This window comes from Aquimarina gracilis, from assembly GCF_035285365.1.
GTDB classification, from domain to species: Bacteria; Bacteroidota; Bacteroidia; order Flavobacteriales; family Flavobacteriaceae; genus Aquimarina; species Aquimarina gracilis.
On the sequence record NZ_JAYKLX010000012.1, the window covers coordinates 53,946 to 111,616 of the forward strand.

The 57,671-nt window shown below is 35.1% G+C and carries 44 protein-coding genes (1 of these 44 only partly in view); 22 read left to right on the forward strand and 22 right to left on the reverse strand.

Features of this window, described 5'->3' with window-relative positions:
• Positions 1-101: 101 nt before the first annotated feature.
• Genes U6A24_RS22170 through U6A24_RS22185 form a run of 4 tightly spaced genes read left to right on the forward strand, consistent with a single transcriptional unit; the run spans position 102 to position 4,975 of the window.
• Positions 102-1,241, forward strand: coding sequence for a glycosyltransferase family 1 protein (locus tag U6A24_RS22170; RefSeq protein WP_324182219.1), 1,140 nt, complete (start codon positions 102-104; stop codon positions 1,239-1,241).
• A 1-nt stretch (position 1,242) separates the two neighbouring features.
• Positions 1,243-2,625, forward strand: a complete 1,383-nt coding sequence (locus U6A24_RS22175) for a phenylacetate--CoA ligase family protein (RefSeq protein ID WP_324182220.1) — start codon at positions 1,243-1,245, stop codon at positions 2,623-2,625.
• A gap of 11 nt (positions 2,626-2,636) precedes the next feature.
• Positions 2,637-4,049 (forward strand): MBOAT family O-acyltransferase, encoded by a 1,413-nt coding sequence (locus U6A24_RS22180; RefSeq protein WP_324182221.1) that lies wholly within the window; start codon positions 2,637-2,639, stop codon positions 4,047-4,049.
• A gap of 2 nt (positions 4,050-4,051) precedes the next feature.
• A complete protein-coding gene (locus U6A24_RS22185; RefSeq protein ID WP_324182222.1) occupies positions 4,052-4,975 on the forward strand; it encodes a hypothetical protein in 924 nt (307 codons plus the stop codon).
• 52 nt (positions 4,976-5,027) lie between these two features.
• Here the strand turns inward: U6A24_RS22185 and U6A24_RS22190 are convergent, their stop codons facing one another.
• Positions 5,028-7,142 carry a right-handed parallel beta-helix repeat-containing protein gene (locus U6A24_RS22190; RefSeq protein ID WP_324182223.1) on the reverse strand — a complete coding sequence of 705 codons (2,115 nt, stop codon included), beginning with the start codon at positions 7,140-7,142 and terminating at the stop codon, positions 5,028-5,030.
• A 365-nt stretch (positions 7,143-7,507) separates the two neighbouring features.
• Between U6A24_RS22190 and U6A24_RS22195 the strand changes: the two genes are divergently transcribed.
• The 9 genes from U6A24_RS22195 to U6A24_RS22235 all read left to right on the forward strand — a co-directional run bounded on the left by U6A24_RS22195 (position 7,508) and on the right by U6A24_RS22235 (position 17,692).
• Complete coding sequence (locus tag U6A24_RS22195) at positions 7,508-8,662, forward strand: glycosyltransferase family 4 protein (RefSeq protein WP_324182224.1); 1,155 nt, start codon at positions 7,508-7,510, stop codon at positions 8,660-8,662.
• A gap of 324 nt (positions 8,663-8,986) precedes the next feature.
• Complete coding sequence (locus U6A24_RS22200; RefSeq protein WP_324182225.1) at positions 8,987-9,592, forward strand: sugar transferase; 606 nt, start codon at positions 8,987-8,989, stop codon at positions 9,590-9,592.
• Between the two features lie 20 nt (positions 9,593-9,612).
• Positions 9,613-10,713: a hypothetical protein gene (locus tag U6A24_RS22205; RefSeq protein ID WP_324182226.1), complete on the forward strand. Its 1,101-nt coding sequence runs from the start codon at positions 9,613-9,615 to the stop codon at positions 10,711-10,713.
• A 33-nt stretch (positions 10,714-10,746) separates the two neighbouring features.
• Positions 10,747-12,246: an AMP-binding protein gene (locus tag U6A24_RS22210; protein WP_324182227.1), complete on the forward strand. Its 1,500-nt coding sequence runs from the start codon at positions 10,747-10,749 to the stop codon at positions 12,244-12,246.
• Between the two features lie 6 nt (positions 12,247-12,252).
• Positions 12,253-12,492, forward strand: coding sequence for an acyl carrier protein (locus U6A24_RS22215; protein WP_324182228.1), 240 nt, complete (start codon positions 12,253-12,255; stop codon positions 12,490-12,492).
• Positions 12,493-12,530: 38 nt separating this feature from the next.
• Positions 12,531-13,133, forward strand: coding sequence for a sugar transferase (locus U6A24_RS22220; protein WP_324182229.1), 603 nt, complete (start codon positions 12,531-12,533; stop codon positions 13,131-13,133).
• 50 nt (positions 13,134-13,183) lie between these two features.
• Positions 13,184-15,421 (forward strand): NeuD/PglB/VioB family sugar acetyltransferase, encoded by a 2,238-nt coding sequence (locus U6A24_RS22225; RefSeq protein ID WP_324182230.1) that lies wholly within the window; start codon positions 13,184-13,186, stop codon positions 15,419-15,421.
• A gap of 34 nt (positions 15,422-15,455) precedes the next feature.
• Positions 15,456-16,544 (forward strand): GNAT family N-acetyltransferase, encoded by a 1,089-nt coding sequence (locus U6A24_RS22230; RefSeq protein WP_324182231.1) that lies wholly within the window; start codon positions 15,456-15,458, stop codon positions 16,542-16,544.
• Positions 16,544-17,692, forward strand: coding sequence for a GNAT family N-acetyltransferase (locus tag U6A24_RS22235; RefSeq protein WP_324182232.1), 1,149 nt, complete (start codon positions 16,544-16,546; stop codon positions 17,690-17,692). Before U6A24_RS22230 ends, U6A24_RS22235 begins: the two co-directional genes overlap by 1 nt.
• A gap of 28 nt (positions 17,693-17,720) precedes the next feature.
• Here the strand turns inward: U6A24_RS22235 and U6A24_RS22240 are convergent, their stop codons facing one another.
• Complete coding sequence (locus U6A24_RS22240; protein WP_324182233.1) at positions 17,721-18,698, reverse strand: hypothetical protein; 978 nt, start codon at positions 18,696-18,698, stop codon at positions 17,721-17,723.
• A gap of 9 nt (positions 18,699-18,707) precedes the next feature.
• Complete coding sequence (locus U6A24_RS22245) at positions 18,708-19,928, reverse strand: MBOAT family O-acyltransferase (protein ID WP_324182234.1); 1,221 nt, start codon at positions 19,926-19,928, stop codon at positions 18,708-18,710.
• Positions 19,929-20,844: 916 nt separating this feature from the next.
• Between U6A24_RS22245 and U6A24_RS22250 the strand changes: the two genes are divergently transcribed.
• From U6A24_RS22250 to U6A24_RS22265, 4 genes are all read left to right on the forward strand, one after another.
• Positions 20,845-21,978 (forward strand): DegT/DnrJ/EryC1/StrS family aminotransferase, encoded by a 1,134-nt coding sequence (locus U6A24_RS22250; protein WP_324182235.1) that lies wholly within the window; start codon positions 20,845-20,847, stop codon positions 21,976-21,978.
• Positions 21,975-23,903 (forward strand): polysaccharide biosynthesis protein, encoded by a 1,929-nt coding sequence (locus tag U6A24_RS22255; protein WP_324182236.1) that lies wholly within the window; start codon positions 21,975-21,977, stop codon positions 23,901-23,903. Before U6A24_RS22250 ends, U6A24_RS22255 begins: the two co-directional genes overlap by 4 nt.
• Positions 23,904-23,992: 89 nt before the next feature.
• Positions 23,993-24,775: a polysaccharide biosynthesis/export family protein gene (locus tag U6A24_RS22260; protein ID WP_324182237.1), complete on the forward strand. Its 783-nt coding sequence runs from the start codon at positions 23,993-23,995 to the stop codon at positions 24,773-24,775.
• Between the two features lie 3 nt (positions 24,776-24,778).
• Entirely contained in the window at positions 24,779-27,136 is a 2,358-nt protein-coding gene (locus tag U6A24_RS22265; RefSeq protein ID WP_324182238.1) for a GumC family protein, read from the forward strand.
• On the opposite strand, the gene U6A24_RS22270 is transcribed toward U6A24_RS22265, so the two are convergent.
• The 5 genes from U6A24_RS22270 to U6A24_RS22290 all read right to left on the reverse strand — a co-directional run bounded on the left by U6A24_RS22270 (position 27,133) and on the right by U6A24_RS22290 (position 30,983).
• A complete protein-coding gene (locus U6A24_RS22270) occupies positions 27,133-27,873 on the reverse strand; it encodes a tyrosine-protein phosphatase (RefSeq protein ID WP_324182239.1) in 741 nt (246 codons plus the stop codon). The genes U6A24_RS22265 and U6A24_RS22270 overlap by 4 nt on opposite strands.
• A 157-nt stretch (positions 27,874-28,030) precedes the next feature.
• Entirely contained in the window at positions 28,031-28,765 is a 735-nt protein-coding gene (locus U6A24_RS22275; protein WP_324182240.1) for a head GIN domain-containing protein, read from the reverse strand.
• Positions 28,766-28,799: 34 nt separating this feature from the next.
• Positions 28,800-29,891, reverse strand: coding sequence for a DUF4097 family beta strand repeat-containing protein (locus U6A24_RS22280; RefSeq protein WP_324182241.1), 1,092 nt, complete (start codon positions 29,889-29,891; stop codon positions 28,800-28,802).
• Positions 29,872-30,435, reverse strand: a complete 564-nt coding sequence (locus tag U6A24_RS22285) for a hypothetical protein (protein ID WP_324182242.1) — start codon at positions 30,433-30,435, stop codon at positions 29,872-29,874. Before U6A24_RS22285 ends, U6A24_RS22280 begins: the two co-directional genes overlap by 20 nt.
• Positions 30,432-30,983 carry an RNA polymerase sigma factor gene (locus U6A24_RS22290; RefSeq protein WP_324182243.1) on the reverse strand — a complete coding sequence of 184 codons (552 nt, stop codon included), beginning with the start codon at positions 30,981-30,983 and terminating at the stop codon, positions 30,432-30,434. The genes U6A24_RS22285 and U6A24_RS22290 overlap by 4 nt, the downstream gene beginning before the upstream one ends.
• Positions 30,984-31,206: 223 nt before the next feature.
• On the opposite strand from U6A24_RS22290, the gene lon reads away from it, so the two are divergent.
• Positions 31,207-33,657: an endopeptidase La gene (gene lon / locus U6A24_RS22295; protein ID WP_324182244.1), complete on the forward strand. Its 2,451-nt coding sequence runs from the start codon at positions 31,207-31,209 to the stop codon at positions 33,655-33,657.
• 69 nt (positions 33,658-33,726) lie between these two features.
• On the opposite strand, the gene mreB is transcribed toward lon, so the two are convergent.
• The gene (gene mreB, locus U6A24_RS22300; RefSeq protein WP_324182245.1) at positions 33,727-34,764 is read right to left on the reverse strand and encodes a rod shape-determining protein; all 1,038 of its coding nucleotides are present in this window, start codon (positions 34,762-34,764) and stop codon (positions 33,727-33,729) included.
• A gap of 318 nt (positions 34,765-35,082) precedes the next feature.
• Here mreB and cmk point away from each other — a divergent pair, with 318 nt between their 5' ends.
• The gene (cmk, locus tag U6A24_RS22305) at positions 35,083-35,781 is read left to right on the forward strand and encodes a (d)CMP kinase (RefSeq protein WP_324182246.1); all 699 of its coding nucleotides are present in this window, start codon (positions 35,083-35,085) and stop codon (positions 35,779-35,781) included.
• Here cmk and U6A24_RS22310 read toward each other — a convergent pair.
• The 3 genes from U6A24_RS22310 to U6A24_RS22320 form a co-directional block, all read right to left on the reverse strand.
• The gene (locus U6A24_RS22310) at positions 35,778-36,143 is read right to left on the reverse strand and encodes a hypothetical protein (RefSeq protein WP_324182247.1); all 366 of its coding nucleotides are present in this window, start codon (positions 36,141-36,143) and stop codon (positions 35,778-35,780) included. The genes cmk and U6A24_RS22310 overlap by 4 nt on opposite strands.
• A gap of 209 nt (positions 36,144-36,352) precedes the next feature.
• The gene (locus U6A24_RS22315; RefSeq protein ID WP_324182248.1) at positions 36,353-39,658 is read right to left on the reverse strand and encodes a reprolysin-like metallopeptidase; all 3,306 of its coding nucleotides are present in this window, start codon (positions 39,656-39,658) and stop codon (positions 36,353-36,355) included.
• Between the two features lie 302 nt (positions 39,659-39,960).
• Positions 39,961-40,338, reverse strand: a complete 378-nt coding sequence (locus U6A24_RS22320; protein ID WP_324182249.1) for a LysM peptidoglycan-binding domain-containing protein — start codon at positions 40,336-40,338, stop codon at positions 39,961-39,963.
• A gap of 154 nt (positions 40,339-40,492) precedes the next feature.
• Between U6A24_RS22320 and U6A24_RS22325 the strand changes: the two genes are divergently transcribed.
• Positions 40,493-41,278, forward strand: coding sequence for a tRNA pseudouridine synthase A (locus U6A24_RS22325; protein WP_324182250.1), 786 nt, complete (start codon positions 40,493-40,495; stop codon positions 41,276-41,278).
• Between the two features lie 11 nt (positions 41,279-41,289).
• Positions 41,290-41,928 carry an MOSC domain-containing protein gene (locus U6A24_RS22330; protein ID WP_324182251.1) on the forward strand — a complete coding sequence of 213 codons (639 nt, stop codon included), beginning with the start codon at positions 41,290-41,292 and terminating at the stop codon, positions 41,926-41,928.
• 7 nt (positions 41,929-41,935) lie between these two features.
• Here the strand turns inward: U6A24_RS22330 and U6A24_RS22335 are convergent, their stop codons facing one another.
• The 10 genes from U6A24_RS22335 to U6A24_RS22380 form a co-directional block, all read right to left on the reverse strand.
• Complete coding sequence (locus U6A24_RS22335) at positions 41,936-42,967, reverse strand: 2-dehydropantoate 2-reductase (protein ID WP_324182252.1); 1,032 nt, start codon at positions 42,965-42,967, stop codon at positions 41,936-41,938.
• Positions 42,968-43,032: 65 nt separating this feature from the next.
• Entirely contained in the window at positions 43,033-45,216 is a 2,184-nt protein-coding gene (locus U6A24_RS22340; RefSeq protein WP_324182253.1) for a choice-of-anchor L domain-containing protein, read from the reverse strand.
• A gap of 178 nt (positions 45,217-45,394) precedes the next feature.
• Positions 45,395-47,506, reverse strand: coding sequence for a DNA helicase RecQ (gene recQ, locus U6A24_RS22345; RefSeq protein ID WP_324182254.1), 2,112 nt, complete (start codon positions 47,504-47,506; stop codon positions 45,395-45,397).
• Positions 47,507-47,826: 320 nt separating this feature from the next.
• The gene (locus U6A24_RS22350) at positions 47,827-48,933 is read right to left on the reverse strand and encodes a hypothetical protein (protein WP_324182255.1); all 1,107 of its coding nucleotides are present in this window, start codon (positions 48,931-48,933) and stop codon (positions 47,827-47,829) included.
• Between the two features lie 346 nt (positions 48,934-49,279).
• Positions 49,280-49,522: a hypothetical protein gene (locus tag U6A24_RS22355; RefSeq protein ID WP_324182256.1), complete on the reverse strand. Its 243-nt coding sequence runs from the start codon at positions 49,520-49,522 to the stop codon at positions 49,280-49,282.
• A gap of 180 nt (positions 49,523-49,702) precedes the next feature.
• Complete coding sequence (locus U6A24_RS22360) at positions 49,703-50,443, reverse strand: SGNH/GDSL hydrolase family protein (RefSeq protein ID WP_324182257.1); 741 nt, start codon at positions 50,441-50,443, stop codon at positions 49,703-49,705.
• 126 nt (positions 50,444-50,569) lie between these two features.
• Positions 50,570-50,977 carry an EthD family reductase gene (locus U6A24_RS22365; protein WP_324182258.1) on the reverse strand — a complete coding sequence of 136 codons (408 nt, stop codon included), beginning with the start codon at positions 50,975-50,977 and terminating at the stop codon, positions 50,570-50,572.
• 309 nt (positions 50,978-51,286) lie between these two features.
• Positions 51,287-51,493 (reverse strand): VOC family protein, encoded by a 207-nt coding sequence (locus U6A24_RS22370; RefSeq protein ID WP_324182259.1) that lies wholly within the window; start codon positions 51,491-51,493, stop codon positions 51,287-51,289.
• Positions 51,494-51,511: 18 nt separating this feature from the next.
• Positions 51,512-51,724 carry a VOC family protein gene (locus tag U6A24_RS22375; RefSeq protein ID WP_324182260.1) on the reverse strand — a complete coding sequence of 71 codons (213 nt, stop codon included), beginning with the start codon at positions 51,722-51,724 and terminating at the stop codon, positions 51,512-51,514.
• A 137-nt stretch (positions 51,725-51,861) separates the two neighbouring features.
• Positions 51,862-52,962, reverse strand: coding sequence for an SMI1/KNR4 family protein (locus tag U6A24_RS22380; RefSeq protein WP_324182261.1), 1,101 nt, complete (start codon positions 52,960-52,962; stop codon positions 51,862-51,864).
• Positions 52,963-53,894: 932 nt separating this feature from the next.
• Between U6A24_RS22380 and U6A24_RS22385 the strand changes: the two genes are divergently transcribed.
• Positions 53,895-57,671, forward strand: partial view of a BspA family leucine-rich repeat surface protein gene (locus U6A24_RS22385; RefSeq protein ID WP_407654085.1) — the 5' portion only. 36 nt of this gene lie beyond the right edge of the window; only the first 3,777 of its 3,813 coding nucleotides appear in the window; its start codon is at positions 53,895-53,897; its stop codon lies beyond the right edge, outside the window.

Sequence of the window (57,671 nt, forward strand, 5' to 3'; positions counted from 1 at the left end):
TTCCTGGCAGAGTCACCAAAAAAACTAACTACGATTCTGGCCATTCCATTTGGGATCCTTCTTAATATGTACATTAGATATAAAACCAAAAACGATTTTTAATGGGTGTTACTAGAGTTTTGCAGGTTTTTACGGTCATGAATCGGGGTGGGGCAGAATCTATGATTATGAACTATTATCGAAAGATTGATAAGAACAAGATTCAGTTTGATTTTTTGGTACATAGAAAAGAAAGAGGAGCTTTTGATGATGAGATAGAGAGCTTAGGTGGTAAAATATATAGATTTGATCCGATTAATCCTTTTTTTCCAAAGCAATATTATCAAGCGTTAAGAACTTTTTTTAAAGAGCATACTGAATATTCAATAATTCATTCTCATCTTAATACTTTTAGTCCTTTTCCGTTAAAAATAGCTAAGGAGTTTGATATTCCTTGCCGTATAGCTCATGCGCATATTGCAATTAATGAAGTTAATCTGGGATCTTTTTTCAATCCCAAAGAAGGTATCAAAGAAACACTGAAGAAACTTGTAAAGTTTCAACTCAAAAAGAAAATAAAGCGTGATCCTTCTCACTTCTTTTCTTGCGGGGAAAAAGCGGGTAAATGGCTTTTTGGAGATATACCATTTACCATGATGAACAATGCTGTCGACACCCGGGATTTTGCATATGATACATTGGTAGAGAAGAGGTATAAAGAAAAATTTGGTTTGCAGGATGAATTGGTAATAGGCCATATTGGTCGTTTTGTGAGTCAAAAAAATCATTCTTTTTTACTACAGATTTTTGCAGCGCTATTAAAAGAAAACCCCAATTCTAGTCTTGTTTTGATAGGGGATGGTCCTTTACGAAGTTCGCTGGAAAAAGAAGCTAAAAATCTAGGGATTTACCATAAAGTTCACTTTTTGGGAGTTCGAACCGATATCCCGCAACTATGCCAGATGATGGACGTTTTTGTATTTCCTTCATTTTATGAGGGACTTCCAGTTACTTTGATTGAAGCACAATCGGCAGGATTAAAAGTTCTTGCATCTGATACAATAACCACAGAAGTATGTTTAACCGATGATATACAATTTTTATCAATTACAGATACTCCAAATGTATGGGTTGATAAGATATTGGCCGGTGCCTCATCAAATAAAGCTAATAATGTTGAGGTGATAACCAATAAGGGTTATGATATTTTAAAAAACACAGAAGTGTTTCAGGATTTTTATTTAAAACAAGTAAATAAGTAACATGGGAAGTTTACAAGAGAAAATTTACGAAAAATCCCCACATTTTATTCAAAATTTGATTGTATCTGCGTATAATGTTTTAGCATATAAGAAAAGATATTCAGGGAAATATGCAGATTTTATGAAATACTATAAAGCCAATAGAAACTTGTCTTTGGAAGAGTTAAAAAAAATACAGGCTAAAAAATATAGTGAATTTATAGAATATGCGATATCCAATTCTAACTATTATAAGAAAACCTTGGGTGATTTGTCAAAGGCAAAAGATATATCCAATATTCAAAGTCTTCCAATAATTAATAAAGAAACCTTACGCAGTAATTATTCTAGTATTTATACGATACGTAAGGATGAAGGAATTGTTTCCAAAACAGGAGGAACTACAGGTAAATCTTTAGAGGTTTTGTATACGCACAAAGATGTTCAGGAACGTTTTGCTTTACTCGACAATTTCAGAAGTAGTTTTGGATACGAACTAGGAAAAAATACAGCTTGGTTTAGTGGTAAAAACTTATTGAGTAACCGTGACATTAAAAAAAACAGATTTTGGAAAACAGATTACATTTATAAGGTAAGGTATTATTCTACTTTTCATATTCATGGGAAGTATTTGAAATATTACCTAGAGAATTTGATTGCATATAAACCCTTATACATGGTCGGTTTTCCATCAACTATGTACGAAATTGCAAAGTACGGATTAGCACATGGGATAGACTTCCCTGCGAATACTGTTAAGGCGATATTTCCAACGGCAGAAACAATTACTCAAGATATACGAGAAGTATTGGAAGGGTTTTTTAAAACAAATCTGTATAATCAATACGCTTCTTCAGAAGGAGCGCCCTTCATTCTTGAATGCGAGAACAAAAAACTTCATCTCGAGTTGCAAAGTGGGGTTTTTGAAGTGTTGGACGAAAAAAATCAACAGGCCAAGGCAGGTCGTTTGGTGGTAACCTCATTTAATACTCACGGGACTCCTCTAATTCGTTATGATATTGGAGATCAAATTGAGTTAGGAGAAGGCACTTGTGATTGCGGAAACAATAATCCTTTGGTGAAAGAGGTCCTTGGCCGAATATCAGATTATATATATTCTGAAGAAACAGGAAAAATAAACCTCGGCAATGTTTCTAATTGCTTAAAAGGAGTAAAAGGAATCATTAAATTTCAAATTATACAGGATGCTATAAATGAAATTTTGGTTCTTGTTGAAAAGGATGAAAAAGTCTACACTTCAGAATATGAAAAAGTATTTCTCAAGAATTTAAGAGACAGGATGGGACAAACAATCGGTATAGAAATACAACATGTTGAGGAAATACCAGTAGAGAAAAGTGGTAAATTCAGGCTGATAAAAAACAATGTAAAAGAAAAGATCTAAACTAATTTTGTATGCTATTTAATTCATTCGAGTTTTTCTTTTTCTTATCTATCATTTTTGTTGCCTATTGGTTTATTGCCCATGAAAGGATAAAGCTTCAAAACATTCTTTTATTAATAGCTAGTTATGTGTTTTATGGCTGGTGGGATTGGCGTTTTTTATCACTTATTGCGCTTAGTACAATTACCGATTTTATTGTTGGACATAAAATCTACAATTCTGACCAAAAGCAAGTTAGAAAAAAGTGGCTTTGGGTGAGCATCTTTTTTAATTTAGGTTTGTTGGGATTCTTCAAATACTATAATTTTTTTATAGAGTCCTGGATTGATATTTTTACTTCTATAGGATACGAATTGAAAAGCACCTGGACTTTGCAGGTGATTCTCCCGGTTGGAATTTCTTTTTACACTTTTCAGACATTGTCTTATTCGATAGATATTTACCGCAATAAATTAAAGCCTACAGCAGATTTTGTTGCTTTTGCGGCATTTGTATCTTTTTTTCCTCAGCTGGTTGCCGGACCTATTGAACGGGCAACGAATTTGGTACCACAGTTTTTAAAAGAAAGAAAATTTACGTATCAGGCATTTTCTTATGGAATCAAGTTAATGATTTGGGGATTTTTTCTGAAACTGGTAGTAGCCGACAGAGCAGCAATATATGTAGATGCAGTATACGGTAACATTGAAAACCATGATGGTTTAAGTTTTATTGCGGCCACGGTACTATTTGCTTTTCAAATTTATGGAGACTTTGCGGGGTATTCGTTAATTGCAATTGGTACTTCAAAACTTTTTGGTTTTGATTTGATGACCAACTTCAGGCGACCCTATTTTGCAGCTTCAGTGAGCGAATTTTGGACCAGATGGCACATTTCATTGTCTACATGGTTTAGAGATTATCTTTATATTCCCTTGGGAGGAAATCGTGCAAAAAAGCCACGTTGGTTATTTAATCTTTTTATTACATTTTTAATTAGTGGTTTATGGCATGGAGCCAATTGGACATTCGTAGTGTGGGGAGCATTAAATGGCGCTTATTTAATTCTAGAAGTGCTCATATTTAAGAAAAATAGAAAAGGGGTACTAAATGTACTTCTCACTTTTGTTCTAATCAATTTTTCATGGGTTTTCTTTAGAGCTAATAGTGTTTCAGATGCTTTTTATATGATTAAAAAGATAGTAACTGTTCCGGGTCGATTGTATATTGGAAGCGGTGATGATATTGCTGCATCAATCTATGCTACATTGGCTATTGCTATTCTTTTGATGGTTGAATTTAAAAAAGAGTATTTTGATAATGTATTTTCGATATCAAAACACAAATTTGAATGGGTACGATTGATGGGGTATGCAGTTTTAGTTTATATGATCCTTTATTTTGGAGTATTTGATAAGAGTCAGTTCATTTATTTTCAGTTTTAAAAATGATTAAGAGAGAATTTAAGTTATCGCTTGTTAAAATAGGAAAGTTTATTGTTGTCTTTCTTATTGCTGATTTTTTGTTGGGTACAATGTCAAAGCAATTGTTTTTCAACCAGGAAACAGGAAAATATGCAAGGTCAACCCATGCAATAAAGAAATCTGAAGATAACGTTTTAATATTTGGAAGCTCGCATGCACATAGGCATTATGTTCCAGAGGTTTTTGAAAAAGAATTAAATAAGACGTGTTATAATGTTGGGGCAGAAGGACAACAGTTATTGTATCACCTGGCTCTTCAACAGATGATTTTTAAGCGTATAAAACCCAAACTTATCATTCTCAACATTGATGAGGGTTTTCTGTATTCTTCAAAAGAAGCCTATGATAGACTAGGGGATCTTCATCCGTATTATGAAGAGTATAAAGATGAATTGCGGCCAATATTAGGGTTGCAATCAAAACTTATCGATTTTAAATTGTTTTTTAAGTCCTATCAAACAAATTCAACAATCGTTCATGCACTTAGATATCATTTGTCACCACAAATTGATTATAAAGGGTATCGTCCTTTATTCGGAAAGGTTGCTTTGACTAACAAATCGAAAATGTTAAAAGTTAATAGAAGAGAAATTGATAGTAATTTTGTTACAGCCCTAGAAAGATTTATCGATAGTGCAAAGAAAAATGATGTAGATCTTGTTTTTGTCACCTCACCAAAGTTTGATCCCATAGATAATTCAGAAAACGAATCATTTAAAAAAATAATGAATATAGCTGTAAATGAAAATGTTACAGTGATGGATTTTTTTAATTCCAAACAATTTTTGAACCAAAACGATTTGTTTCATGATCCTTCTCATTTAAATGATGATGGTGCTAAATTGTTTAGTAAAGCCGTAGCAAATAAAATTAGGAATCTAAAATAAAAAACGGCCAAGATTATCTTGGCCGTTTTTTAAACTAAGATTGTTTTTTAGTTTAGTTATTTTGAACAACATTATTGTTTCCTTCTATATCATTTGTAGCAACACCTGCCAAAGTTTGATTGTTTCTTATAACAGAATTATCACCGCGATAGTATATAAAAGGTCTGTCTTCAGATTCTCCTTTATTGCCTTCGATAGTAAGATTGTTGAAACCATTAATATTAATACCATTATTAAAGCCCTTAACTTTAAATGTATTATTACGGATCACAATATTTGAATCTGCTCTTACATCACTTGGAGAACTCCCCAAAATACCGTTTCCTTGTCCGCCGGTATCTGTATTTTCTATAATATTATCTTCAATAGTAATATTTTTTGAAGTTTCACTGTTCGAAATATGCACGGTAAATGGAGTGTTATTTATAATATTATTTCCTTTAAACAATACATTTTCTGAAGCATCTATACGGAAACCATTATTAAATGTATTGTCAATAATGTCAACACCAATGGTACCTCTCATCATTCCAAAGTTACCAGTGTTAAAATTATTTTCTCTAAATACGAATTTATAATCTCTTTCTTCAGGTTGGAAATTCACTACATCCAAGAATACAGATCTTCCAACTACATCAATCGTATTGTTACGCACAACTACATTATCTACATAATCAAGTGCATTGATACCAAAACTAACCTCTATGTCTGATGTAATAGTGTTATTGTAGATTTCAGAATCTTTAAGAGCATTCATCATGATACCAACTCCACAGTTGATAATCTTATTGTCAAAGATTTTGATATCCTGATTATACGCTTTGATACCCACACCAAAATTCATAATTGTATTCCCTGAAATTATATTTCCTCGGTTTCTTCTTCTTCCTTCGTCTGATTTAATTCCGGCATCAATACCACCTTCTCTAATGATATTGTCAATGATTTTTACATTGGAAGCAATATTATAGGCCATAGGCTTTTGCATATCGTTTCCAATAAATGTGATATCGTTTCCTCCAGATGCTATAAAAGAAGCACCCGCACCACCTTCTTCGATACAATTACGAATAATTACACCATCTATTTTTTGTCTTTCATCTGGTTCTACATCGATACCAGCTTTTGGGGAACTTCCTACAGAAAAATCAGTATCTATTCCGGCTCTGTAGAACTTTGAGTTTTCTATGATTACTTCTGTACCGTCAGTAACCGAAAGGTTGTTACGTCTATTAGAGTCAAATGTGCATCCGGTTACTAATATATTTCTACTTGGCACATATTCTGGGTCTTGAGCAAATTTTAAACTATTTACAGATAACCCTGTAGTACCAGAATTACTCATGTGTACATTCTCAACTATAATATTTATACCTGTTGTTATATCAACAAGAGTAGCAGATCCATTTGGAGTAGGGCCATGTTCGTCACGTTCTCCAATGATATAACCACCAGAAAGTTTCACATTTTCTACACCTCTTATTTTAAACATTCTTGTCGAGAAGTTTCCGTTTGCAGGAAAAACGCGCATTCTTGTGTTTTCTGACATTTGAAAATGGAAGTCTGAAGGTAAGAATACGGCAGGAACAAAAATATCTGCCGAATCAAAAAATGCATCCATTTTGTTAACGGTAAAGGTAGAAGCTCCCATTTCTTTTGTAAGAGTAACTACTTTTTGAAGCATTTCATGATTTTTGAAGGCTTCTGGTTGAGTAACATTACCTTCAGTAATTTCCCATCGAACCGGGAAAAACCTGAAAGTAGGGTCAATTAACGTCACATCGCCTTGTAGCTCAAGTTTTGAACTCATTAATCGTCCATCAATCTTACCGCCACTAGAAAAGTTTAAGGTACCGTTTATAATATCACCTTTATCAAATTCGAAAGTAACATTTGCTGGTAGATTGATAGTTTCTCCTTGAAGATCCAAAATACAATCAATAACAAAAGTTTGATTAGCGGTCACTCCTGATAAATCAAAATCACAAGGAGTTGTAGCTGTATTGTCAGGGTCTTCTGGATCAGGGTCTGGATCAGGATCGGGAGCTGGGTTGTCTGTATCTGGATTACCTCCATCAGGTTCAACCTCTTCAAAATTTTCGTTACTACATGAAATAGTAAAAACTGTTAATAAGAATAACAAAAAGAAGGGGGATGTTCTCTTCATGGCACTCAGTAAATTTGGTTATAAAATTTAGTTTAAGTAGTTATTCTCTCATATAGTATTTTTAAATTCGTTAGCAAAGAAACGTATTTTCATCGGTATTATTGTGCGTTATATCGATAAAAAATGTTAAAATTTACTTAAAATTAAGTTATTGAAAATCAAAAACTTGCAATATTACGGAATAACCGTAAAATAGCAAAGGGTATTTGGTTCTTTTGTAGAATCCTTATTTCAGACATAATATTTTTAGAATTTGATAAATCACGACTTTTGGGTTCCAAAAACTATCAATAACCCTCGAAAAGAATATCTTATGTCTATATTTGCAACCTAATTATAAAATCGGATTAGAATTTTTTGTTTTAATGGAAGGGAAGAACAAAATCATAAGGGTTACTACCGTACCTATATCATTGGGGAGATTATTAGAAGGGCAATTAAAATTTATGTCACAATATTATGAAGTTGTTGGTGTTTCCAGCAAAGGCGATGATATGCTTCAAAAAGTTGGCAAGCAAGAGGGGGTTAGGGTGATCCCGGTCGAGATGACTCGTAAAATTACACCGTTTAAGGACTTAATGGCGGTGTACCAACTTTATAAAATCTTCAAGAAAGAGAGACCTTATATTGTACATAGCCATACTCCAAAAGCCGGAACACTTTCTATGCTAGCGGCAAAACTCGCCAGTGTTCCACATCGTTTACACACCATAGCTGGACTGCCACTATTAGAAGCTCGAGGGGCAAAAAGACTTTTGTTGGATACCGTAGAGAAGTTTACTTATCGCTGCGCAACGATGATATATCCAAATTCCTATGGACTGGAAAAAATAATTTTACAAAATAGGTTTACAAAACCAAGCAAACTGAAGGTTATAGGAAATGGAAGCTCAAACGGAATAGATACTTCATACTTTGATCCAGAATTATATAGTCAACAAGACAATAAAGCGTTAAAGAAGCAACTTAATATATTAGATAAGGATCTCGTTTTTGTATATGTTGGAAGGTTTGTGACTGATAAAGGAATTAATGAGTTGATCAAAGCCTTTAAAAAACTTAATGTCACAAATAAGGATGTAAAATTACTACTTGTGGGAACTTATGAAAAGGAATTAGATCCTCTTTCTGAAGAAACTGAAACTGAAATTAATACAAATCCCAATATTATATCTGTAGGTTGGCAGGATGATGTGAGACCATATTTTGCTATCTCTGATGTTTTAACTTTTCCAAGCTATAGAGAAGGTTTTCCAAATGTAGTAATGCAAGCCGCTTCGATGGGGTTGGCAAGTGTTGTTACCAATATTAATGGTTGTAATGAGATTATTTCTAATAAAGACAATGGGCTCATTATACCGGTTAAAAATGAGGAAGCACTTTATGACAATATGAAAAAAATGATTGAAAATGAGGAGCTTCGATCTAATATGGCAAGCAAAGCCCGTAATTCTATTACTAGCAGGTACGAGCGAAAGCTGATCTGGAAGGCAATATTAGAGGAATATGAAACATTGTGAGGTTTTTGATTTCTTGCTTAAAAGTTGTTTGTTTTGGGTATAGAATTCAATAATTGATTGTATATTTGTGCTTGATTTTAGTAATGAAATCAAAAGATGAAATTCTAGTCGTGTTCCCTAACAATACAATGAATATTCATTCATAAATCCCCCGATACATTATTATTAAAAATGTGCTCAATATTTTTTATTGGGTCTATATAATTTATTGTTGATTATAAGGGTATTATGATTTGTATTTATTTAAATTTTAGCAAATGGTTTATACTTTTGCTAATTTTAGTTTAAAGAGACCAATATGATACTGTTTTAAATTGTTGTAAGGTGTATAAGTTTTTTTTCAAAAGAGTTATTGATTTTAGTATTTCATTGATCTTACTAATTCTCATTTCCCCAGTATTATTATTACTTACAATTTTTCTGGCTATAGCCAATAATGGAAAACCTTTTTTTATTCAAAGAAGGCCAGGTAAACATGAAAGAATCTTCAGTATTGTTAAGTTCAAAACAATGAATGATAAAAAGGATGATGAAGGTAATTTATTGCCAGATAAGGATAGATTAACCAAAGTTGGAAGCTTTGTAAGAAAAACATCGCTTGATGAATTACCCCAATTATTTAATGTATTAAAAGGAGAGATGTCGTTAATAGGGCCTCGTCCTTTAATTATTGAATATCTACCTATCTATAACGACGAGCAAAAAAAGAGACACAATATAAGGCCCGGGATAACCGGGTGGGCGCAGGTAAATGGAAGAAACTCTATAACCTGGAAAAAAAAGTTTGAATATGATGTGTGGTATGTTGAGAACCTTAGTTTGCTCACAGACTTGAGAATAATTGGGATCACTCTCAAAAAGGTAATACAAAAAGAAGATGTTAATTTGTCAAATGAGTTAACATCAGAATATTTTAACGGTAATAATTAGTTTTATTGTAGATAAAATAAATGGGTAAGAATTTAGAAGTTATAGCCTTAACAAAAAAAATGTTAAGGGATGCGATAGATCAAAACACGTATTGGAAAAAGGATGCTCGCGCTCCTATGCCAAAAAGTAAAGCTATTTGGTTAGTATCCAATACAAGAATAGAAGAGGAAGATTACTGTGGCGTAATTGGGTATGAAGATACCGAGATGATTTCCTTTATTTATATGTTTCCCGATCTTGCAAGTACTCCCAATGACAAACCAAAAAAAGTATATTGGATGATATCCTGGTGGGTGTCACCGAAGTATAAAGATACAGTTCTGGGAACCTATATCTATAATGAAGCGGTTAATCTTACCGGTAAGCAAATACTAATAAAATCATATGCCGAAAACGTCACTGCATTTTATGAAAAACAACCTTTTACAGTTGTTGCTTCAAGACTTAGGCATACGATATTTTTTAGTTTGGATGCTTCTATGCTTATAGGGCGTTTCCGGTTCTTAAAGTCATTCAAGTTCTTTTTGAATATTTTTGATAATTTATCATATAGGTTTCTTAGAGGTATAAATAAATCAAAATTGAAGAATCGTGTAAAGGGTTTATCTTACGATTATATTAATCAAATTGATGACGAGACCTGGAGCTTTATAGAACCACTGTGTAAAAATGATTTGATTTATAAAACAAAAGAATATATAAACTGGCAACTTAGTAACATTCAATATACACAGGCACCGTTGCTTTGGAAACATCCTTACAGATATCTACAGACTGGAATAAGTGATAATATTCATCTGCATAACTTGAAAATAATGAAAGGTGAAGAAACAATTGGTTTTCTCTCGTATGTGATAAACTATAATGAATTTAATATCAAATATTTTTTGGTAAAAGATGAGCAAAATTATGATACATGCGTGGATGCTTTAATTGAAAATCTTATTCAGACCAAAAGAACATTTATTTTTACAGATGATAGCCGATTATCTGATACAATTTCAAAACGATACAAAACAATCTTTAGGCATAAGGTAACCAAGAAAGGGTTGGCGCATGATGAAACTAATCTGGATCTTGAAAATATCAATTTGCTGAATAGAGATGGGCACTTTTATTAACCAAATTGTTAATTGACCAATAATAAATAACCAATGGAATTTGTAAAAAGATTACAAAAATCGATCGAAAAGCATGCTGATAACAATGTACTTTGTATTGGTAATACTTTTTTTACATATCAAGATTTTGCTCAAGAAATATCTAAGATAAGATCAGAAGTATCAAAGAAAATACCCGAATCTGAAAAATTAATTGGGTTGGTAACCAATGATGATCTTCAAACATACGCCAGCATAGTCGCTCTTTGGTTCGAAGGGAAAGCGTATGTTCCTGTAAATCCAGCTACACCTATAGAACGAAATACAAAAGTTTTTGAGTTAACAGACACAAAATATGTACTTGATTCTTCAGATTCGACAGTATATAAAGATTTCGAGGTCATTGCGTCCAAAACAATTTCTGAAACTGAAGTTAATCTAAAACCCAAAGAAGTAAAGGGAGACCAATTAGCCTATATACTATTTACATCTGGGACCACAGGGCTTCCCAAAGGTGTACCCATTACTTTTGATAATGTAAATGCTTTGGTAGGTGCAATTGACGCCGAACCAGAATTTAATCTGGTCCCTACAGATCGATGTTTACAGATGTTTGAACTCACTTTTGACTTTTCGGTAGTAACCTATTTGTTTCCGCTTTTGGCAGGATCCTGTATCTATACGATCCCAAAAGGAGCAATAAAGTATTTTTATATTTTTAAATTAATCAAAGAGCAAAAACTTACGGTTCTCACTATGGTACCTTCGATCATTAATTATCTGCGACCATATTTTGCAGAGATTAATGCTCCAGACGTGAGATATTGTAGTTTTGGAGGAGGAGCTTTGCATAATGATATAGCAAAAGAATGGAGTGATTGTCTTCCGAATTGTAAAATATTTAATTACTACGGACCAACAGAATTTACAGTATATAGTGGGTTTTACCCATATCATAAAGAAACAGATACCAAAAATCATAATGGTGTTATTGCGATTGGTACACCACAAAAAGACACACAATACCTTGTCGTAAATGAACAGAATGAAGAAGTATCTTTAAATACAACAGGAGAATTGTGTTTGGCGGGCCCTCAAATTACTCCAGGATATTGGAAAAATGAAGAACGAAATTTACAGAGCTTCTTTGTAAGAAATGAAAACGGAAAAGAAATTAGGTATTATAAAACAGGAGACCTTTGTTTTAAAGATGAAGACGGGGACTTTTTGTATGCCGGACGCGCAGATTTTCAGGTAAAAATTCGAGGATACAGAGTCGAATTGGCAGAAATTGAATTTCATGCTAAAGCCAAATCAAAGAAAAAAGTGAATATGGTTGCCATAGACATTACAAATAATCTTGGTAATGCTGAATTAGGTCTGGCTATAGAATCGGAGGATTTTGATACCGAAGATATTTTTACTCATATGAAATCTAAAATGCCAAATTACATGATTCCGATGCATGTGCGGTTTATTAAGGAGTTTCCTCACAGTATTAACGGAAAAATTGACAGAAAAAAATTAAGAACATATTTCGATATAAATAAATAATTGATAATGAACAAAGAAGAAATTGTATCCAAAGTAAAAGAAGCTTTTGTAAAGGTGCTAGAACATGATAATTTTGAGCTTAAAGATGAGACCACAGCCAACGATGTTGATGGTTGGGAATCTATTACTCATATGATGCTTATTACCGAAGTTGAGAAAACTTTTAATATCAAATTCAAGCTTATGGATTTAATGAATATGAATAATGTTGGAGACTTGATTAAAACCATAGAGTCTGAACTATAATTACACAGATTTACTAAACCAAACAATTCAGGATTACTATGTATAATCCATATATAAAACGAGTATTTGATTTTTTCTTATCCTTTTTTGGGATATTAGTGCTATTACCAATCATTGTAGTACTCGTTTTAATGTTGATAATCGTTAACCGAGGAAAACCATTTTTCTTACAGAATAGACCGGGAAAAAATGGTAAATTATTCAAGATAATCAAGTTTAAAACTATGGCCGATCTTAAGTCCAAAGACGATGATGTTCATAGTGTTTCCCGAATAACCAAAGCAGGAGCCTTTATTAGAAAGTACTCCTTAGACGAGATTTTACAGCTTATTAATGTTTTAAAAGGGGATATGAGTTTGATTGGCCCAAGGCCTCTATTGGTAGAATACTTACCTTTGTATAACGAAACACAGAAAAAAAGACATAATGTGAGGCCAGGAATAACGGGATGGGCTCAAATTAAAGGTAGAAATACAATCTCCTGGGAAAAGAAATTCGAATACGATGTATGGTATGTAGAGAATCTTACTTTTCTTTTGGATATCAATATTTTGTTTTTAACTATCAAGAAAGTAATTAAAAAAGAGGGTGTTAATGTAGACCAAAACACAATAATGCCTGCCTGGAAAGGAAATAACTAACTAGAATTCACACAACCAACGAATCAACTTAAATATATCAAGAGAGGAAAATGAAAGTAACCAAGGAGCTTAAAAAAATTAGAATTTACGGAGCAGGAGGCCACTCTCAGGTCATACGCGAAGTACTGGAAAATAATGGATATGAAGTGACAGAAACGTTTGATGATAAACCTTCTGGACGACATTATGCCTCAAAGAATGTTACTTCTGGGGCAAGAGAAGATCTAAAAGCTTTTCCGCATGAAGGGCACCCAGTAATAATTGCAGTAGGTATTAATGCAGAAAGGGCAGAGATTGCAGGCTTTCTGAAGAGTGATTTTGAAAAAGCGATACATCAATCAGCAATTATCGCTCCTAGTGCTGCAATTGGAGAGGGAACAGTAGTTTTTGCCGGAGCAATAATTCAACCAAATACGACAATAGGAAAGCATGTAATTATCAATACAGCGGCAAGCATAGATCACGATAATGTAATAGGGGATTATGCTCATATTTCGCCAAAAGCGGCATTGTGTGGTCATGTTGAAGTTGGCGAAGGATCTCATGTTGGAGTAGGAGCCGTAGTAATACCAAAGGTAAAAATTGGTAAATGGTGTACGATAGGCGCAGGTACCGTAGTTCTTAAAGATGTACCAGATTATTCTACAGTTGTGGGAAACCCGGGAAAGATTATAAAAACAAGACTACCCGAAAACCAAATCAATAACACGAGTATGCCATCTCATATTGCATTTATAGGTTCTGGAATATCCTCGTCGTTCACTATTTTACATTTTCTTGATCGCATAGAAACAAATGATCTAAAAAAGAAAATTAAGCTCACGATAATTGATAAGTATCCAGAGTTTCATGCAGGAATACCTTATGGAAATAGATCTGGTTTTTCAGTACACCTCATCACATCACTAAAAAACTTTTTGCCAGAGCCAGAATTAGGAAAATTTATCAAATGGCTTAACAATAACAAGAATTGGTTATTACACGAATTTGAAAAAGATGGCGGAACGTTGGCGGCCAATTGGATTAGTACTCATCAGGATAAGATTGAAAATAACGATTGGGAAGATCTTTTTATCCCTAGACGTTTCTTTGGCTGGTATATCGACGAAAAAGTTAAAAGTAGATTAGAATCCTTGAAAATTAAAGGATTAATTGAAGTAGATTACCTAACAGGTGAAGTTGTAGATGTAGAAAAAAATGATGAAAAATATATAATCTCTTTAGAGAATAATGAAAAGGTGTCTTCTGAAAAAGTGATACTTTCAGTAGGGTCATTACCAGTTAATCATTTATGGAAAAATGAAAGCCTAATAGAAGAAGATAACCTACTTTTTGTTAATGATCCATACAAACCCGAGTTAAAAGAGGTACTGCATAAGATCGAGAACTTTGCGAGCAGGAATAAAGGTAAAAAACCTAATGTTCTGGTTGTTGGGGCAAATGCAAGTGGTCTCGAAATGTTGTATAAACTGAATGATCTTGAGGGAATAAAATCAAATGTCAACAAATTCACAGTTCTTTCGACTCAAGGTTTACTGCCAGATGCAGTGATTGATCGAGAGAAACGAAAAGAGTATACTCCTTTCAATTTACATGCCCTGGCAAATGAAAATTTATTAACGGCAAAAACTATAGCAGAAGCTACATTTAAGGATCTGGACTATGCAGATGAAATAAGCCTGGGAGCAGCCTCTACGGTAGAAATTATATCCAAGGCCTTTGGTGCATTATTAGGAAGACTTGATAAGGACGAATTGAAAAAATTTGCATGTTTGTATGGAAATGAAATAGGGCGTCGACAAAGATGTGCTGGTTTTCATTACTCCAAGACTATAGATGAATTAAGAAATGAAGGTCGTTTTGACCATATTGCCGGTCGATTTAGTGATATTAAGAAAAATAACAATGGTGAATATTTGCTTGAGTATTTGGAAACCAAATCTGGAGAAAATAAAATATTCGAAGAACCGGTAAATATTGTAATAAATTGCATCGGTAGCACCAATTTGTCCAAAGATAACATTCCAGAACTGTTAAAAAATTTAATGTACAAAGGGTATTGTAAACCGAATGAGTCAAAAATTGGATTTGAGGTAAACGAATCCCTGGAATCCTTTGAAAACCTTCATATTGTTGGACCTTTGCTTGCTGGGAATATTTTTGAAGGAAAAGCGGTATGGCATTTAGAACATTGCGGTAGAATTATTTGGTTGTCAAATGTTTTATCAGAAAAAATAAATAATTACTTTTTAAAGAAAAGTGAATTAGAAGAAAAACCCCTAAACTAACTTTAGTCTCTATCCTAATAAATCGTATAAACAATTGAAGCAAAACTACAGACTACTTATTAAAGATCTTGATGATAGTTCGAATGTATTGGAATACAAAGCACTTCTTCAAAAAGAATGGGATAATAATGTGTATTATTCTATTGAACATTTACAGTATTTTGGTAAAGAATCAGATACCCTGAAGTATTTTTTATTAGAAAAATCTGATTCGCCAATAATCCTGATGCCTTTTGTATTTAGGTCTATAAACATAGCAGGGAAAAATTACCCGTATTATGATGTGATAAGTCCCTATGGCTATAGTGGGCCGCTATTTAACGATACTATAGAGGCAAAGGACCTAGCATATTTCTGGGAATCTGTAGACCAATGGTATAAAGAAAATAATGTTATTACAGAGTTTATACGCTTTAGTCTAAATGAAAATTTTGGAGAATATTCTGGTGACCTTATCAAATCACTTTCAAATGTAAGAGGGCAGCTTTTTCAAAATTTTGATGATCAATGGACAGCTTTTTTACCAAAAGTCAGAAACAACTTCAGAAAAGCAACTAATTATAATCTTGAGTTTAAGATCTTTCATAATGAAGAGCTAACAAAGGAAGTTGTTACGATTTTTAATGATATCTATGTAGAAACGATGAGGCGAAATAAGGCCGATAGCATCTACTTTTTTTCAGATTCATATTTTGAAAATTTGATATTTTCTAATATTAACAACTTTTCTATAGCAGTTGCATATTTTGATAACATTCCGATTTCTGTAGAGCTGATTATTAACTATAAGAGTACAATTTTTGCATTTCTGGGAGGTACCAATGCCGAGTATTTCAGTCATAGACCCAATGATTTCTTACGAGTAAAAATAATAGAATGGGCCATTGACCAAGGCAAACAGTATTACGTTCTTGGTGGAGGGATGAAAGATGGAGATGGATTGTATAAAAGCAAAAAATCTCTTTTCCCTAAAGATGAGGATGTTGTTTTTTGCACTGGTAGAAAAATTGTGGACCAAAAAGTATATGATGAACTATGCTTGTTGTCTAATAATGATTATGCTGGTATAGAAAAAGAGGAGCTTAAAAACTATTTTTTTCCATTTTATAGACTTACTAAATAATGAAAAAGGAAAATATCGATTATTTTTTCGAGGTGTATGAACGAGGAATAGTTCCTAAACTGTTTTCTAAAGTGTTTTTCTTTGATAATAAAAAGGCATTTACAAACCCTGATTATAGTGAGGGTCAGGTAAAAGAGTCCAATAAAATGTATTCGATTTTTTTTATTCCTGATTATCTAAAACCATCTTTTGATAAAACTTTTTTTTCTTCAAAAAGAATACATCAATTTTTTAAAGGGTATGCTATATTTCTTGAAGGTTTTGCAAGTGCAGATGCATATGTAAAAAACCGATTTAGGAGTAATGCCAAAGGTATACGACGAAGGATTAAAAGATTAGAATCTTGTTTTACTATTTCTTACAAGACTTTTTATGGGGATATAGAAAAAGAAGAATATGATTTTTTGATGGAGCGTTTGCAAAAAATGTTGGTAAGAAGATTTGAACAACGTAATGATACAAGTCAAAGTCTTACACAATGGGATCGGTATCAAAAAATGTATTTCTCCTTAATCAATGAGAAAAAAGCATCACTATTTGTAGTTTATAGTAATGACCAACCCATAGTAGTTTCACTGAATCATCATTTTCAAGGAAAACTGTTTAGCGCTATTTCTTCTTATGATATAGATTATGGGAAATTTAGTTTGGGTAGTGTAGAGATATTTAAGAAGCTAGATTGGTGTATAGCCAATAATCACGATTCCTATGAAATGGGAATGGGGGATTTGAGTTACAAACGTGAGTGGTGCAATCATATTTACCATTTTGAACACCAAATTATTTACCCAAAAAAATCGTTTTTGGCTTCAATTAAAGCGAATATTGAATATTTAAAAGTTAGTTTGAAAGAGTTTGTGTTTAAAATAGCCTATGTTCGTTATAAGAAATTCAAAGCGAGTCGCAAAAAGGATAATAATTTTGAGATATCCTATACAACATCACCTCTAGAAGAGGTGACAAAAGATTTTGAATATTCACTGGTAGATTATACAGATGAAGAGTATTCATTTTTACGAAAACCTACTTTTGATTTTTTGTATTCTGCAATAGAACACGTTACAAAGGTCAAAGTGTTTGAAGTGTCTAAAACAGAAAAGAGATATTTGATCGTTGGTGAATCTAAAATGCAGAAAATTACTTTTTGACCGTCCTAATACACTATACGTAAAGGCATTATTTTACAATTTTTGTTGGCCTTTTGTTATTTAGGTACGCTACAATTATATTGGCAATGAGTTCTCTACCGTGATTGTTCCAATGTCTGTCATAAATAAGAGTTGTAGATCGTGTCGTGGCTTCAAAAGATGTGGCGAAATCAATATAGTTAAAGTTATTTTCTTTAAGATATGATAAGAAAACGGGGGGTGTTACTCTTGAATCCAAAAGTAATGCATAACGCCCTTTGTCGAAACCGTATTTTGAAATCAAACTCTCAAAATTTGCTAAATATTGTTTTTCCTTTTCTTTTTTAATTTTTGCAATTTCATCATCCTTCAAAGGTTTTGTCTTTTGTTTGGATTTTAAAGCAGAAGTTAACCGGTATATAAGTTTTTGAGGAGGATCCAGAATCCCAATACTTTTGCAATATACCAATAGTTTACTCTTTTTTAACAATCTATTCATTGGGGATTCAAGCGCCAACCTGCCATAAACTACATTGTATTCTCCCCGTGTTAAATCATTAGAAAATTTGATCCCTAGTATTATATGATCGATTAATTCAAATTGATCTTTATATGAATGTACCAAATGCATTTGATCAGCAAAGTCATAACCAGCATATCCGTATTCATAAACCTCGACGGCAGGTATTTTTTTTTCAATTTTTTTCCCAATTGAATTGTAGTAATCCTGATGAAACCCTTCAATAAAAGAATCGCCAACCAATGCAATTTCAATCTTCTCCTTTGTTGGTGTGAACTCCCTATAAGAGTTATACCCAGAATTATTTATGCGATATTCAGAAAAGTTTTGTCTTCGATTACCAGTAACCGAAAATCCATTTTGATTAGGTACCCATTTCTCTACTTTATGCTCATCAACAAATCTTGTAGGGGTATCCTTTCCTAAGTGAAAAAGGCGCACTAATACTTCTAGAAGTATTAATATAAGAAAAACATAAATGGCGCTTTTTATAATTAGTTTTTTCATTCTTACAATTTAGAATTGGAAATAAATAAATGACCTATCAATATTATCGTCAAAAAACAAGACCATTCCCAGAATTACCAAAGTGTATAGTGCGAATCGTACAAAACGAGACTTAAACTTGAAAGGTGCGCGTTCATCTCTTCTGATGCTGAATTCATATAAGACAAAAATACCTAACAAGATAAAATAATCTATCATTCGGTATCCTAAGGGATGTTCATAGTTCTCATAGGTGAAATTTGAACATATCTGTTGTAAAAAACCAAAAGCATCTGTAATAGACTCGGACCTAAAAAACACTCTTGAAAACGTCACTAGTATAAAGGTAAACAGAATTTGAAATACTTCTTTTATGCTTGGAAGCCAAGTATTTTCAGCAACTACATTATTCATATAAATCCGGTTTCTTCCCATCAAAAAAACTGGAATATATAAAGCGGCGTGAATAGCACCCCAAATAATAAAGGTCCAATTGGCTCCATGCCAAAAACCGCTTACCAGAAATATGATAATTATGTTTCTAACTGATTTAAGTTTGCTTACACGACTTCCTCCCAAGGGAATATATACATAATGGCGAAACCATGTTGATAATGAAACATGCCAACGTTGCCAATATTCTGCCACATTCCTGGAAAAAGTTGGGAATTTAAAGTTAGACATTAACTCTATACCAAATAATTTGGCAGTTCCTATTGCTATATCAGAGTATCCACTAAAATCTCCATACACCTGAAAACTAAAAAGTGATACTCCAAGAATTAATGTTGAAGCCGGGTATTGACTATAGTTGGCAAAAATATCGTCTACTATGGGAGCTATAGAATCTGCAATGACAACTTTTTTAAATAATCCCCAAAGAATAAGTTTAAGACCTTCGGTACATTGTGTGTAATTAAAAGTCCTTTTTGTTGTTATCTGTGACAATAAGTTCGATGCCCGCTCAATAGGGCCTGCTACCAATTGTGGAAAAAAACTTACAAATGTGGCAAAAGATATGAAGTCTTTGGTGGGAGTAAGTCTCTTATAATATATATCTAATGAATAAGACATAGTCTGAAAAGTATAGAAAGATATTCCAACCGGTAAAATTATCTGAAGGGTCCATGTACTTGTTAACTCATATCCTAAAATAAAAATAAAATCAACCCAAGAATTAACAAAGAAATTATAATACTTAAAGAATCCCAGAAGACCAATGTTGAATACTACGCTTACCCATAGCCACATTTTTCTTTTTTTATCCTCACGGCTACTATGAATTGCTTGACCAACCCAAAAATCAACAATGGTACTCCCTAGAATTAAAAATAAAAACCTCCAGTCCCATAAACCATAAAAAAAATAGCTAGACAGAAGAAGAAAAGAATTCTGAATTTTAATTTTCCTGAAAAAAATAAACCAATATAAAACAAAAACAATTGGTAAAAAGATGAAAAAATCTAATGAATTAAATAGCATTCAAAATCAATTGGTTGTTAAAAAATATCGGGGAATTTTACAAATTAACTAGTTGCGTCAACTCTTTAATTTTTACAAAGACACAAATTTTATGTATTTAATTAGATTAATCAAAGAATTATTAAGATTATTTTAAACTCTTCTTAATGTTAAAGAAAAGTAAGTTGATGTAGTTTTGCATGAAAAGGGGAAAATACCCCCTTGAATTAGAGTTGTTGCACTCTCTTTTTTAAGGGAATTATGCAGTATCATTGTGTTGTCGTTGACAGATGGGGTATTTTATTTTTTTTTAATGTTTTCATTTGATTTTGAAGAGGATAGTTCTTTTTATGATTAAATTAAGAAATAGAAAACGAGGTTTAATCAGTATTACTAGTAAAAACCTGACACCAATATCATATTTTTCTTACGGGATTTACGTATTGTAAGTAAGTAATTGTAGTAAGTTGAACCGTTAAACGAAGTTTTTAAGTATTCTGTCTAAAAAATAAAATTTTAAGTTGATAATTGATCTAACTAAACTATTTTAGCAACGGAAAATAAAATTAAAAGTAATTTCAAATTAAGGAAGTTTCTACCCCCTTCTTCCAGCGTTTTTTTAGATTGTCATGAAAAAGATTTTGATTGTAAATCAATGTTGATTTATGGTCGAGGTAAGAATTATTGTTCATTTTAATGGGAGATTATGAATGTAATTGATTCAAAAAGGATATGGCTTTCTTCGCCGCATATGGGTGGAACAGAGCAGTATTTTGTAAAAGAGGCCTTTGAAACAAATTGGGTAGCACCGTTAGGACCTAACGTAGATGGATTCGAAAAGGATATTGAAACATATCTTAATAACGATATCCATACTGCGGCTTTAAGTTCGGGGACCGCATCGCTACATCTTGGTTTAAAGCTTCTAGGGGTAACTACTGGTGATGAAGTATTGTGTCAGAGTATGACATTTGCAGCTTCAGCAAACCCGATAGTGTATCTTGGCGCTACGCCAGTTTTTATAGATAGCGAAAAAGAGACCTGGAATATCTGTCCAGAACAACTCGAATTAGCAATTAAAGATAGAATTTCTAAAGGTAAAAAGCCAAAAGCAATTGTGGCTGTACATTTATATGGTATGCCATATAATGTTGAGGCCATACATGCTATAGCTGCAAAGTATAGAATACCTGTTTTGGAGGATAGTGCCGAGGCATTGGGGAGTTCCTATCATGGTGTTAAATGCGGTACTTTTGGCGATATTGCTATTCTTTCTTTTAACGGAAACAAAATAATAACTACTTCTGGTGGAGGCGCTTTAATTTCCAAAAATGCTAAGCATAAAGAAAAAGCAATCTTTTTGGCCACTCAGGCACGGGATAATGCTCCTCATTATGAACATTCAGAAATAGGCTACAATTATAGGATGAGTAACATCACTGCAGGAATCGGAAGAGGACAAATGCAAGTGCTGGATAATCATGTAGCCAAACGCAGAAGAAATTTTGAGTTCTATAAGAAACATCTTGGAGATTCTTCAGAAATAAACTTTTTGGAAGAACCTAAAGGATTTTATTCTAATAGATGGTTAAGTTGTATCGTGACAAGTTCTTACGAATTACGTGAGGGACTCAGACTTTCTTTAGCCGAAGAAAATATTGAATCAAGACCGTTATGGAAACCCATGCATCAACAGGCTGTGTTTGCAGATTGTAATGCGTACCTCAATGGAATTTCTGATGACTTATTTGATCGCGGCCTTTGCTTGCCAAGCGGGTCTAATCTTGAAGAAGATGATTTATATCGAATTGTATCAGTAATTAAAAATGTTTTGAGATGATTAAGCGCTTTTTAATAAATAACTCGCACAAGCACGCTTCACAATGGTTAGTCCTGGCTATAGATGTATTCATAACTATTTTTAATTTCTTTTTGGCATACGTTATTAGGTTCGGGATTACTTTAAATTTTGATACCACAAACCTATTCTATCAATTGCCAATTGTTGCTGGTTTGGCTACATTAAGTTTTTTGGTAATTGGTTCCTATAAAGGAGTTGTGAGGCATACAGGAATGAGAGATGCATACAATCTTTTTCTAGCCGTTACCGTTTTGATAGCACTTACTGGATTTTTGATGTTGTCAAGTAGATCATTAATGGCTCCAGAAATCTTAAATATTCCAGTGTCTATTATATGTATTCATTATATGCTCAATATTATTACGCTTACTACAAGTCGTTTAATATTCAAGTATTGTTATTATTACATCAAATCAAAAATTGGAGAAAACTCTAGAATATTGATTTATGGTGCCGGCGATTCTGGTTTAATAACACTTGCAGCTATAACAAATGACTCTCAAAGATCATTATCGGTTTTCGGTTTCATAGATGATAACCCCCAGAAAAAAGGAAAAACAATTAACGGAATAAAAGTATATTCTTCTAGCACGTTGACGCAAAGTTTTATCGTGAAGAATAACATAAAAGAAGTTGTTGTTTCGATTCCGCATATAAGTAAAAAGAGGTTGTCTGAGATTTCTGATAAATTGTTAAAACTTCCTGTTAAAGTAAAAATTATACCAGCCGTTAATGATTGGATTGATGGTAAACTTGAAGTTTCGCAAATAAAAGAAATTCAAATTGAAGATTTATTGGAAAGAGCACCAATAAATATGGAAAACCAAAATATTAAAAAAGAGCTTAACAATAAAATAATCCTAATTACTGGTGCAGCAGGATCTATAGGAAGCGAGATCGTAAGACAAGCGTCTTATTATTCGTATAAAAATTTAGTTTTGGTGGATCAGGCAGAATCAGCATTATATGATTTACAGCAAGAATTGTTGAGTAAAGGCGTTACCAATTTTGTACCTATCGTAGCAGATATTAGGGATCATCAAAGAATGGAAACCATTTTTGAGAAGTACAGACCTAATATGGTTTTCCATGCCGCTGCCTATAAACATGTTCCTTTAATGGAATCCAATCCTTGTGAGGCAATAAAGATTAATGTTTTGGGAACGAGAAAACTAGCAGATTTATCTTCAGAGTTTGGAGTTGATAAGTTTGTATTTGTATCGACAGATAAGGCCGTAAACCCTACAAATGTTATGGGCGCTACAAAAAGGGTTGCAGAAATGTATATCAAATGTCTTCATAAGACAAGTAAAACCAAGTTTATTACTACTAGATTTGGAAACGTTTTGGGATCTAATGGTTCTGTGATTCCATTATTTAAGAAACAAATTCAAAAAGGAGGACCATTGACGGTTACACATAAAGACGTTACCCGTTTCTTTATGACCATCCCAGAAGCTTCACAATTGGTTATCGAGGCAGGAACAATGGGTAATGGTGGCGAGATCTTTATTTTTGATATGGGCGAATCTGTTAAGATTTTTGATCTAGCCAAGAAGATGATTCGATTATCAGGGCTCAATTATCCTAATGATATAGATATTAAAATAACAGGTTTAAGACCTGGTGAAAAATTGTACGAGGAATTATTGGCCGATACAGAAAATACACTGCCAACATATCATAAGAAAATTATGATTAGCAAATTTGATGATAATGATTGTGCAGGCGTAAAAGATAAAATAGATGATTTATGCATCATGAATTTACTAAACCATGATCACCAAATAGTGGGGAAACTTAAAGAAATTGTACCGGAATACATTTCAAATAATTCTACCTTCGAAAGTATTGATAAGATCAATACAAACACTATTGAAAAAAAATCAAAGGTTTTAGTCTAATTGCTTAAGGCAAAAATTGTGTTGCTAAATTAAATAAAGTTATATTTTTGTGACTCAAATCGATGACTTACTTATTAAAGTACTAACATATGCAGGGTAGATTTTTGTTTTTGATCTTATTGTTACTATCAATAATTTCATGTAAGACACCAACCGATATAGTTTATTTTCAAAATGCTTCGGACTTAGAAAAAATTAATTCGAGTAATTCCTTTACTCCGGTTTTTAAAGTAGATGATGTCGTAAGCATATTAGTTTCTGCTTCCGATATGGATGCTGCTCGACCATTTAATCTTCAAGGAGCGTCTATTTCATTAGGAGAGAATGGAGGAGGAGAAACTTCTTCGGGAGCGACAGAACCTACATATTTGATCGATGAAGATGGTAATATTGAGTTCCCCGTATTGGGCAAACTTAAGCTTGCTGGTCTTACCAGGGTGCAAGTTAAAGAAATAATCAAAGAAAAATTGAAGGTATATATTAATGACCCTATCGTAAATGTACGACTTAAAAACTTTAAAATAACTGTGATAGGCGAGGTAGGTGCACCAGGATCTTATACAATTCCTAACGAAAGAGTTACTGTAATCGAAGCATTAGGAATGGCAAGTGATTTGTCAATTATGGGTAAAAGAACAAATGTAATGGTGATACGCGAAAATGATGGTGTAAATACATATCATAGGTTAGACCTTACTTCGAAAGATATTTTTAATTCTCCAGTATATTATTTGGCTCAAAATGACGTCCTTTATGTTGAGCCAAACGAATCAAAAGTTAGAGAATCCAAAGCTAATAGAAATGTTTTAGGAGTTGTTTTGGGTATAATTGGAGTTGCCTTATCGGCTGTAGCATTTATTGTAGGATTATAAGATATGAACAATTCTAACAACAACACTGCCGCTAATAATAGCACTATAGAGACTTCGTCCAATTTTAGTTTTAATCTTAGAGAACTAATTGTCCGATATCTTAAGAAATGGTACTGGTTTGTCTTGAGTATTCTACTGTTTTTGGGACTGGCGTACCTTAAAATACGATATACGATTCCACAGTATAATGTTTCTTCGACAATAATGATTTCGCAGGACGAAAACATTAGCGAGTCAGAACTTGCTGCCTTTAAGGATTTAGGATTATTGGACAATTCTCAAAGTAAAATTGAAAATGAAATTCAAATATTAAAATCCAGAACTTTAATTACCAATGTGGTTAAAGATCTTAAACTTAATGTTCGTTATTTTTCAGAAGGAAGAATTTTGGAAATCGAGAATTATCCTAAGTCTTTAGTTGAAATTAATTTCTTATCGCACGATTCTATTGTACATACCAAAGCCGCTACATTTCATGTGCGAATAAATTCTAATACGTCATTTTCGTTTTTAAATAAAAAAGGAGAGAAGCTAAGTGATCATTCCTTCGGAAATACTGTTTCTAGTAGTGTAGGAGATATAGTGATCACACCAAGTATAGAAAATGTAGAATCCAATTCGGGAACGGTTATCAAAATTCAAATCTCACCGGTCAAATTTGTTGCAGAGGGATATCGTAATCGATTAGCAATTTACCCTGTTGGCAGCTCATCTCTTGTAGGGGTTTCTTTGAATGATCCTGTAAGAGAAAAAGCAAAGGATATCATCAACAATTTGGTAGACGAATATAACGAAGCTACTATTGAAAATAAGAAGCAGATTTCTGCCAGGACCGCTAACTTCATAAACGAAAGATTAGATTTGATCTCTGGTGATCTATCTGAGGTTGATGATGAAGCAGCAGGTTATAAATCCAGATTTGGATTGACCAATGATGTCGAAGCCCAAACGCAACGTGTTGCCGATATAGACTCTAGAAATGTACAGGAAATAGCGCAACTTAGCACTCAGCTTAGTTTGATAGAATCAATGCGAAGGTTTGTGCTAAGCCAAGAGGGAAGATATGATTTAATACCCGCCAATCTTGGTTTTAATGAGGCTACTATTACAAATACAGTGTCCAGATACAATGGACTAATACTTCAACGAAAGCGTTTATTAAAAACCTCAAGTGAGCAAAATCCGGTCGTGGTTAATATTGATCAACAAATTGATGGCCTTAGACAAGTTTTAATAGGAAGTTTAAATAGTCTTAAAGGGTCTATAGATATTAGATTGAAAAGCCTAAGAACCCAAGATCAGTATTTTAGTGGAAAGCTTTATAATGCACCAATTCGCCAGAAGGATTTAAGGGTTATAGAACGTGAGCAAACCATTAAAGAGCAATTATATCTTTATTTATTACAAAAGCGAGAAGAAGCTGAAATAACCAGTCATATTACCTTATCAAATGCAAGGGTGATTGATCGTGCTTCGACATTAAATTCGTACCCTGTTTCTCCTAATAAAAGGATTATTTATGCGGGAGCCCTATTTATAGGTTTTTTAATTCCGTTTATGATTATTTATCTTTCAGATCTACTTAATGTGAAGATAACATCTAGAGAAGATCTTGAAAAGGTACTTTCTATGCCAATAATTGGCGCTATACCAAAAGTGAAATCCAAAAGTAAGATCGTTATATCTCCTAATGATCGATCTGGAGTTGCTGAAGCTTTCAGGATCTTACGTACGAATTTAGATTTCTTAATGGCCGGAACGAGTAAGGATAGAGGTAGAGTTATTTTTGTAACCTCTACCATTTCAGGAGAGGGAAAAACCATGATATCCTCAAACTTGGCAAAAACATTGGCTATCACAGGAAAAAAGGTTGTTTATTTAGGAACGGATTTAAGAGACCCAAAATTCCATCAGTTTTTAGACTTACCCGAAGGAAAAGATACCAAAGGGCTTACGAATTTTATTATGAATAGTGACCTGTCTCCTAAAGATGTTATTTTTAGAGATAGCGGTGATAGTCCTCTCGATGTCGTTTCGTCTGGAGCAATCCCACCTAATCCTGCAGAATTATTAATGCATGAAAGGGTAGGTAAGATGTTCGAATATCTTAGAGAAAACTATGATTATATAGTTGTAGATACTTCTCCTGTTAGTCTAGTTGCTGACACGTTATTAATAGGACATTTTGCTGATTTATGTATTTACATTGTTCGAGAAAATTATTCGGATAAGAGAATCTTGCAAATGCCACAAAGTTTTTATACCGAAAAACGTCTTCCAAACATTGCAGTATTACTAAATGCAGCTGGAAATCAAGCTGGCTATAACTACGGCTATGGTTATGGTAACAAGAAAAATTAGGAAAAAATAGTATTGTTTTTCATAAGGGCCGTGATTCTTTCTGCGACTTTTTGGGGGAACCCTTCTTCCAAAATTCCCAAATGGTGATAGTTATGAATATCGGTACCCGTAAAATCAATGTAATTTTGATCAATTAATTTGTTGGCAATCGTTTTCACCTGATCTCCATAAAATCCCGAAACAGATAATAGGTTGAGTTGAAATAAAAAACCAGATTGCTTTAATTCATCATATTTCTTTAAATCATTTTGATGATAAAAAGTATACCTTTCTGGATGTGCTAGAATAGGAATATACCCGGCAACTTTAATTTCAAATAATATCTCACCTAGATTTAAAGGTGGGCTGAAGGTCGACATCTCAACAAGGATATAATTTTTATGTAATGGTAATATATCTCCTTTTTTTAAGCACTCATAGAACAAGTCATCCATCATATATTCTGCGCTAGCTTGTAGTTTGATTTTTGATATCCCCAAAGGAGGAAGTACAGTATGAAGCTTTTTTAAATTATTGGTAATTACCTCGGATGAGTTGGGCCAAATCTGTTGCATCACATGCGGAGTAGTAATCACTTTTTTTATCCCCAGTTTTTCAAACTGTTCCAGAATATATGCAGATTGATATATCGTTTTAACTCCGTCATCGATCCCAGGTATAAGATGCGAATGAATGTCAACATAATTATCGGGGATAATTTTTGACAGCGGTACTTTTTTTTTAGATAAAAACGACAATACGATTATAGTTTGGGGTTAAAAAAATGTGCCTATTGCAAAGAACTCGATGTATTCTTAATAGATCTGACTGTAAAAGTAAAGATATTTGGACATAAAAAAAACTGTTTAAGAACCTTGGTTCTTAAACAGCTTAATATGTTAAATGATATTTAGACTATTGACGTTTTGAAATGTCTCCTGATCCAGATACTTTTTTGTCTTCCATTTCAGGGTTCCCTTTATACTCAATATCTCCAGACCCTGTAATTCGGGCTTTGATAGAAGTATTGGCGGTAACTTGTATGTCTCCAGATCCAGTTACAGAAGCTGTAACATCTTTGGCATTAAGGTCATAGGCAGAAAGATCACCCGATCCTGTCACTTTGCATTCAAAAGTACCCGAAGAACCACTTAACACCAAATCTCCACTTCCGGTAACATAACCTTCAGTATTCTGTGCATCAACTTTTAGTTTTACATCACCAGAACCCGAAATACCGGTTTTAAAGTTGGTTGCCTTAATTACATCTTTGCTGTAAACATCTCCGGATCCTGCTAAAGTCACTTTACTTAAGTCTTCAAAAGGTACGGTTACCAATAACTTTTTACCTCTAGAAGGTTTAAGATAGTATTCTTTTTCAACATATACCTTTAAAACATCTCCATCAACCTCGGTACGGATGTGTTCTATAAGATTACTTTCTCCTTCGATAACAATTTTCCCTTCAGAACCTGAAACCAGGGCTACATCAAGATTACCTTTAACCTTTACCTGATCATAATCAGAAGTACTTCTGTTTTTGGTAACTACATTACCATTACCATTAATTTTCTTACTTCCCCACCATTGTGCGTTTACCGAAGTAATAGTACAAAGTGCTATGCTTAAAATTATTGTTGCTGTTCTCATTTGATTGAATTCTTTTGTTTATTATTTGTGTGATTTAATTTTTTCTTAGTTTAATTCCTCCATAACTAGAAGTAATGTTAATGGTGTTACCGCTATTTCTGGTTCCATTGTACCCTTCATATTCTTTTTTGGAGTCTTTTACATACTTTTTCTGAACGGAAATACCATCATCTAATTTAATACCGCCATACGAGGTTTTAATGTAAAAGTCAAAAGTACATCCATCTTCATATCCAATATCGACTCGGGTATAATCGGTATCGATAGCTACTTCATTAAAAGAAGATTGTAATGCATAAATCTCAAGCGATCCATAATCTGATTCTATATTAAGTTCTTTGGAAACTGTTCCTATTTTTGTGTTCACATAGTCTGAAGAACCAATGATTTTTCCTCCTTTTTCAACTTTTAAGCCGCCATAATCGCAGTTGTAACTTAAATCACCAATTGACTTGAATTTGGATTGTGTATAATCTGCATTAAGCTCTATTCTATCTCCATTGCCAACTTCAAAATCAGAGTAGTCTGCATTTATCTTTCCAGATTTCATATACTGAATGCTACTATTATTAGTGTAGTCTATATTGATATAATTATCATCTGCCAATAATTCGCCTAATATAATTTGTCCATAGTCACAGTTAATTTTTGCATTCCCTTCAATTTTGTCGAGATTTATGTTTCCATAGTCATTATTAAGATCGATACTATTGGTTACCGGAACTTTAACAGTGTAGTTAATTTTCATGCTTAGGTTGTTGTTCCATCCACTGGACCATTTGCTCCACCAAGAATCATTATTTTTATTAAAAACGGTTTTAGCACTCACCATTTGCGAAGACGCATCGAATTCAACATCTATAGATTCAAGTTTCTTAATTACTTTTTCTTCATTATTACCGCTTACTTTAATGTTGATTTCCATCACTATTCGGTTTTCATTCCAGGAGGTAATATCGAGGTTACCATAATCATTGCTAATTTTTAATAACGCATCTCTATTTACAGTAAACTCCTTTTTCAGTGTTTTTTCCTTGTTATATTTTCCTTTTAATTCACCATTATTAGCAAAAATTAGAGTGGGGACCAATAATAAGAGAATAATATTATAGTATAGAGTTTTCATTTTTTGTTAATTTAAATTCATTAATGTTGTTCATTTTTTGAAGCACTTCTTCTAATAGACTTGCACGGTTTTGAAAGTTTTTTATCATAGCACTGATAACGCGCTTATCATTTCCACTTAGAACAAGATCTTTTTTTAATTCTTCGTAATCAGATTCGAGTTTTTCTAATTGAGTCATAGCATCCGCCACTAATTCATTGGTTTCAACAGAGGAAATTTTATTAATTTCTTCCAATTGTACCTGGATGGCAGAAGAGAAAAAGCTTTGTGTCTCTTCCATTTGGGGAGAAACGCTGGCCAAATCGGCTTCCTCAATAGAGCTAGACATCATACTTACCGCTGCAATACCAATTAAAATTGCAATAGAGGCGGCAATCGATAATGGTTTGATCCAGTTGCGTTTTTTAGTTTGTAATTGTACAACTTTGTTTTGTTGCTGCAATTTTTCTAAAAATCTCATTTGATGACCACCAGAAGGTTCATGTATGTCTAGTTGATTTTGCATACGTTCAAATAGTTTTTCTATATTATCCTCATTACTCATGCGAATTGTAATTTTTTTCGTAAGCTTTCTTTTGCGCGCGAAACCAGCGTACGACAATTAGAATATGATATGTTCATAATTTGACAGATTTCTTCATAATCATAACCTTCAATTAGGTGTAGTGATAATGCAGTGCTATAACTGTCTTTTAGTTGATTTAGTGTACTTACAATGGTGTTAGCCTTAACAGAATTTAATTCGTCCTCGATAATTCCGTGGGAGTCTTCTGCAAGGGAATATTCTACCGTTTCTAGAGTTACTTCTCTATAAGAATCCTTCTTCCTTGCTACGGTTAAACTCGAATTGATTACAATCTTTTTTAACCAGGCTCCAAACATATTGTTGTCCTCTAGCATTGATAATTTTGTAAAAGCTGTTAAAAAAGCCTCTTGCATGATGTCTTCGGCTTCGGCAGTATTTTTTATAATTCTCAATGCTGTATTATACATTGCTTTATAGTAACGATTATAAATCTCGAGTTGCGCATTTTGATCTTGCTCGCGACACTTCGCTATTAGTTGCTCTGTATTTAGTTGGGTCAGTGACAAAAAATTCTGTTTACTTTTACATAAAGATATGCATAGATCTGTTTTGTTACAGTTTTTTAAATTTTTTTTGAAAGTTTATGGCATAAGAATTGAAATATACATATAGAAAATACTTTCAAGTTCTTATTTTATAAGGATTTGTAGTGTTTTTGATCAATTTGAATTAATTTTAAAAAAGAAATGTTGTTTTGTTCTTGTGACAAAATGACTATGATATATAATTATGGCGAAAACCAAATTTACAACACTTGACAGTTTGTCATTTCAAGGGATTGATGAGGATGCAGAGTTAATACCGTTATTAACACCCGAAGATGAAGAAGAAATAGACAAAGAAGAATTGCCTTCTCTGTTGCCTATACTGCCATTACGCAATACAGTATTATTTCCTGGAGTGGTAATCCCGATTACCGCAGGAAGAGATAAATCAATAAAGCTTCTTAATGAGGCCAACAATGGAAATAAAACTATTGGTGTAGTTTCTCAAAAAGAAGAAGAGGTCGAAAACCCTTCTACAAAGGATATAAATAAGGTAGGAGTTGTAGCACGTATCCTTCGCGTACTAAAAATGCCTGATGGAAATACTACAGTAATCTTACAAGGAAAGAAGCGTTTTGAAATACAAGAAATTGTAGAAGAAGAGCCTTACCTTAAAGCCAAAGTGAAAGATGTTGCCGAGGCTAGACCAGCAAAAGAAAATAAAGAGTTTGGAGCAATAATAGATTCTATTAAAGATCTGGCGTTAGAAATAATAAAGGAGAGTCCAACCATTCCTTCAGAAGCTTCATTTGCTATCAAAAATATAGAAAGTAACTCTTTTTTGATCAATTTTGTTTCTTCCAATCTTAATTTACCTGTAGAAGAAAAACAAAAACTTCTGGAAATAAATGATCTGCAAGAAAGAGCCTTGGCAACTCTGAAATTTATGAATGAAGAGTTTCAGAAACTAGAGCTTAAAAATGATATACAAAGCAAGGTTCAGCATGATATGAGCCAGCAACAGCGTGAGTATTTCTTACATCAACAAATGAAAACGATCCAAGAAGAACTTGGAGGAGTTTCTCATGAAGATGAAATTGAGGAAATGCGCATGCGCAGTAAAGAAAAGAAGTGGGACGAAAAGGTAAAGAAGCATTTTGACAAGGAACTTTCCAAAATGCAGCGTATGAATCCGCAGGTTGCAGAATATTCGATACAGCGTAACTACCTGGATCTCTTCCTGGATCTACCATGGAACGAATATAGCACTGATAAATTCGATTTGAAACGTGCCAAAAAGATTCTTGATCGAGATCACTACGGCTTGGATGAAGTAAAACGTCGCATTATTGAATATTTGGCGGTTTTAAAACTTCGTAATGATATGAAATCTCCCATACTATGCTTATATGGACCTCCTGGAGTGGGAAAAACTTCGTTAGGAAAGTCTGTTGCCGAAGCACTAGGTAGGGAATATGTAAGGATTTCTCTTGGAGGATTACGCGATGAAGCCGAGATAAGAGGCCATAGAAAAACATACATAGGAGCAATGCCCGGTAGAATTATTCAAAGCCTTAAAAAAGCTGGTACTAGCAATCCAGTATTTGTTCTTGATGAGATTGATAAATTATCTGTTGGAAATCAAGGTGATCCTTCCTCTGCTTTATTAGAAGTTCTTGATCCAGAACAAAATTCCGAGTTTCATGATAACTTCCTGGAAATGGGATTTGACCTTTCCAAAGTTATGTTTATTGCTACATCAAATAGCCTGGGAACTATACAACCTGCTCTTAGAGATCGTATGGAAATTATAAACGTTACCGGATATACGATAGAAGAGAAGGTCGAGATTGCCAAACAGCATTTGTTGCCTAAGCAATTAGAAGAACATGGTCTGGATAAATCGCACCTTAAAATAGGTAAAGCCCAATTAGAAAAAATTGTAGAAGGATATACCCGAGAATCTGGAGTACGTGGATTAGAAAAACAAATTGCAAAGATGGTTCGCTTTGCTGCCAAGAATATCGCAATGGAAGAAGCGTATAACGTCAAAATTACCAATGAAGACATTATTGAAGTTCTTGGCGCGCCCAAGTTAGAACGGGACAAATACGAAAACAATGATGTCGCCGGAGTAGTAACTGGATTGGCTTGGACAAGCGTGGGTGGTGATATATTGTTCATTGAATCTATTCTTTCAAAAGGAAAAGGGAATCTTAGCATAACCGGAAACCTTGGTAAAGTAATGAAAGAATCGGCCACCATTGCCATGGAATATATTAAAGCAAATGCTGGCGAGTTGGGGATTAACCCAGATATATTCGATAAATATAATGTACATATTCATGTACCAGAAGGAGCTACTCCAAAAGATGGACCCAGTGCAGGTATTACAATGCTCACCTCTTTAGTTTCTTTATTTACGCAACGCAAAGTAAAAAAGAGCTTGGCCATGACCGGCGAGATTACATTGCGTGGCAAAGTGTTACCGGTTGGCGGCATTAAAGAAAAAATTCTGGCAGCAAAAAGGGCACACATTAAAGAGATATTGCTTTGTGAAGATAATAAGAGAGATATTGAAGAGATTAAACAAGAATATCTTAAAGGACTTACTTTCCATTATGTGAAAGATATGGGAGATGTTTTAAAATTGGCCATCACAAATACAAAGGTGAAGAATGCTAAGAAACTATAGTCTTACATAGAAATAATAATAAAAAGGCAGAACTATTTAGTTCTGCCTCTTTTATTTAGAATACTTTTTTTATCTCCTGTTTTGCACCAAAACACTGTTATAATGATCCAGATTCTTTAAAACAATATCACTTCCTTTTACAACGGTTTCTAGTGGACGTTCTCCTAAATGTATAGGAAGTTCGGTAGCTCTAGAGAATCTTTGATCCAATCCACGCAACATAGATCCACCACCAGTTAGATATATTCCAGTATTGTATATATCTGCCGAAATCTCTGGGGGAATTTCTGAAAGTGTTTCCATGATCGAATTTTCTATCTGATTGATAGATTTATCCAGGCTTTTGGCAACTTCTTTATAGCTTACATCAATTTGTTTTGGTTTTCCCGTTAAAAGGTCCCTTCCTTCAACTTCCATCTTTTCTGGTGGAGATTCTAAATGATCTATCGCAGAACCTACTTGAATTTTAATCTTCTCGGCCATGGATTCTCCAATATGTAAATTATGAGATTCTCGAACATATTGTTTAATATCCTCATTAAAAACATTACCCGCAATCTTAACCGATTGACCACTAATAATTCTACCTAAAGAAATTACAGCAATTTCTGTAGTACCTCCGCCTATGTCTACAACCATGTTTCCTTTGGGTTCTAATACATCTATTCCTCCGCCAATTGCTGCCGCTATAGGTTCATGGATTAAGAATACATTTTTTGCATTAAGCCGTTTTGCAGATTCTTTAACGGCACGCATTTCGACTTCAGTGCTTCCACAAGGAATAGAAATCATCATATTATATGATGAACTAAATACGGATGCATTTATAGAGGATAATTTTTTTATAAATGTCTTCAGCATCTTTTCGGTAGCATCAAAATTCGATATTACACCATTGTTAAATGGGTAAATGGTCTTTATGTTCTTATTTATTTTTCCTCGCATCATTCCCGCTTCTTTACCAACGGCAATAATTTTCCCCGTGATTTGATTCATTGTTATGATAGAGGGATTATCTACAGCTATTTTTCCTTTATAAGTAATTAGCGTGTTTGAGGTGCCAAGATCTATTGCAATTTTCTCATTCAAAAAATCAAAAAAGCCCATGATTTGTGTTTACTTTAGGTTAATATGTGTTGATTTAAGGTGTAATAGAGTAACTTTCAATTCATGCAATAGGGTTTAAAGGTAAATAACTCCGATAAACTGCGTTTATTGTGTGAAGTTGTTAATTTTTACCTGTAAATAAGATGGAGTCTTGAGTACGGGTATTCCGTTTTATCGCATGTACTTTGTTTTTGCGATTGTACCAAAATAAACTTGATGTTTAAAAGAACTTTTTTATTCGAATAGATAGTTTATGAATTGTTTAGATTATTTTTGGGCCAAATCTAATGATAATCACAAGTTTTAAAATTTAGTAATTTGGAAGATAAGAAGATAATTATTGCAATCGATGGACATTCTTCTACAGGAAAAAGTACCGTGGCAAAACAATTGGCCAAAGCATTAGGCTATATTTATATAGATACAGGAGCAATGTATCGATCAATAGCTCTTTATGCAATGCGAAAAGGGTTTATTGGGGAGTCCAGGTTCGATCAGGAAAAACTAGAAAAAGATCTTCCAAAAATAAATATCAAGTTTGAGATTAATCCTAAAACCGGTATAGCTGAAGCTTTGCTTAATGAAGAAAATGTAGAGCGTGAAATACGCACACTTGAAGTCTCCAAACATGTTAGTAAAGTTGCTGCAGTATCGGCTGTGCGAAAGAAATTGGTAGAGCAACAAAATCAAATGGGCGAAAACAAAGGGATTGTGATGGACGGAAGAGATATTGGTACTGTTGTTTTTCCTAATGCCGAACTCAAGCTATTTATGACGGCTACAGCCAAAGATAGGGCAGAAAGAAGATACCTGGAACTTAAAGAAAGAGGAGAAGAGGTTACGTACGAAGATGTATTAAAAAATGTTGTTAACAGAGATCATATTGATAGTACCCGAAAAGATTCCCCTCTTCGAAAAGCTAGTGATGCCGTTAAAATTGACAATTCGAATTTAACTCTTGAGGATCAATTCGAACAGATATTAGTGCTAGCAAGGACGGCAATTAAGAACGCCTAATCATTGGCTTGCAAATCAAAATTTGATTCTTGCTTTTCCTCTATTAAGAAAGCTAATACTTTTGGGTATTCATAAAACTTTATATTGTCGTTTGACCATTCTACAAGTTTTATGGACTCTTCGTCATTTTTTAAAACCAAAATACGATTTAAAGACAATACATGACCAAGCATTTCCTTTTGCTGCGATATAGATGAATCAGAGTTTTTATCAAAATGAGTTTCTGCCAATATTTGATATTGCTTACCATTATTCATAATGATCTGATCTTTTGATTCATATATAATATGAGTCTTAGACAAAGATTGACCTAACATTTGTAGGGAACTAAACAATAAAAGTGAAAGTAATATTCTATTCATAAGTGGGCGATTTAGGTTAAACGGCGGCAAAAGTAAGGTAAAACCGTAAAACATAAAACAATTTGTATGTTATTTATTTCTTTTATCAATGAAATACTCATCTTTTGGAGAGGGACCACAAATAAAATGCCGTCATATATATGACGGCATTTTCATAAATATATAAACAAATGAATTTATAGATTCACTCTATTTTTTTATTTAATTCGTTACTTCTTGGTGACTTTAAATGTCGAAAGTTTCCCTCCGGCATTAATTGTTACCAGGTATAATCCCGATTTTAAAGAAGTAAAATCAATAGATTTATTAGTAACCCTTCCTTGCGAAACGGTTCTTCCTAGGATATCGTTCACGGTAAACGACATAAGATCATCTTTGGAAGTTGAAATACGTAATGTGTTTTGTACAGGAAGAGGATAAACAGATAAGAAAGAAGCTTTGGTAGTTACAAAGTTGTCTATTTGTACACTTCTTGAAGTACCTCCAACAGTAAATGTAGTCGATTCAGATCCTCCAAATGAACCTCCAGAAGCTAGAGTAGTTCCTCCCGCTGTTAGAGCGTAAGATCCATTACCATATCTACAACAAATACCGTCACCATAAGAATCATTAATTGTAAATGTATAAGTACCAGCATCTAAGCACTCGGTGATATTAACAGTAGATCCATCGGGTTGAGAACCGTACGTTCCTCCAGAAGCTACCACTTGATTACCACTATTTGTAATTTGCCAGCTCGTTTCTTCTGGATAATTATCCAGAGTGATTGATAAATCAACATCGGTACAAGAAGGAGGTGTAACTGTTCCTGTAGTTACACTTACATCATCTATAGTGATATCACCTGCCCAAGAAGTACTTGTGATACCATTAAATCGAAGCTGCACTCCAGATCCGGTATACGAAGCTAAATCAATACTTGCAGATTTCCAAGAGTTTCCTTGGTCACCAGATAATGTCCATAATGACGCCCATGTAGCGCCATCATCATTACTAGCTTCCAAAGTTAAGGTACCAATACTACTACCATACATGTGATATTGAAAAGAGAATGTTGCTTGGGTTTCTCCACTTAAATCAAAACATGGAGAATTCAAAATAGCTCTTTTATTTGGATACCCTGTACCATTTCCTGAGGCCTCGATATACATGTAGTATGATCCTTGAGCAGCACTTGATGGACCCGTATTGCGAGAAGGAGTTCCATTCGCATCATTTGTCCAGTTAATATCGTCCCCAGTATCTTGTGTCCATGCACCAAGCGTGTTTTCAAAACCTTCATTATATGGGAAAGAACTTATTCCCGAAGTACAACCATTGCCACCTGTACCTCCTGGTAATGTTGTGGCATTGGCAGTATTACTAAATCCTGATTCGTTACCCGCAGCATCTTTAGCTTTTACCCTAAAAGAATAAGCCGTTTCAGGGGACAATCCGGTTACCTGATAAGTTGTATTGGCCACTGTGGCAATTACAGAGCTTCCTTGATAAACATCATAACCCGTAACTCCAACATTATCTGTCGAAGCTGACCATGATAAGTCCACACTATTTTGTGTGGCATTAGATGCAGATAAACTTGATGGAGTAGAAGGAGCCTGAGTATCAGGGGTAACTACGCCAGAAATTTCAAAGTTTACATTCGAGATATCAAAGAAAATATTTCCAGAACCTTTTACCATAATTCTGTTTTGTGCTCCTTGAATATTAGGAACAGTAATACTATGAGAACCATCATTTGGTACCGCAGTTGCTAAGGCAATAGGATACGTATCACCACCATCGGTAGATAATAAAATATCTACATTGGTAGCATTAATTCCATTACCAGTTGTACCGGCAACATTCCAGGTAACCGTTTGCGTTGAATTAGCTGGCCAGCTTACATTAGTGTTTGGAACATTAACTACAAATGGCCCTGCATTGGCGGTTACGTTTACTCTCATGTTGTCACTATTGTTTCCAGCTCCTCCTGCACGATTATCTCTTACAGTTAATCTGAAATTTAAAGTTCTGGTCACATCGGGTACGGCTTCCCATTGCCAAGAAGTAGCTCCGGTTTTTATAGTTTCCAGCCTTGGGAAATATCTTTCATTGGAAGCTGTTGGATTGTACGATCTAAATGCTACACCTGAAGTTCCTGTTACACTGGGGTATGTAGTTGAAGCATTATTCTCATCGGCTTGCTCCCAACAGTATGTTAGGCTATCTCCATTAGCGTCAGTAGCTTGCCCACTTAATACAAATGGTGTTCCTCTAGGAATTGTATAGTCAGATCCCGCATTAACAACTGGGATTGCATTACCTGTATTTGTATTGGTTTGACAGCTAGTCGTTTTTACATAATTTGTTACTTGCTGAATAGAATAAAAATGAAAATAAGGATCACTATTTTGTTGAACATCTGTGGCCCCTGTAATTCCTGCATATCCCATTATAGTAGTACCACTTCCTGGTTCAAAATGTGCATTTGTTCCTTCATTTCTAAAAGAAAATGTATGGTTTGCTCCAAATTGGTGCCCGATTTCATGTGCAACATAATCAACATCAAAAGCATCTCCTTCAGGAGTTCCTCTAGAGGTAAAAGCACTTCCTTTACTACCGTTCACACAAACACAACCAATACACCCGGCGTTACCGTTGTCTCCTGCTTTTGCAAACAAGTGGCCAATATCATAGTTTGCTTCTCCAATAACACTAGTTAATGTAGATTGTAACTGGCTATTAAAACTTCCTGTATATGGATCGGTATTTGGATTGGTATATACAACATCTTCGTTATTTGCAATTACTACCATGGTAATAGCAAAATCATTTTCAAAAATCCCGTTTACACGTGTCATAGTCGCATTAATAGCTGCCATTGCACCGGCTTTTGTGCCTCCGTGATACTGAGTATACTCGCCGTTGGTAGAAACTGCAAGTCTGTATGTTCTTAATGTACTGTCATCTGCATTTTTGGTTGCATTGGATGATTTGTTAGTGAAGTTTTGAGTGTTTTCGTCTACCAAACATTTTAATTTACTTACCGACGTAGATTCATGTCTTTTATACACGGTATATGTATTTGAACTTTTCGAAATACGATCCATAAATACTGAAGAATCCCCAGCTAATATCATACTTTGCAATCCTGATGGATCCATGCTGAATCTTAAAATACCAGGACCATTAATTTCTTGTCCCACATATGATTTGATTTCAGGGTATTTCGCAGCAAGCTTTGGATGAAAAACAGGAGCTTCAAATACTTTGAATGATTTCATAGTACCATTGGCTGCCGGAAATTTAAGAATTGCCTTGGTAGTGGAAGATTTTTCTCTGTTGGAAGCAGTTTTTAAAACACTCTTAATAGCATCAATATCAAGCTCATATAGATTGCTGGTTGGTAAGTGCTTTTTAGTCTCGGAAATGGTAAGACTACTTCGGTTATTGGTTTTCGTCCATGGGTTGGTTTGGGCGAAAACAAAGCTTATCATAAATAAGCCCACGAATAAAGATAGTCGTGTTTTCATAATTAGTTATAATTTGAGTTAGGCTGGTAAATGTAAGTATATTATCAAGTTATTTGTGAATTATTTAACAATAATATAGTGTGCTGTTAATAATTATTGTTTTTTGTTAATAATAATAGAGGATTAGTGAAGATTAGATAATTACAGGATGCTTTCTCTTTAAGAAGTTGTCGAATTGATAATTGTATATGATAAGTGGTTGATATATAATTGATTAATTATTTTTTTAAGAAAGAAGAATAGATGAAATACAAAAAAGACCACTATGTAGTGGTCTTAAGATATATAAAATAGTGTTTCTTTTATAAATTAGGGATCACAAGTTCCTGATCTGGGTGAATGATATCTGGATTTTTAAGGATGTTAGTATTGGCTTCAAAAATAGCCTTGTATTTCATTGGATCACCATAGTAGTGTTTAGCAATTTTACTTAATGACTCTCCACTTTTTACAACATGTCTATGATATATAGAAGTATCTTCAACTTTGATATCAGCAACGATATCAGATGGAGATTCACCACCAATTTCCTTTATTTTATCCCAAAGTACGTTTTTTTCATACTGGGTCTTTGCAGTACCTTTTATTTTTAAAGTCCCATTATCTTCAGAAACATCACCATCTTGAATATTTAACTCTTGCCCTAAGTCTAATACTGGTTGATATTTTGCTTTTACCATAACTAAGTTGTTTTTTAAAATTATTAATTAGATTTATTTAAGTATAAATATAGCGAATAATCATGTTTTTTTCACATAATTTTTTGATTAAAAAAAGTATGTTTATCGACGAAATACATAATTTATCTATATTCGAACAATTTAAAAATAATGTATGTTTCGAAAACGATTCTATTATCTCATTCAATTGCAATACCTGGGGTTCAGATATCATGGGTGGCAAAAACAACCTACAGTGAATACGTTACAGCGTATGGTGGAGCGAACGGTTGCTTACGTCCTGGAACATAAAGATTTTAAAGTTTTAGCAACCGGAAGGACAGATGCCAAAGTTTCGGCAAATCAAACCTATATAGAACTTTTTGTAGATCATAACCCTCTTGATCTTTCTACTTTTCTTGAGGTGTTTAATCAAAATTTACCGCAAGACCTAAGGGCTTTGGATATAGAAGAAACAGATGAGCATTTTAATATCATTCAGCATCCCAAAATTAAAGAATACCTGTATTTATTCTGTTTTGGAGAGAAATTTCATCCCTTTTGCGCTCCTTTTATGTACAATATTTTTGAAGATTTGGATATTCCATTAATGCAAAAAGCTGCAAAGTTATTTGTTGGGAAGCATAACTTTAGGTCCTATTGTCATCGCCCTTCAGAAAATACAGTGCTGGAAGGCGAAATTATTTATTGCGAGATAGAAAAAAATGATGTTTATACTGCTAATTTTTTTCCAAAAGAAAGTTATCTTTTACGGGTAAAAGGAGAGGGGTTCAAAAGAAATCAAATTAGACTGATGATGGGGGTTTTATTGGATTTAGGAAAAGGAAAAGTTGACTTAGATTTTATTAAGCAAACCCTTGATCCAGATGCCGAAGAGATTACATTAGAACATATCGTACCGGGTTCTGGACTTATCCTTAACTCGGTCGAACTTAAATAACATATAATCCTATGAAAGTTGTTTCTACCAACATAGCTGAACCCAAAACAATTTTATGGAGAGGAAAAGAAGTGCAAACCGGAATTTATAAGTATCCCGTTGATCAACCTATTGTTTTGGATGTAGAAGATGTTGTGGGAGACCATGTCATTGACAGGAGATATCATGGGGGAGTAGATAAAGCCTGTTATCTATATGCTTTAGATCACTACGAATATTGGAAAGAAAAATACCCGAACTTAGATTGGAACTACGGAATGTTTGGAGAAAACCTTACCGTAGAAGGATTTGACGAGCATTCGATTAAAATAGGCGCTGTTTATAAATTGGGTAAAGCAACCGTTCAGGTTTCTCGCCCAAGACAGCCTTGTTATAAATTAGGTGTTCGTTTTGGCAATCCTGGTATTATTAAAGAATTTATCGACTCACTATATTCAGGAGTGTATGTACGTGTTTTACAGCCGGGTTCTGTAAAAGCGGGGCAGGAGTTCTTGATTGAAGAAGAAAACAAAAATGGAATCACGATTGCCGAGCTCAATACACTTATGTTTCATTATCAGGAAGAAGAGCACAGAGATCTTTTAGAAAAAGCGCTCAAGGACCCTTTAGTTTCAGATAGCGATAAGAAATATTTCAGGAAAAAGCTATAAGTTATTTCTAAGATCCAGTTCTAATTTTTTCGAATAGCTCAGCCGCGGGGATACCTGGATTTTGTGCTCCAGAATTTTCAATAAGTTTTATGAAGCTTATGATGTTGTTATTGGCGGGACAGGGGATGTTCAGTTCTTTGGCAGCGCTTACAATGGCACCATTTAAATAATCGATCTCAGTTTTTTTACCTTGAGATAAATCCCACCACATCGATGTTCTTACCGTCGGATCGATGGCGAGCATTTTGTTGGCAACCAGATTAAACAAAAAGTTAGGTAAACTCAACACAAAAGGTAGATACTTTCCTGGTAACGCGGTTACTTTAGGTAAATCAATATGTAATGCTTTAGTGACCCAAAGCAATTCCTTCATTAAGGCTGCAATCACCAGACGATACTTTCGTTGTTGTAGCATCGCTTTCACGGGAATATTGGCCAGGGCATTTACACTATTGCCTAGATTAAGTTGTAGTTTGGCCCAAAGCAAAGCTTGCATCTCATCGGTTTGTATAACTGGCATCAAGTTGCAGTGTATTTGATTAGTTAAACTCCCTATAATATCTTCGGTTTCAAGAGTCACTTCAATAGATAAATCACCTTCAGACCCGCGATGCAAGTGCCCGGGTTTTATTTCGGCTACATTAAAAGGCACCATAACCCGCAACACCCTATTATTGGGATATTGTTGTTTTATGATATGATCAGAACCCAATCCATTTTGGCAACATAATAGTATTGTATCTGGACCAACCAAAGGGCGTATATCTTTACTAGCTTGGTCCACTCCGGTACATTTTACCGTTATCCATAAAAAATCACAGAAATTTTCATTGTTGGTTTTTAGGTCTTTTGAATCTAAGAAATTCAGGTTTTTTGTTTCCGAAGCGTGGCCCAGATAATCGGTCAATTTCAGGCCGTTGCTTAACTTTTCTTTGATATGAGGTCGACAAACTAGTTTCGTTTTTTGGCCCAACGAAGTCAAAACACCTCCCAAAAAACATCCAATTAATCCGGCTCCAAAAATGATATGTGTTTGCATAGATAAAACCTTTCATATTCCTAATAGTTAAAAATAAGGTTTTATCATCGTTTGCCAATTTTTTACTATCTAATTAACGCGAAATGACCTTTGTATGTTTGTGAACCATCTAGGAATTCTGCTTTAAACCAATATGAAGTAGAAGGTAATAGTTTCCCATTATAGGTACCATCCCAGCCTGAACCATTTGGGTTAATTTGTTTAAGTAATTTACCAAACCTGTCAAAAATAAAAATCTTCATTTCCGGGGTGTTAATATTTTTAATTACATTCCATTGATCATGAAAACCATCTCCATTAGGAGTAAAATACTCTGGAAAACCAATAACAAATATTTCTTTTGTAATAGAACCACAGCCATTGCGATCGAATACTGTAACCTCATGAAGTCCAAGACCTACATTCATAAAAACATTACTTTCCTGAGGCTCTCCATTATCCAGGACGTACTCGTAATTTCCATTTCCTGTTACAATAGCAACAATACCATTGTTTTGTGAAAAAGCCCCCTGTGTTAGGGACAAAGTTAAGTCAACTGGTATCATAACACTTTTAATAATCACGCTACTCGTATCAGAACAATTTGATGTATTATGGGTATAGGATACCGAATATTCACCAGGTTGCGTAGCAATAAAAGATGAAGAAGTTTCGTCTGGAACTTCGGTTCCGTTTAAAAACCAAATAAAAGAGAATTCCCTCTCATCGAGTAATGTATCCAAAACAATCGTATCTCCAGTATCGATAGGTTGTCCGCTACTATCTACGCAAATTGCATCTTCACCTTGGAAAGATACTTCTGGAAGCGATATAATATTAAAGAGTACCTGGATAGGATCACTGGTACAATTACCATTGGTATCTACGGCTTCAACATTATAGATGTAATTCCCTGCAGTAATTTCTCGTGAAGTAAATGTTGTTGAGTTAGCAAGCAACAAAGTGCCGTTTTGATCATACCAATTTGCACTTTGCCCATTAGGAACATCTACAGAAAGTTCAGGGACAGGATCTCCCAAACATATACTAACATTGCTTGGGTTGGTTGGAGGAGAAATACTCCCACCGCAACCGCATAATGGATTGGTAACTGTAATGGTATCTTCAAGAGTATCACCCATGTCGGTAACGATGACCCTGTATGTTCCACTTTGAGATATTGTAATGCTAGAGGAAGTCTCCTGGGGTATTGTTACTCCATTAAGTTGCCATTCGTAGGTTTCAGCACCAGAAAATGGATCATCTACATTTTGTGCTGTAAGTATTTCAGAATCATTCTCACATAGCACAAAATCCAAATCGGATCCCGATTCATCTACTATAACAACATTAGATTTTATAGTAAACCCCCTGATAAATACTGCTGAATCCAAGTCAGGATCTCCACGATCTGTAATTACAAATTTTATGGTATACGTTTCTCCTGGAATTACAGTAGTTTCTGTATTTAATACCGTAGTGTATCCGTCGTATTGCATAATCGGGTTTGTAGTACCCGGGGCAGAATTACTAATATATAGTTCTGGAAAAAAGTTAATTCCGAGTTCTTCGGTACCACAACGATATAGCATACCGGTATCATCGGTATTTATGTGTATGGATCCGGTGTTGACTGCTATATTATTTGACCCTGGGATTGCTGCAATGTTCCTGCCTCCAAAAGTGGTTCCCGAGTCATTTGGGATTCCTGGACCCTTAATTAAGAAAGCAAAACCATCTCTTACATTAGTTATACACTCAAATTCTCTTTCATATTCCTCTGAGGCAAATATAAAATCAAATATTAGTGTACTTCCTTGTGGGGTAAACTCAAACTGGAAAGCCGTTGCATTATAGGTGTCAAAATTATCTTCATTACTGGCGTCCAGAATTGTTTTGAGGTCATTGTCTCCAACCCAATTCAATTCTCCTGTAGCAGTTTGCTCTTGATTATTAGGCCCTCTTGCATCTATAGCTTTACCTGTAGTAAGTATTATGCCTTCGTCAAAAGGAAACTCGCTTTGCCCTTTATTAAAATACCCCCAACTTCGGGTTCGCGGATCTCCTGTGCCATCTGGGTTTTCGATTACAATTATTGATGCGGGGTCAAAAATTATATCATCATCGGTAATTAATATATCTCTTACAAGTTCACCAGCACTAAGATTTGTAAAAGGGTTTCCAGCAGGGTTAACCAGCAAAGATTCTTGAGAAAATGTTATGTAACCAGTAAGTAAAATCAACAATGTGAAAATTGATTTTTTTAGCATTTTTGTTTGAGTTGAGTTCGTTATTCAGAAATGAACGAAGCCGTACTTGAATTAGTATTGAAGAGTAATCCAGAATAGTACAAAAATGTATAATGCGTAGTTAAACTGTATTTTGTTTATCGCCAAAAGTTGATATACCTAACTTAAAAACGTTTTCTATGATCTTAACTGTACAATTTTATTGATTCAAAATAGCCAGTGCCAATTTAATAGTATTATAATCAATGGCCCCTTCAAAGTGTTCAAAATAAGGTTTTAAACCTTCGGGATGGTCAAGTTCTTCTTTGGCTTTTTTAACAGCGTCTATATCTTGCTTATCTATAAATTGATGCAAATCAATGGCTTCGCCTTCATTGTATAATTTCATGATATGCGAAAAAACAGTAGCGACTGCCAATTTTCGTTGCATGGCAATTTCTTCAATAGATAGCCCTTCTTTGTAAAGCGCCAGGGTTTCTTTATGGGTATTACCTTTTTTAGCGCTTTTTTTCTTCTTCTTTTTGGTTTTGGAGGAAGAAAAATCAATGATCTCTTTGATAAAACGGTATCCATAATTTTGCATTTTTTGCCTACCCACACCATTGATTTGCATGAACTCTTCATCACTCACAGGGCGAAACTTTTCCATTTCTTTTAATGTGGCATCACTAAAAATCTGATAAGCGGGAATGCCAGCTTCTTTGGCCAATTCCAATCGCAATGCCCTTAGTTTCTCAAACAAGTCGGGAGCAGCTCCCTGATCAGACTGTATTACAACAGGTTGTTTGGCTTTTTCAAGTTCTTTTAAGTGGGCAAGGCTTATTTTTTCTCCTTCAAACAGTATCTTTTTAGAAAGCGACGTTAGTTTTAGCTTATTATTTTGGTGAAAAGCAATTTCCAAATATCCCTGGTTGATCAATTGTATGATATATTGTTGCCAATCTCTCCAGGCAATATCATTGCCAATGCCGTAGGTTTTTAGGTTTTGATACTCCTTATCATATACTGCCGCATTTTGTGCCCCGCGTAGTACATCGATGACAGTACCTATGGGTTCTTGTTCTTTAATTCGGGTTACACAAGACAAAGCTTTTTGTGCAATAATGGTTCCGTCTATAAAAGTGGGTGGGTCGTTACACACGTCACAATTGCCACAATCTTCTTCGATCAACTCTCCAAAGTAACTCAACAAAATTTTACGTCGACAACTTAAGGATTCTGCATATTGTTTCATACGATCCAATTTGGCCAATTGCACTTCTTTATTGCCAGACATATCGGCAAACTTTTGTAGCTGTACCACATCGGCATAGCTATGAAAGAGTAGGGTGGAAGAGGGAAGCCCATCCCGACCAGCACGGCCAATTTCCTGATAATAGCCTTCAATATTTTTGGGCAGGTTATAATGAATCACCCAGCGTACATTAGATTTGTCGATACCCATACCAAAAGCAATAGTGGCGCATACAATCTGGGTGGTGTCGTTGATAAAATCTTCTTGTACCTGTGATCGTTTTTGGTGATCAATACCGGCATGATACGCTTCTGCTTTATACCCTTTATCATTGAGTTTTTCGGCCAGTGCTTCGGTGGTCTTTCGGCTTAGACAGTAAATAATCCCGCTTTGGTTGGGTTTGTCGGATAAAAAATTATAAATCTGCTCGATTCTTTTGTTTCCTGGTCGTACTTCTAAGCTTAAGTTTTTTCGATCGAATGAGGCTAAATGCTGTGTCGCCTCGGGGATGTTAAGCTGATCGCAAATATCCTGTCGTGTGGCTTTGTCAGCGGTCGCAGTAAGTGCAATAACCGGAGTTTCCGGAAATTTGCTTTTTAGATAGCCCAGTTGTGTATAGGCCGGTCTAAAATCATGTCCCCAGGCCGAAATACAATGCGCTTCGTCAATAGCGACAAGACTGACTTTGACTTGTGATAATATGGTATCCAAAAAAGATAAACTCTCTGGGGCTACATACAGCAATTTGATTTCTTTGTCAAGAACCTTTTGATAAATCTCCTGCTGCTCATCGGGGTGTTGACTACTGTTTACATAGGCTGCGGCAATACCATTGGCCAAAAGTCCGTCGACCTGGTCTTTCATTAAGGCAATAAGCGGGGAGATCACCAACGTTATGCCTGGTAATAGGATAGCAGGCAATTGATAACAAATTGATTTACCACCCCCGGTGGGCATAATGACAAGATTGTCTTTACCTTCAAAAATTGAATGGATGATTTCTTGTTGTAATGGGCGAAAGGTATCATACCCAAAATATTCTTTTAGCGTCGCTAAGATTTGTGGTTGCTCTGGCATAACTACAAAAGAACAAAAATAGCGTTAGAAAATAAATGGAACACTTAGATCTTTATCAACCAATTTGTTCGTGGTTTAAAATTAATATTTCCACAAGGATAAGATATCGTAGTTTCGTTTTTTGAAACAGGGAGATTTTATTTTTTTGGTAGTACGATTCATGGATGGCTCCCGAACGGAGCGAATAGATAAATTCCTATGTGTCAAAATAATAGGGTTATGAATAAATCCGGGTTATCGAGGATTAAAATTTGGCCGTCTTTGTATATAAGTACAAACCTTTCGATCTAGCACTTATTAGCTATGTTTTATAAACGTTTTTATGCACCGGCTTTTTCATTCCAAAAGTCAACAATACTTTTGGTTATGACATTTTTATTATCAAAAAACAGGTTAATATCTATAGATTCTTGTTTGTCAAAATAATAGAATTCAATAGTATCCACTTTTATATTTTCTTTTATGATTTTCATTATATGAGAATCATTATTTGGAGATAACCCTATGAATGTTATTTTTCCCTCCACAGATTTAAGTCTATTGACAGAATAATCAATTGAAAATTTCAAATCAGACTCTTGTGTCTTTAAGATAACGGCTTCATAAAGTTTTTTTATGATTTCATTATCTGAATTTTTGCATTCTTCAATTTGGCTACCAATTTCTGGATTTTCTTGCATTCCTTTTGCAAATTTATCTATTGCAGAATTTGCTAATTCAGGTTGATTTGCAGAGAAAAGTTTAAATGCTCCCGAACTTCCAGTTATTGCATTAGAAAATGTATGTTCAAATCCCATAACAACTGGAGTTTTTTCAGCAGGTTTATCAGATAATCGATTTCTAAAACTATTAGAGTCGTAAACTGGGTCAAGTACGTGAAAGGCTCCGTGTAGGTATAATACATTTCTGTCTATTGCTAACTCGACATTCTTATCATAATTTGTTGTAAACACGTTATCAAAAGAACTGATGTAATCAATAACTCTAGCCGGGAACTTTAAATACAGCTTGTTAATTTCTCCTTTGTTAAATATTGAATCTAAAAAAAGTCTACGCAAAAATTCTTGAAAATAATATCGTTCTGGATTCGTGATTTTATTTTTTCGACAATGCAATTCGTTTAGCAGAAAATAATATTCAAAACCTATATCAGAAATAGAGACATTTTTTGAGTAGTTTCTTTTGAAACTTTCTAATTCTTCTTTTTCATCATTTAATACAGCTAATTGGTCATAATCTCCGTTTAAAAAATTTGGAACTGATGAATGTAGGGTATAAATCCAAGTTTCAATTTCTTTTGTGTAAACTTCGGATGAAAAATCACCAGTTTTTAAATAGAGCAAAGCTCTTTCAATTATGCTCTTGTTTGTGTATTCAAATCCACCGAACTGGATATCTATTCCGTTTCCTATTATTATACTATTCATTCAGTTTCTTGCTTGTGTATAACAATTATACAAACCCAATCAAGTTTATATATTCTCTACAAATGACAAAAACACGTTTACAAAGTGAAGTAGGGGTGTTGTGAAAATAGCATTTTATTTTTAAACATCATGAGAATGTGTTACTTTTTAACTAGGGTAACTTGATGGTTTACCCTCCAAAGGGCCACTATATAAGGGGGTGCACCCCTCTCGGTAAGGGGTCGAGGCTGCGCCAAGGTGGTTCGAGTTGATCATTTGGTGCTTGCACGCGATACGTTGCCGCTTCATTTTGATCTTTTGATCCTTGTTTTTGATCCATTGCGGCTTCGAGGCGATGTTTTACCGATTATTTTTGATAAACAGATGGGTGCCGATCCAAAAAAAGGTGGTTCGAATTACCTTGGTATCGCTTCGCTTTACCTTTTTGATAATCCGAACCACCTGTATAGGTGCTTCGCGCTGTGATTTTGATGCCTCGAACTACCTTGTTAGGGTCTGGAAGCACCGCTAAGACTCTTGGACTTACCTTTTTGACCTTTACTTTCTTTTTTCCATCGCCGAAAAAAGAAACAAAAAAGGCTAGTCTCAAGAAAGTACCGCTAAAAATTTTGTTCGTATCGCTAAATTAAATGAAGCTTTATACCTAACTTAAGCAGTATTCTGATCCATTGAAGTAGCTACTTTGTTGATACAGGCATGATTTTGCAAATTTAATTTTACGCTGTATTCACTTCATTTTTTACGCAGTACTTTCTTAAGACGTTTCGATTTATTGTTTTTCTATATGTTGAGAAATGGCCTCATAATAGCGATCAGCAACCACCTTGGCACCCGCTTCATTATAATGCACATCATCGGCCATATAATCATCGGTCCAATCGGTCGACATATTGACCACAATTACTCTAGAAGTCGCATCGGTTTGTTGTGTTCCTACATTGGCAATACTACTGTTGAACTCATTAAAAGTTGTTGTAACTTCTGTGGTCATGATATTGGATCTGCCCGGAGCTATTTGCTCTAAGAAAATAGTGACATTGCTATTGTTGCTCTGTAAAAGATCAATAATTTGATTAATGTTGGTTATGGTATTCGATACGGATGCATTGCCTAACAAATCGTTACCCCCAATACCCAGCAGGACCACATCGGGGGTTCCTGTAGAAAGGGCCGCAGTAATATTCTCCAAAACATCTTGAGTGGTAAAACCGCCAACACCTGCATGATCTTTGTCAAAACTCATGCTCATAAATTCGGGATACGAAGCCTCATCTATAAGAGGACCTATGAAATCAAATTTCCATTCATTGGTCACCAGGTTTTTCCATAACTCATAGCGGTAGCTCTCAAATTCGGGTCGGGCACCTTGTACTCTGGAATCGCCAAGGGTTAAAATTTTTAGGTCATTACCACTTGAGGGAGGGGGTGTAGTAGTATCATCACTTGAACAAGATAGGATGGATAACAGCCCAATACATAATACTAACTTAAATTTTGTAATTACTCTCATGAATGAATTTAAAAAGGTTCGTTACTAGAACAGGTCAAAATTGTTTTACCCTACCAAAAAAAAGAAAAAAGGAGTTGTTTTACAGCGTATGACTGTGTGCAGTAATAAAATTACAACCATAATGGTTTATTTTATTACTTCACTAATCTGAACCACAGGCTGAATATTGGTATAGTTTGGAATATCACCAACGATTTTTTCGGCATTAGGTGCAAATGCTTCTTGATAGGCCGAAAGCGAATCAAAATATAAATAGCCAATTGCCAAATAGGGAACAGGTTCGTCTGGCGTTCGGCCAGCTATTCCTTTGTCAATGTTTAGTTGCTTTAATGCGTCACCAAATAGATTGGCAAGCATAGGCATGTGGGTATTGGTATAGTAGTCCATGTCAAATGTTTTTCCATCGCCGTTGGGATATAGAATCGTTACTTTAACCATGCCTTTTTTGATTTCGGTATTTGTCGAGGTTTTTGGCTGGAAGCTTGTAAAAAGAATGATGGTAACCAGGGTTGTCAAGATGATTTTGATATTCATGGTGTAGAAGATTTTATGATTTTTAACGGTTTGTGTACAGCTTGTTGCAGAATTTTCCATGAGAAATATTCCGGTACGTTACCAAGGTAGCAAAATTGCAATGAATTCCATAACGGGATTCAGCTGCAATGAGCAATACACCTTATGCGCTGTTATTTTTTATTCAGAGTATTTAAACCTGAATTGGCACATCCAACAAGGAAACATACACAAGAATAGGTGAGAAGATGTTTAATTATTTTTGTGATATTATTTCGATTGCACATAACGTTTTGTGTAAAGTCTGTTTTAATACATTTTTACACCATGTTAGTTGTTCGTTTGGTATAGCGCAATTCGATTCCCTTCGCTATCTTCAAACTCTGCTACAAAACCCAGTTCTCCAATCGAGGTCATTGGATAGAGAACTATTCCACCATTCTCCACAATATTTTTCAATGTATTTTCGATATCTAAGCTACTAAAGTAAATAATGACGCCATCTTTGGTCGGTTTGTAAGTCTTACCTTTTGCCAATGCTCCCGAGATTCCAGATTACCCGTCTTTAAATGGAAATAAAGCCATTTGGTTATCGTCAATAATTTGTTTATCAAAATTAAAATGAAATACAGAACTGTAGAATTTTATTGCTCGGTCAATATCGTAAACAGGTATTTCAAAGTATACTACAGGATTTTCAAATGTTAGCTTAGTTTCCTTCATAGTATCTATAGTAGTATCGGTTTTACAAGAAACTATTGTCATCATCAATAAACATGTGAACGATGTAATATATGTCCTGGCTTTTAATATGTTCAATGAATTTCTCAAATTACTGCTAACGTTCTGTGTATGGTGTCGTAGCCTCCCGAAGGGTATGCACGATACATCTTTTTAACTCTAGTTTATTTTTTAAATAATCTACTTAGCCACCCTTTATTATTGCTCGATCCATTAATGATTTTTTCAATTTCTTCGCTGAAGGTCCAGTCTTTTGGGGTATAGGTTCCTCTTTTTTTATCATAATTAATATAATCATTGTAACCTTTATTCAGTTGTATAAGCTTTGCTTTAATGTCTACTCCATTGCTATCAGTTACAGATAAATCAATATCAATTTTTGATTTTAAAATTTTATCAATCAATTCATAGCTTACTTTATGATCGTGCATAGATGTTGCTGTTGCATAGTTTTGAATTGGGTACCTTCCTTTGTAAGGTTTGTTTATGTCCTCGTTATATTCACTAATCAATAATTGAATTGTTTCATAGTTGTTACAAGAGTTCAATAAACCTTCTGTTTTTCCTCCTTGAGAAATAATGTGTTTTAGAAATCGGTGATTATGAACATAGGTTTCAACAACATTTTTATAACTATCACCTCTGGAAACATTCGGATCCCCGTATTCTTTTAAAACTTCTTTGAACCGCTGAAAACCCAATTCAGGATTTTGAACAGTATCGAATAGGAAATAGTCGAAAACTTTAGAGGAGCTCTCTGGTTTTGGAGGTAAATATTCTTTGAGCTCATCATCACCAAAATCATAAAACGATAGGGAATCGATAAAATCATTAAAAGAGTTAGTGTTAAATTTCACTAACCCATCGCCATCCGAATAACAAGTAGCATAAATTTGCCCTTTTTCTTCATCACCAAGATAGATGTGATAGCAACCTCTTTCGGCAATAGCTATGGTTAGTAGCTTTTCAATATCTATTGGATATTTTTCACTATCATATTCTTTAATGTATTCGTAGTCTGAATACATTACTTTGGTTTGTTTTTGCATAATTAAGTCTTCGACACTTAAAAACCTTTCAACGGCCCATACGCCCATGTTAGTATCAGTTTCTATCGTTGGTACATTTGGATAAATGGTGCAACCATTGTGCTTTTGAAGAAATGACTTGTATTCATTAGGTAGACTAGTTTCCAATAAGCTTTCTAGTTCTTCAATTTTTTTCGGTGAAGCTTGCGGTTCATCATTATTTATATGTTTATCCATCTTTCTTTAATTAGAGCTAATACGTATACAAATCCAATTGAATTTATCTATTCTATACAAATAACAAATGTACGTTTACAACGTGAAATAGGGGTATGGTGAAAATAATATTTTGTTTTTAAACCTCATGAGAGGATGCCTTTTTAACTTGATAAGTTTGGTGCGATTACAGGTTAGACTCCGTTATTTAAAGGGGAGGGTCGACTTCGCTCAGGCTTCAGGATAATACTAAGCGGTCACTGAGCACTTCGGCAAGCTCAGTATGATACCTCAACCCTTGTCGAACCCAGAGGTTCTCGAAGGGTGAAGGCGTTGAAGTGGTAGTCGAAGCGTGCCAAAGAAAAAACATTATACGGCTCCTATTATCCCTAAAACACCATATAACATCCCATTTTTAAAGGCATTGGACACTAATTGTTGGATACTTCCCTTGATAGTTATTCTTTGTTTATTAAACAATATTTAAAAAAGGATGAAAATCATAATATACTTTTAATGGATAAAGGGAGTAACGTTAAAAAACTATATGTGCAATATTTAAAGAAGATATGAAACAAAATAACATATTAAATTTCGAAAAATTAATACTACTACTAGTAGTTCTTCTTTCTCATGCTTTAGTGCAGGCTCAGACCCCCATGCAGCGTCGTGCGATTACCCAGGATTATGATCATAGCAAGCTTCAGGCAATGGCCGAGGATTTTACTGCTACTGCTCGTGCAAATAAACAGGAAGCGCTATCGCTGGCCAAAATACATGGATGGGAGCCAATGAAGTACAATGCAGATGGGACCTTCAGTGAGCTCATGGGGGTCAGAGATGATGGCAGCCCCATTTATTATACACTGTATAACGTCAACGCCGCCAAGTCAACGCGTACAAATCACTTGAATACAGGCGGTTCGCTGGGGCTTGATTTAAATGGCCAAGACATGAAAGTTTATGTATGGGATGGTGGTCCTACCTTACCCACCCACCAGGAATTTAATGACCAGGCTAACCCTAGAGTGATCATTAATGATGGTGTAACAACACTGAATGGAGATAGCTGGCATGCCCAACACGTGACCGGGACCATTCTGGCAGCGGGTGTACAACCAAATGCCAAAGGCATGGCTCCCCTGGCAAAAGCATTTACCCATGAATGGAACAATGATCGGGGAGAAGCAACCATTGCAGCAGGTGAGGGCATGCTGTTGTCCAATCACTCTTATGGATGGGATCCCCAGTTCCTTTCCAGCTGGAACTTTGGAGCTTACGAGGGTACTGCAAGGGCCTGGGATGAATTGATGTACAATGCCCCTGCGTACTTGCCTGTGTTTGCTGCAGGAAATGACGGAAACTATACAGGCAATGATGCTCCGTTGAATGGTAATCCAGCTTTTGACAAGTTATCAGGCTGGCAAACCGCCAAGAACCATCTCGTGGTGGCAAACGCACATGACGCTAGCGTTGCATCCGATGGCTCATTGATAAATGTCGCTATTAACTCCAGAAGCAGCCAGGGACCAACAGATGATTTCAGGATAAAACCCGATATTACTGGTAATGGAACGAGTGTATACTCCACGCATGTCACCAGTGATGCGGGCTATCGTTTTGCGTCGGGAACTTCCATGGCAGCTCCAAATGTAACAGGAAGCCTGTTACTGTTACAGGAGTACTACGAAGATGAGAATGATTCATTCATGCGAGCGGCCACACTGAAAGGTCTGGCCTTGCATACCGCGGACGATGCAGGCATGGCAGGACCTGATGCCATCTTCGGCTGGGGACTGCTCAACGCAAAAGCCGCAGCGCAAGAAATTACAAACAATGGCACAACTGCTATCATCGCTGAGCTCACCTTAACCCCAGGCCAATCATACTCCCTGCCAGTTGAGGCAGATGGGGTCAATGATTTGATCGCTTCCATTTCGTGGACCGATCCTCCCGGAACAGTTACGCCCTTTAATACTCCCAACAACTCCACACCCACATTAGTCAATGACCTGGACATTAGAGTAACCCAGGCGTCCAGTACCTTCTTCCCTTATCGATTGACTGGAGTAGATACCAATGATCAAGGGGACAACATCGTGGACCCATATGAACGCGTTGATGTGAAAGGAGCCAGTGGGAATTACATCGTTACCGTTACGCACAAGGGTTCACTTTCAGGCGGATCTCAGAACTATTCACTAATCGTCACAGGAGTGAATATTAGCTGTGATATGGCTGGCACTCCTACTAATCTTAATCTTGGTACTGTGGGTGAGAATACGGCTACCATATCCTGGGACGCTATTCCAAATGCTACCTATGATATAAGATATAGAAAATTAGGATCAGCGAACTGGACAACCGTTTCCTCTTCCAATACTTCCTTTTTTGAGCTAAACGGCCTGGAAGTTGGTACCCAATATGAAGTCCAGGTAAGGAGTAAATGCCAGGACAATAGTGTTTCTGCTTATACTGATTCAGTTTTTTTTACAACAGAAGAAAGCTTAAGCTTCATTACGTTTTGGCGTACAACCAGCGTTAACGAAGAAATTACCATCCCGACCAATAACGACAGTGGTCCTTATAGCTACACCGTCGATTGGGGGGATGGAACGATTGATCCTGATCAAACCGGAAATGCTACCCACACCTATGCCGAAGCAAAACAGTACGAGGTAAAGATCACCGGAAATTTTCCTCATATTTATTTTAATGGTCGCGAGGGATCAGACAAAATACAGGCAGTAGCACAGTGGGGAGACATCCAGTGGAAAAGCATGGTTGGGGCTTTCAAAGGATGTACCAACCTGGAAATCATTGCTACCGACACACCTGATTTGTCACAAGTAGAAGCTATGTCAGAAATGTTCAGTGGGGCTACTTCATTCAATCAGGATATAGGTGGTTGGGATGTGAGCAAGGTAATAAACATGCATGGCATGTTTCATGGAGCAACTGCTTTTAATCAGGATATAAGCAATTGGGATGTAAGCAATGTAGAAATTATGCGTAACATGTTTTGGAAAGCAACTTCATTCAATCAAGACATAGGTCGTTGGAATGTAAGTAAAGTAACATCAATAACCTGGATGTTCGAAGAAGCTACAGCGTTCAATCAGGATATAAATGGTTGGAATGTAAGCAACTCAACATCCATGTTGGGGATGTTCAAGGATGCTACAGCGTTCAATCAGGATATAAGTCGTTGGGATATGAGCAATGTAGAAAGCACAGCTTCGATGTTTGAAGGAGCAACTTCATTCAATCAGGATATAAGAGGTTGGGAGGTAGGTAATGTAATATACATGGAAGATATGTTCAAGGGTGCTATTTCGTTCAACCAGGATATAAGTCGTTGGGATATGAGCAATGTAGAAAGCACAGCTTCGATGTTTGAAGGAGCAACTTCATTCAATCAGGATATAGGCGGCTGGAACGTAAGCGATGTCACCAATATGGCTGGGATGTTTAATAATGCTACTAACTTCGATCAGAACATTGGTGGTTGGGACATAAGCAATGTCACCAATATGAGAGAGATGTTAAGCAATAGCGACTTGTCCATGGTCAATTATGGGGCTACATTAAAGGGCTGGGCAGACTTGCCCAATACTCCCACAGGGATCACCCTGGGAGCAAATGAATTGGTATACGAGCAAATAGGAGCTGCTCACAGACAAAAACTGAAAGACGTTCATGGGTGGACCATCACAGGAGACACCAGGGAAGACAACAACGAGGCTCCTACGGTTGTATTGGCACCGATTACCCTGACACTGGATGAAAATGGTGAAGTCACCCTTTTGGCAACTCAATTGGACAATGGTAGTACGGACAACTTTACGGCACCCGAAAATCTTATGTTCAGTTTTGATGCCGATGGCAATGAAACCGATAGGGTCTTTGACTGTAGTGACCTGGGCGATCATCAAGTGACCCTCTACGTAACCGATGAGGCTAAAAACTCGGCAAGTGCGACTACCATAGTGACCGTTTTAAATTCCGCTTTGGGTGAAAATGGGTGCGGCAATATTGCAAACGATGCATTACGGGTGCTGGTGATGACCCCCAGCTGCACAGGCAGTGCCGATGGTTCGGTAGAGGTGATCATGGATATCCCCGAATATCTTATGGATATTTCGATAGAGGGCGATACCATCGAGAATCGTTTTTTTCAGGACATCGCTTCCAGTACCAATTTTGAAATCGATGACCTGGCGGTTGGCAATTATACGGTTACCGTTATCATACCAGAAATATCCTTTGAACGTACTTTTGGGGTCACGGTCAATGAGATAGGTTCGGTCAGTGGCAAAAGGGAGTCCCTTGATCTTAAACAAGGTAAAGCTAAGTATGTTGTACGGGGAAGTGATCGTTACCAGGTTTCTGTCAACGGAGAGAAAATGGACTTCGCTTTTGGGGACACGGGCCTCCAGAGCATACAATTGGAAAACCTGTACGGTCATACGGACGTTGTTATTTCAGGGAGAAACGACTGTCAAGGCAAGGTTACCGATAGTTTTTTTATGAACAGCGTTCTGGCGGAGGTATATCCAACGATAACCTCTTCTTTTATTACCATTTTAACGCATAGCGATTCCCTTGATGTACAGGTCTATACCCTTGTGGGAAGACTTGTAAAAAAGGCAAGGTTTACAGAAAGGGAGAACATTATGGACCTATCGTTTCTTGAATCAGGGATCTACATCCTTAAGATGACCTCTAAA

What these genes read in the sequence shown, in the direction of transcription:
- U6A24_RS22170 (WP_324182219.1), top strand. Translation starts at nt 102, where the DNA reads ATGGGTGTTACTAGAGTTTTGCAGGTTTTTACGGTCATGAATCGGGGT.
- U6A24_RS22175 (WP_324182220.1), top strand. Translation starts at nt 1,243, where the DNA reads ATGGGAAGTTTACAAGAGAAAATTTACGAAAAATCCCCACATTTTATT.
- U6A24_RS22180 (WP_324182221.1), top strand. Translation starts at nt 2,637, where the DNA reads ATGCTATTTAATTCATTCGAGTTTTTCTTTTTCTTATCTATCATTTTT.
- U6A24_RS22185 (WP_324182222.1), top strand. Translation starts at nt 4,052, where the DNA reads ATGATTAAGAGAGAATTTAAGTTATCGCTTGTTAAAATAGGAAAGTTT.
- U6A24_RS22190 (WP_324182223.1), bottom strand. Translation starts at nt 7,142, where the DNA reads ATGAAGAGAACATCCCCCTTCTTTTTGTTATTCTTATTAACAGTTTTT.
- U6A24_RS22195 (WP_324182224.1), top strand. Translation starts at nt 7,508, where the DNA reads ATGGAAGGGAAGAACAAAATCATAAGGGTTACTACCGTACCTATATCA.
- U6A24_RS22205 (WP_324182226.1), top strand. Translation starts at nt 9,613, where the DNA reads ATGGGTAAGAATTTAGAAGTTATAGCCTTAACAAAAAAAATGTTAAGG.
- U6A24_RS22210 (WP_324182227.1), top strand. Translation starts at nt 10,747, where the DNA reads ATGGAATTTGTAAAAAGATTACAAAAATCGATCGAAAAGCATGCTGAT.
- U6A24_RS22215 (WP_324182228.1), top strand. Translation starts at nt 12,253, where the DNA reads ATGAACAAAGAAGAAATTGTATCCAAAGTAAAAGAAGCTTTTGTAAAG.
- U6A24_RS22220 (WP_324182229.1), top strand. Translation starts at nt 12,531, where the DNA reads ATGTATAATCCATATATAAAACGAGTATTTGATTTTTTCTTATCCTTT.
- U6A24_RS22225 (WP_324182230.1), top strand. Translation starts at nt 13,184, where the DNA reads ATGAAAGTAACCAAGGAGCTTAAAAAAATTAGAATTTACGGAGCAGGA.
- U6A24_RS22235 (WP_324182232.1), top strand. Translation starts at nt 16,544, where the DNA reads ATGAAAAAGGAAAATATCGATTATTTTTTCGAGGTGTATGAACGAGGA.
- U6A24_RS22240 (WP_324182233.1), bottom strand. Translation starts at nt 18,698, where the DNA reads ATGAAAAAACTAATTATAAAAAGCGCCATTTATGTTTTTCTTATATTA.
- U6A24_RS22245 (WP_324182234.1), bottom strand. Translation starts at nt 19,928, where the DNA reads ATGTGGCTATGGGTAAGCGTAGTATTCAACATTGGTCTTCTGGGATTC.
- U6A24_RS22250 (WP_324182235.1), top strand. Translation starts at nt 20,845, where the DNA reads ATGAATGTAATTGATTCAAAAAGGATATGGCTTTCTTCGCCGCATATG.
- U6A24_RS22255 (WP_324182236.1), top strand. Translation starts at nt 21,975, where the DNA reads ATGATTAAGCGCTTTTTAATAAATAACTCGCACAAGCACGCTTCACAA.
- U6A24_RS22260 (WP_324182237.1), top strand. Translation starts at nt 23,993, where the DNA reads ATGCAGGGTAGATTTTTGTTTTTGATCTTATTGTTACTATCAATAATT.
- U6A24_RS22265 (WP_324182238.1), top strand. Translation starts at nt 24,779, where the DNA reads ATGAACAATTCTAACAACAACACTGCCGCTAATAATAGCACTATAGAG.
- U6A24_RS22275 (WP_324182240.1), bottom strand. Translation starts at nt 28,765, where the DNA reads ATGAGAACAGCAACAATAATTTTAAGCATAGCACTTTGTACTATTACT.
- U6A24_RS22280 (WP_324182241.1), bottom strand. Translation starts at nt 29,891, where the DNA reads ATGAAAACTCTATACTATAATATTATTCTCTTATTATTGGTCCCCACT.
- U6A24_RS22285 (WP_324182242.1), bottom strand. Translation starts at nt 30,435, where the DNA reads ATGAGTAATGAGGATAATATAGAAAAACTATTTGAACGTATGCAAAAT.
- lon (WP_324182244.1), top strand. Translation starts at nt 31,207, where the DNA reads ATGGCGAAAACCAAATTTACAACACTTGACAGTTTGTCATTTCAAGGG.
- mreB (WP_324182245.1), bottom strand. Translation starts at nt 34,764, where the DNA reads ATGGGCTTTTTTGATTTTTTGAATGAGAAAATTGCAATAGATCTTGGC.
- U6A24_RS22310 (WP_324182247.1), bottom strand. Translation starts at nt 36,143, where the DNA reads ATGAATAGAATATTACTTTCACTTTTATTGTTTAGTTCCCTACAAATG.
- U6A24_RS22315 (WP_324182248.1), bottom strand. Translation starts at nt 39,658, where the DNA reads ATGAAAACACGACTATCTTTATTCGTGGGCTTATTTATGATAAGCTTT.
- U6A24_RS22320 (WP_324182249.1), bottom strand. Translation starts at nt 40,338, where the DNA reads ATGGTAAAAGCAAAATATCAACCAGTATTAGACTTAGGGCAAGAGTTA.
- U6A24_RS22325 (WP_324182250.1), top strand. Translation starts at nt 40,493, where the DNA reads ATGTTTCGAAAACGATTCTATTATCTCATTCAATTGCAATACCTGGGG.
- U6A24_RS22330 (WP_324182251.1), top strand. Translation starts at nt 41,290, where the DNA reads ATGAAAGTTGTTTCTACCAACATAGCTGAACCCAAAACAATTTTATGG.
- U6A24_RS22335 (WP_324182252.1), bottom strand. Translation starts at nt 42,967, where the DNA reads ATGCAAACACATATCATTTTTGGAGCCGGATTAATTGGATGTTTTTTG.
- U6A24_RS22340 (WP_324182253.1), bottom strand. Translation starts at nt 45,216, where the DNA reads ATGCTAAAAAAATCAATTTTCACATTGTTGATTTTACTTACTGGTTAC.
- recQ (WP_324182254.1), bottom strand. Translation starts at nt 47,506, where the DNA reads ATGCCAGAGCAACCACAAATCTTAGCGACGCTAAAAGAATATTTTGGG.
- U6A24_RS22350 (WP_324182255.1), bottom strand. Translation starts at nt 48,933, where the DNA reads ATGAATAGTATAATAATAGGAAACGGAATAGATATCCAGTTCGGTGGA.
- U6A24_RS22360 (WP_324182257.1), bottom strand. Translation starts at nt 50,443, where the DNA reads ATGAGAGTAATTACAAAATTTAAGTTAGTATTATGTATTGGGCTGTTA.
- U6A24_RS22365 (WP_324182258.1), bottom strand. Translation starts at nt 50,977, where the DNA reads ATGAATATCAAAATCATCTTGACAACCCTGGTTACCATCATTCTTTTT.
- U6A24_RS22375 (WP_324182260.1), bottom strand. Translation starts at nt 51,724, where the DNA reads ATGATGACAATAGTTTCTTGTAAAACCGATACTACTATAGATACTATG.
- U6A24_RS22380 (WP_324182261.1), bottom strand. Translation starts at nt 52,962, where the DNA reads ATGGATAAACATATAAATAATGATGAACCGCAAGCTTCACCGAAAAAA.